This window comes from Photobacterium marinum (genome assembly GCF_000331515.1).
In the GTDB taxonomy this organism is placed as follows: Bacteria; Pseudomonadota; Gammaproteobacteria; order Enterobacterales; family Vibrionaceae; genus Photobacterium; species Photobacterium marinum.
The window spans coordinates 57,672-102,656 of record NZ_AMZO01000030.1; the positions used below are offsets into that span (position 1 = coordinate 57,672).

Consider the following 44,985-nt stretch of genomic DNA (forward strand, 5'->3'; position numbering starts at 1 on the left):
CCATCGCAACCGGGTCAAAACTATTACTGGTGTTTGGCGAGAAGAAAGGAGCCAGGTAGCCCTTGCTGTTAATCGCATCTTTTGCGCCGGCTTCAGTGCTGGCCGGCCAGGTTTTTTCTTCCCAAACCATGTAACCGGCAAAAACTGCTTCATCCTGAGCTTCAAGTGCGGCGGTAAATTGTTTGACGATAATGTCTGCACCTGTACCACTTTCACCACTCAGTTCGATAATCGAACGAATCTGGTCAAGTGTTGCCAATACAGGGAAGAGGTTACTGGCGATAGTTTTACCTTCTTCAGTTGCAGTGGCTTCGAGATTTTGCTGTGTGGCTTCGTTTAGCTGCGCTTTTACCCTGTCCGTAACTTGTTGGTTGACATTGGTAAATGCCCGGGTCGTCATCCCCATTGCGAAAATTAGCGTAAATGCCATTGCGATACCGGCGCTGATGGCAATACGTGTTTTTATTGTTTTGAACACGGAAAGTCCTTGTTTCAATAAATAGTTATTATGCGGCCTGAGCTAGTTACGATCTGTTCACCATTAAGTTACATTTATAAGCTGAAACAAAACGGAGAAAAACGTCACAATCGTCCCTAAAAAGAATTGTATCGAAAAGAAATTAATGGATTATGAGGGATTGTTAATGCGGTATTGGTATAAATTGTAGGGTTATTAATATATACATCTAAGTCCATAATATTAGGTTGATATATATTTCTGACGTTTGATGATCATTTTTTAGCTTTGTGGGCAGGTTCATTCTCTTAGTTATGAATACATAATGAGATTAGCTGGTTGAACGTCTTTGTTCTCATCAATAAATAGTTATTTGGGGTGTATTAAATTCCATCTTCACGTCTTTCTTTCCTGACCGCTCTCCCAATTATCCTGTTGCAAGTATTTAACAAAAATGCAAATAACCACCTATGCTTAAGGCTGGCTAAAAATAGAACGGATATGCCAATTTTGGAGGTAATGTTATGCAAGGCAACAATCAAGTGCTCGGTTATTTAAACCAGGTGCTTACTATTGAGCTGACATCAATCAACCAATACTTTTTGCACGCAAGGATGTTCCGGAACTGGGGGTTGAATGAGCTTGATGAGAAGGAATATAAGAAGTCGATCAAAGATATGAAGCAGGCGGATGATTTGATCGAACGCATTCTTTTTCTTGAAGGTTTACCAAACCTTCAACATCTGGAGAAGCTGAGAATCGGTGAAGATGCTGAAGAGATGTTGCAGTGTGATCTGGATTTGCAGATGGAGCAGTTAACACTTCTGCGCGAAGCCATCGCTTATTGTGAATCTGAAAGTGATTATGTTAGCCGTGAATTATTGGAAGATATTTTAACCTATGAAGAAGAGCATGTTGATTGGATAGAAACTCAACAAGAACTTCTAAGAAATATTGGTACTGAGAATTATTTGCAATCGCAAATGTAAAAGGGACAGGTGGTCGAGATGAAAGGTAATCAGAAAATTATCGATTCGCTTAATGAGCTATTAATTGGTGAACTAACCGCAATGGATCAATATTTCATCCATTCCCGTATGTATCAGGATTGGGGATTGGATAAATTATATGAACGCATTGATCATGAGTTTGATGATGAAAAGGGTCATGCCTCTCGCTTAATTGAACGTATTTTATTTTTAGAGGGCATACCTGACCTTAGTAAGCGTGAAGGGCTGAAGATTGGTAAAGATGTTCCAGAAATGCTCGAAAATGATTTGTTACTTGAGTATTCGGTTGACTCAGCCCTCAAAGATGCGATCAAACAGGCAGAAGATGCCCAGGATTACCAGACCCGTGAAATCCTAGAAGTGATGCTGGCAGATACTGAGGAAGATCATGCTTACTGGTTGGAGAAGCAGTTGGGATTGATTAAAAAGATTGGTTTGCCGAATTACCTTCAGTCTCAAATGGGGTAGGGCCTCTACTTCAGAAGCCGAGCATATAAAAATGAAAACCCGAGGCTAACTGTATTAGAAGCCTCGGATTTTTTCTTACGCTTGGGGACATGCTCTAGTCTTTTTGTTTTTTGCTTCGCTTTGTGTCTTCGTTTTCTGGGTTTTTGGCTTTGTTCATTCGTTTAATGCGGGCCAGTACTGCGCCGTTAATGCTGCTGGCCGGGTAGCGCTGTTTGTCATCAAGTTTGCCCATTTCTTTGTCTGTCAGCAGTGTCATAACCTGATCGAGATGATCGACTGTCCAGATATGGAATTCACCTTTATCGACAGCCTGGCGGACTTTCTGATTAATCATTAGGTGAGCAGTATTGGTTTTCGGAATGATGACTCCCTGCCCTCCGGTCAACCCTCTTGCACTGCAAATTTCAAAGAAGCCCTCAATTTTTTCGTTTACGCCACCAATGGCTTCAACATTACCGTGCTGGTCGATGGCTCCGGTCAGGGCAATGCCTTGTTTGAGAGGTACTTGAGCTATCGCGGATATCAAGGCGCACAGCTCTGCTGTTGAGGCGCTGTCTCCGTCAACCATGCCATGGGACTGCTCGAAAGTGAGAGTCGCGGAGAAAGATAAAGGCTCTCGCTGTTCATATTGCTGGCGCATAAATGCTGTCAGGATCATGATCCCTTTGGAGTGGCTGGGGCCGCTGAGGCTGACTTCACGTTCAATGTTAATAACGTTCCCCTGACCAAGGTGAACTGCCGCCGTAATGCGGGTAGGGCGGCCAAACATACTGTCATCAATACGATAGACGGAGAGTCCATTTACCTGACCTACACGCATGCCTTCAGTTTCAATTTTGCTGATGCCGCGGTGAATGCTCTCGGTGATTAGCTCTTTGTAATAACCGGTACGGTAATCCTTCTCATCAATGGCTTTTTCAATATGTTCGAGTGCTATGACATCCTGGTTTTGTTCACCTGCCCAGTAATTACTTTCAAGGATCATGCTGTTGATATCACCTTGATGCAGAGTCAGTTTTTCTCCATCTTCTACCTGTCTTGCCGCATATTCGATGATGCGAGCAACGGCTTCATTGCTCAGAGGGCGTGTTTGAGATTCTTTTTGAAGATGCCTGATGAATTTTGCGTACATCTGGCAGGCTTCTGGGGTTCTGTCGATCTCTTCGGCGCAGTCTGCCTGCACTTTAAACAACTGGCTGAAATCCGGATCGTATTGTTTCAGCAGGTAGTAGAACAAACGGCTGCCGAACAGGATCACCTTGATATCAACCGGAGCGACATCAGGCTCAAGGCTGGCGATAGAATTAATACTTAGCAATTGTTCCAGCGGCTGAATACGCAGCTCTTTTGAAAGTAGTGTGCGCTTAATAACATCCCAGACGAAGGGTTTATTCAGCAACTGGTTTACATCCAGCAACAGATAGCCGCCGTTGGCGCGATGGAAAGCGCCGGGCTTGATCAGGGTAAAGTTGGTGACAAATGCACCGAATTCCCCTCGGTGCTCGATGCGGCCGAACAGGTTAACGAAGGTCGGGTTATCTTCATAAATTACCGGGATCCCTTCGGTTTTGCTGTTATCGACAATGATATTGACGTCATAGACGGTGAACGGACTGAAGCTGAGTTTCTGCCCGGTATATTCGTTGATTTCGGTTTCCAGGCTACCGCTGAAGAGCGGAATATTGTCGAGTACATGTTGTTTCAATTTCTGGGTATACTTATTGACCGACTCTATTTCCAGCAGTTCTGCGGGAAGTTGCCCGGCGAGGTAATCAAGGGTTATGCCTACACATTCACGCTCCAGCTTTTCTTTTTTTGCTCGCATTTCCTGATCCCAGATAGGGACCTGCTTGAGCAGGTTAACCACCATAAACCGGAGTTCTTCAATATCGTTGTTTATCTGTTCCTGCTCTTTGAGGGAAAGTTTGGAAAACGCTTCCTTGCTCATCACTTCATCATTACGTACAGGATGGATCAGATAGCCATTGCGGGAGCGCTTCAGTACACATTGTTTTTCATCGGCTTTCTTTTCTATGGCTTGAAAAGCGGCTATTTCTTTTTCATTTAATTCGTTTTGGAGCAGATCGGTTTCCCGGATCAGATTTTCGTTTTGTAAGGCTGCCGGAACAGTGATTTTCAACTCATCAATCAGCTGTTGGACTTTTTTCTTCAGTACCTTTCCCATTCCGGCCGGTAACCTGAGAATGCTTGGCTTGTTGTTTTCGCGGAAATTATTGACGTAGCACCAGTCATACACTTGCTTATTTTTGTCTATATTTTCAGCCAAAAGGCGTTGGGTTACTGAGTGTTTGCCGAGTCCGGTAGATCCCATCACATAGATGTTGAAACCTTTGGAAGGGATTCCCATTCCGAGTTTTATCGCATTGACGGCACGGTCGAGTCCGAGCGGTGTGTTGATCGGTTCTATGTCATCGGTGGTAGTGAAGTCAAAAAGCCCGGGATCACAGGGATGATAGAGTTCAGTAGATGAGAGTTTTCGGGCCTCGGTGAGCGGCGTCATTTGAGCCGTCTGATGACCTTGGTTCATATCCATATATTGTCTACTGGCCTTAGGAGAAAATTCTTTCATAGCGAAATGCCACCGATCATTATTATTGGTCACGCTTGCTCTATTAACCAATAGCAGCTGATTCTGAGAATGCTTGATCTCTTCTATTATTTATGTGGAGGCGATCATGATTGAGTTTGACAAGATTTCTGATTTTTTCTCGGAATTCTATGATTTTAAGTTGAGTGACGAGCGCAGCTATTTTGACTTTCACCTTCATACCACGCAGGCAAAAAGGCGTGGTAGCCTGCCTTTTTACCTCGAATTTCTGAAGGATAAACATCATCTGATAGCCATTACTGATCATAACGAAATCAAAGGGGCAATATCGGTTGCCGAAGCGGGGATTAACAATGTTCCGGCTATCGAGCTGGCCTGTAAGGATGGTTTTGAAATCCTGATTTATTTTCGCAAGCTACAGGATTTGGAAGATTTTTATATCCGTGAGGTGGAATGTCGTAAGCATTTTTGCCGGATGGAGAGAACTGACAAGGATATAGAATACTACCTTGATGTCCTGGTAGGGCGTGATTGTTATCTATCGATCCCTCATATCAATGGATTAGCAGGACATAACTATCTGCAAAACAAACCCTATATCAAGAAAATACTTACCCGGGTGGATGCCATTGAAACCTACAACCACAGCTTGCCTAAGAACCGTAATATCAATGCGCAGATCATCCGACGAAGCTATGAGCTTGATGCGACCTTTGGCAGTGACAGCTGTACAAATCGGGATATCGAGTCCTTTTATCGCCTGTTAAACCAGGAGCTCAGGCGCCAACATAAGTGGATGGAAAGCCTGAAGCTACCACTGGGTTCGGATCGGCTATATAAACCATCGTCATCGCACAAAGGAAATTCGGATTAATTACCGGCTTTGGTATTACTCCAAATATCCGGGGTTGACTAAAGTTGGTATGAGTCACAGGTGTGGGGCCGCCACACTTATTGCTTTGCTGTACTGCAAGTAAGGAGTCATTATGAATGGCAGTGAAAAACAACAAGTGGTTGATTTGTTGAATAACATTATGGAGTTTGAGTTAGCCGGTGTGGTGCGGTACACCCATTACTCTTTGATGGTGTTCGGTTATAACCGGATCCCGATTGTTTCCTGGCTGAAGGGCAATGCTGATGAGAGCCTAATCCACGCTCATAAAGCTGGTGAGATGGTGACGCTGCTGGGAGGACATCCGTCGCTCAAAGTCGGGCCTTTACTGGAGACGCACAAGCACGACATCGGCGATATTCTGCGTGAAAGCCTGGAGCATGAAAAGGCTGCATTAGCTTTATATTACAAATTATTGCATTTGGCTGAAGGTCAATCGGTATTGTTAGAAGAGTACGCCAGGCAGATGATTAGCGAGGAAGAGCTTCATCTTGATGATGTTGATAAAATGTTAAGAAAACCGGGGGAGACGAAACCATTTCATACCGATTAGCAAAACATACAACGCTTCTGCAGGCAGCAGGGATGCTGCACGTACATACCTGACTTACTTTTCGCATATATATACATTTCATCTCTATTCACTTGGCCGAACTGGTTGTTTTTTACACTCAGAATGAGATCCTGCTTACACATTTTTTGACCAGCTGATCGGATGAGATCAGATTTCATCAATAACTTAAAATACCAGGTGCTTTCAGTCTGAAGTCATATCGTACTGCTATCTTATTGAGTAATCACATTTTTTAGCTTTCCATTCTACAATGAAATATTTTCGTTAGAAGCTGCTAGCGTATTTTGTTCAAAATAAAAGCGATTTTAGTTATTAAATGCTGTGTTAATATGGTCGTTATGAATATACAGTCGCAATTTTGAGATTAAGTCTCATCTTTCTGAATTCATAAGAATTATACAGAGAAATAATTAAGGATAATGCAAGTGAAAAAATCAGTGTTAGCAGCATTATTAGCTACAGCTCCGTTTATGGCTTCAGCTGACATGCTTATCGGTGGTGATGTTGAAGTTAACATGTGGCAGCAGTCACATAATTTTGCGGGTTCTAAAGTTGATGGTGATGACACGAGTTTCACCTTTGAAGCCTCTCTAGAGCATTTTGTGCCACTTATTCCTAACTTCAAAATTGGTCAGTCGTCGGTAGATAACAGTGAATACGCTTACACTAAGCGTGACTATACACTTTACTACGAGTTTTTGGATAACGATCTGGTCTCTCTGGATGCCGGTATTGGCCTGTCTGAATTTGCTGACGGCGAAATTAAAAAAGTGGGTCTGAAGCTTGAAGACTTCAGTGGTTACCTTCCTCACGTTTACGCGGCTGCAGAAGTTGGCCTGCCAATGACACCACTCTTTGTTTTTGCGAAAGGTAACGGTATCTCTTACGACGATAACACTATGTTTGATGCGTCTGTAGGTGTTCAGTACTCTATCGGCCTTTATGCGTTTGATCTGGAACTGCAGGCGGGTTACCGCATTCATAACTTTGACTTCCAGGACTTTGACGATCTGAAGACTGATCTGGATTCTAAGACAGATGGTCTGTTTGCCGGTGTAAACATCGACTTCTAAGGATTACCTTAGTTAATTGCTTTCCCTTTCGACGCTTCGTTCGGGAAAGTATGCTGAATAAGTCGCCCCTTGCTGATGTTATTGCAGCAGGGGGCGTTTTTTTGCCTGTTATCTGGGAATTAATTTAATCACCAGGTTTTTAGGCCGCATCGTGATTGCAAACTCTTCTTCGACAACAGGGGGATTTGTCGGTAATCCGATGGTGAAGTGCTGACATATCATGGCGATGACCATTTTTACTTCCATAAAAGCCAGCCCTTCTCCGGGGCAGTGGCGGGCGCCGCCACCGAAAGGAAACTGGTTATTGGCTTTGTGGGGGCAGGCTTCCGTGGTCATAGCAGCTTCCAGCCAACGCTCCGGATTGAATTGTTCAGCACCAGTGAAAATCGTTTCATCCATGCCGCCAAGTCGGGTCAGCATGAACAAGCCGGTTCCGGCCGGGAGTTCCGTGCCGTCAGGTAGGGTCATTTGATCGACGGTTTCCCCTGATATCATTGGTACTGTTGATTTCAAACGCAATGTTTCTCTCGCTACTGCTTCGAGATATTTCAACTGATCGAGACCTTCGACGGTAGTCTTTCCTTCATTTTGCATCCTAATTTTGTTGGCTTCTGCATTGATTTTGTCTTGAACGTCCGGTTTTTGGCTGAGAAAAAATAGCATCCAGGCAATTAGGTTAGAGGTGGTATCTTCACCGGCAAGAAGTAGGGTCAGGATATTGGCAAATAACTCTTCGTTAGTCAGGCGATCATTGTCATCATCTGATGCGGCAACCATTGCCTGAAGGATGTTTTCCGGTGCTTCAGCTAATTGTGAATTCTTTTCCAGTTCATCCCGGATCTGGTCGACGATGTCGAGAGCGTAAGTTTTCACTTTAACCAGTGAACGGTCGAGTTCATGATCCTGTTTCATTTTGAAGTAATGCCAGTAGGGGAACGGCATTTTGGTTCGTCGGTTTAATTGCGGGAAAATTACTTCTAAATCTTTTTGCAATCCGTCGCCATCATGTTCTAACAGGCAGGTATCGTGGCCGAAAACCAGAGAAGTGGTGATATCGACAGTAAAGCGCCGCAGGTCGTCATGAATGGCAATGTCGTGGTTGTCTGCTGTTCGCTTGATCAGCCTTTGCTGAAGTCGGCTGGTAGTTTGCTCAAGCAAAGGAAAAAATGAGGTAAGACTTTTTTTGCTGAATGCAGGCATGATTAGCTTGCGTTGCCTTTTCCAGCTTTCGCCATTGGCAGACAGGACACCATGAATACCGAGTTCTTTGAAAACCTTCTCCAGGTTTGAAGTGCGGTTAATTGATTTAGGCCGACGGCGGAGTAAATCTTTCACAGCCGCCGGATCAGATATCACCACATATTCTTTCCCGGCGATGCTGAACTTAAAGGTATCTCCGAATTCACGGCTCCATTGTTCGAGTATCTGATGTAACTTCGTGTTGTTGATTTGAGGGAAATTGCCGAGAAGAGGCCATCCTTTTGGCTGGGGGAGATCTTCTAATGTCCTTTTGGTTTCTTTGTTTGACCTGATCACTGATTCCGTCATGCTTCCAACTCCGTTTCTTTGTGTTGCCAGCCATGGCTTCCAGCCGTTACTTTCTTGAAGTCGCTAAGTTATTAATGTTTACATAGCAGAGCGAACACATCGTACCAGTACATAAGTATAGTTATTCATCATTTGTGTAAGGTTAATTTTTCCTTTTAGCTTATAACCGGAGGGGGATTTGGCTGGGTAAATCCGGTAACATGCTGACAAACTGGTTTTTATTGTTCTTTGTATGTCTAAGCTCGACGCTCAACAGGCTCCTCAGCAAGATGAAGTGCTGCCTCGCCTGAAACAAGCCTTCATAACCGGGATATGGGCCACATTAGCCAGTATCTCCGTTGGATTTCTGTTTAAAATTTGGCTGGCACAGTGGGTGCCGAAAAACGATCTGGCGCTTTTTAACAGTGTAATTGATATTATCTCGCTTTCCCTGATCCTGATGACCGGCTTTCGTTCGTCGATGGTCGTTAGTTATGGTCAGACACAAAATGATCACGATATTATCAATATCTTCCGCTTCAGCCTGATTGCTATGGTGCTGGTAACCTGGGGATTGGTGCTGCCTTACATTAAGCATGAGCTACATATTAATGTTGGTTATCTTCAGTTGGTGGGTGTGATAGTCAGTATGGGGCTGAAGGTTTACTTTACCAATTTGGTTGCTATGTACCGTCTTTACAGCATATCAAATCGGGTTACATGGCTGGAGCCGCTCAGTAATGTGGTGCTGTTCTTGTTTTGTTACTACGTATTGCAGCTCGATGCGCTGTCATCGTTATTCTATGGTTTGAGCCTGTCATCATTGGGTGTGGCACTTTTCATGTATATCAGCCGCCGAAAACAGATTGCGACAAGGCCCCTGACAACGGTTCATCTCGATCCGACACTAATCAGCTATGTAAAAAAAAGCTTTACTGCCTCGCTGGAAGCTGGTGCCAGTATTTTGATGATTTACATTACTGTTCTGTTGACTATCAGCCACTTCAGCATTGATGAACTGGGTGACTTCCAAGTGGTTGTCCGTCCGGTGTTCACTTATATGACCATGCTGTTTGTATTTCCGATTTACCGTTTTGTGCTGCCGGAGCTATCAGTTTGTGTCCGGAAAGGTCTGCACGGGCAAATCAAAGGCATTCGTCGTTGGGTGTTCAGGTTGTCATTTGCTGTCGGGGCGACTTTCTTCCTTACCATGCTACTGTGGGGTAGGGAAATTGTGATGTGGGTATTCCCGCAGCAGTACAGTGGTGCTGTACCTGTGCTATTCCACTTCTCAATTTTCTTTGTTTTCATGATGTTGAATGCCTATCAGCTGGCATATATCAAAGCGCACGGTCACTTTACTCAAAGCCTGATGATTCGTTTAAGTGGAATTGTGACACTGGTTGCAGCGTATTATCTGCTATCCGTGTTTACTGCCAATGTCGTTGCTATCATTGTGGCTCTTTGTATGGGCTATGTGATGATGTTTATTCTTTCAAGCATTGCTGAGCACCGCATTTTGCGTCGATACCGCCAGTCTGTATCGGCTGAAGCCTGTTAACCCGGGTATTTTATGCCAGCATTGTTGATTCACGCGTTGAGATAAGGACTGTATAGGAATGAGTACTATTGAATCTGCGGATTCAGTTCACCATTCAGCCGCGCCGTGCCTGATGAGGGCATGGCAGGCGCATCAGCATTCGTTGTTATCATGGTTGTATAAACATACTGACGATGATGCGCTGGCTGAAGATTTGCTTCATGAAGTGTTCCTGCGTGCAATGCGCAAAAACAAGGCATTTTGCGATATCGTCAATGCCAAAGCCTGGTTGTTTCGGGTAGCCAATAACCTGGTGATAGACCAGTCTCGTCAACGTAGCTTTGTTCCTCTTGATGATTTGGATTTTGAATCGGAACAACAAGAGATAGGGGTAGTTGACAGCCTGACCCAATGCCTGCCGCGGGTGCTGAACGAACTGGCTCCGAAGGACAGTGATATTCTGAAAGCCTGTGATATTCATGGGATGACCCAGAAAGAATATGCCGAACTTCATGGTATGACGCTGGTGGCGACTAAGTCCCGTTTACAGCGGGCACGGCAGAAGCTGAAACGACAGCTGAGTCAGTCGTGTAAGGTGAGACTTGATGAGTATCACAAGGTTTGCTGTTTCTCTCCCCGAGAATCAAAAAACTAAAAAAATTTTGCATCCTTTTTGCCCCTTCATCGTCTTTGTAATAACGAGGTAGTTTTATAAGGACGATGTAATGACATTTTCTTTGATTGCTTACTTTTCCGCTGAAATACAGCCGGGGGAGAAGTAAGCATGTTTCAGATTTTTTCCGATATTGCCAGTTGGCTGGTATTCGATTTACTGGGCTTGTCTGCCGACACAAAACTCGGGGATGCCCTGCATTTTTTTGTTGAAGATGTGACCAAGATTTTCGCCTTGTTGTTGGTGATGATCTACCTGATCGCGGTGATTCGCGCTTCTTTGAATGTGGAGCGTGTCAGGGATTTTCTGGCCGGAAAAAGCCGTGGCTTTGGCTATATGCTGGGCTCAATGTTCGGAGCTATAACGCCATTTTGCTCTTGTTCAAGTATTCCGGTTTTTCTTGGTTTCAGTTCAGCCGGGATCCCGCTCGGGATCACTATGGCTTTTCTCATCACTTCGCCATTGATCAATGAAGTGGCTGTATTGCTACTAATGAGCCTACTTGGCTGGAAGTTTACCCTGATGTACATCCTGGTCGGTATGGTGGTCGGAATGCTCGGCGGGCTGTTCCTCGACGCTATTAAGGCTGAGCGGTGGTTACAGTCTTTTGCAGCTGAGGCACTGAAACATGGCAAGGAGCATGAGTTCCAGTCGAATTCTCAGGAAAGACAAACACTGACTTTTAGCGACCGTCATCAGTTCGCAAAACAAGAAACCATCGATATTTTTGGCCGGGTATGGAAGTGGGTAATTATCGGTGTCGGCCTTGGTGCGGCGCTTCATGGTTTTGTGCCTGACGGCTGGATTGAATCTCATCTTGGCGACGGTCAATGGTGGTCTGTTCCTGCTGCCGTACTGTTGGGTATTCCTCTTTACTCTAACGCTACCGGAGTGATCCCGGTTATGGAAAGCCTGATTGTTAATGGATTACCCATTGGAACAACGCTGGCTTTTTGCATGAGTACCGTGGCTGCCAGCTTTCCGGAATTTATTCTGCTTAAGCAAGTGATGCAGTGGAAATTACTGGCAACATTATTTGCTGTTCTGCTGGTGGCTTTCACCCTTGTTGGGTGGACATTCAATATCATTTCATTCTCAACAATATAAGGAAACAAAATGAAAACAGTTAAAGTTTTAGGGTCTGGTTGCGCTAATTGCCGTAATACAGCTGATTTGATTCAGGACGTTGCCGACGAACTTAATATTGAAATCAAGCTGGAGAAGGTGCAGGACATGGCACAAATTATGGCGTACCAGGTCATGTCGACTCCGGCTGTAGTGATTGATGAGCAGGTAGTCCACAAGGGTAGTGTACCTAAGCGTGACGTTGTCACTAGTTGGTTTGCATAGTAGTTTGAATATATTGCTCTAAACCCAATAATTCCCCCCTTTTGTGTTAGCTGAAGTTTGTTTTGATTTTGGCTCTCAAGGGGGGAATGTTTTTTATCGCAGTCTTTTTTTTATTTCTGAATTGAAATTGGAGATAGGCTATTAGGAAAGCTATGCTAATAGTTGAGTATTGGTTCGCTAAAGATTTGTAATAATGGTAATAAAACGAATGAATCAGCAGGGTCGGTAATGGAAATGCTTAAGGTTATATAGACATTTGTTATTCATGATCCTGCCTGAGTTACTGCTGAATTTGGGATAGTTACAGAGGGATCTGAAATGATTAAACAAACGATAGTATTTGGTTCAGTATTAATGCTCTCGGCATGTGGCGGCTCTGATTCAGATGATGTCAGTACTGCTGGTAACTCTTCGTTAGTCCCTATGGCGGCTGTAGTGATGTCACCGTTTGATGTGACACCGGAAAGTTCGGGGAAAAATACACAGTTTAGAGCACTACCGAAAGTTTCATCTTCTTCTACTTATTCATGGGCTACGGCTCGTATTGATGCCATTTTAAATGGTTCCACACCATTGAGTAGTGTTTTCACTGCTGATCTGTTTTATCGCACAGGCTCTAATGCTGCGTGTTACGGGCCAACGCTTTTATATAATAGCCACCCTGATGGAGCAGGAGGAAACGGGCAGTTGCCTGGCGGTGATTTATTGATGTGGCTGGAAGAAGACACTACAGGGCATGCATGTGCAGCAGCTCAAATGAATGCACGTCTGGCGGGATCCAGAGATCAATCGATGGCGGCGTTAATGGTTATTGCCAGCATGGTTTCTACAGCAAACGCTAACAGTATTGCGCTTCCCTCGGTAGGAGCAAGTATCACACTAACTACTGAAATGAATGCGCTGTCGGTTCCCAACGTAACATTCAATAGTGTAACGCTTGGTCAGCCTTCTGCTAATGAATGGAGTTATTCGGTAGATTTCACTTATACACCTGTAGCGACAGCTAAGAATGTGGTTATTGGTTTAGAACATACCACTAGTGGTACGACTAATGATTACAGCGGGGTGTTGTTTTATCGGGTAGATGGTGATCAAAATGATTTCCCCGGTGGTAATTGTAATCAGGCTGACCGCACTCTCAATGGTTCGCTACGTTACGACAGAAACAGCCTGACAGATATGAAGTTACAAAGCCGAACCGGGATATTCTGTGGTCATGGTGTGGACGGGTTGACGAGTGGGGCCGGTGATGACACCGATAATATGGTCGACGCAGCAAAGTATTATGATGCCAACAGCCAGCCCGATGGATGGAGTGAAAACTTCAATATTTTTGTCGCTAACTTCAATCCAACTCAATTGTCTGGTGAATACGCTTATGTATGGCAGGCGGGGGCAGGAGATAGCCATAGTCGAGTATTTAACATTGGTGTTAATGCTCACTCACCATTAGACGGTGAATCATATGCAGGTTATGGTGAGAGGGTTGGCAGCAGTACAGGTGATGTACAAGGTATGATCTGTAACTGGGCTGGCCCGGGTAATAGCCATACTTTGCTAGAACTTGCTCAGCGTCAGTTCATTACTCAAAACCCATTAACGGGGCTTTTTGATGCATCAATAGGTTTAGGTTCGGCTGATATTACTTATGCGCCTACAACTAGCTGTGTCTACGATGGTTCCGGTAGTTTCGTTTATGACGTTGATGCGGATGGAACTCTTGCTGATGAAACTCATGCAGCAGTTGTTTCTGATTTGATGCAGTCTATTGATAGTGATTTGGATGGTACTGCGACTATCGAAGAGAAAATAGCCAGCCGCGGTTATACCTTGCCTGTCGCACCGGGCAACTGGCCGGGACAATAATTGCAGAAATATAAAAGCCTCCTCATAGTTATTCATGAGGAGGCTTTTTAATTTAAGGCGGAAATCTTTAGCGGGTTATACGTTTTGGTGATTGTGGGTTTTTGGCATTCAGATAAGCTTGCTCAGAAAGTGAATGCCAGCAGGTAAATTCTATAAATACCGACTTAGTGCTTAAAGCCGCATCATTGTGGGCGCTATATTGGAAAAAGCAAACATAGCACAAATTATGGCTCATCAGGTGATGTCGACTTTGGCTGTAGTGATTGATGAGCAGGTAGTCCCAAAGGGTAGCGTGGTTAAGGATGATGTTGTCACTGGTTTGTTTTCTGGGATAAAGTATTAGCTAAAATTAAACTTGGTATGTCACTTTTGGGTCATGTAAATAGATAAAGTTAGCCGCTTTGGTTTACTTGAGATAGAAGAGGCCTCCTTACTATAGAACCCAAAGTTCATAAGGAGGGCATTATGAAAAATTGAGATCAACTAATACAAAGACTAACTATCAGTGAAAAAGTGTGAATAAATTAGCTTGATTAACTTCGAGGTTATGGACGCGTAATAGTTACTGTGACCGCTAATGTTTTGTTCTATACGTGGAAATGATTAGTCTGGTATGTCGTTAGGACGCACAATTTAGACAGAGTTTTGCTATATCAAAGATTTACTTTTAGTAATAGTTCTTTAGGCTGATAACAAGCTTCTGTTACTGGTGTTTCATGATTGTAAAAGTGGGGGAGTTGCTTCATACTTTGTACGTTGAAATTTTTGCTAATAAATAGTGATAAATAATGGCGATAAATAAAGTGATCCATGCTGTATGGCTGGGTGGAAAACTTAATAGCTTTTCTAGTGCTTGTATTGATGATTGGGATAAGCAAGGTTACACATATAAATTATGGAAAGATAGCGACCCGTTTGTTGTTAAATTGATCAATGAGTGTGAGTTTGCACGAGAGTGTTATGAAAGGAAGCTATATGCTTTTGTCACTGATTACCTCCGCTTAAAAATATTATCTTTAGAGGGAGGTCTATATCTTGATACAGATGTTACGATTAATAAAGACCCGTTTCCTTTATTCGAAAATGTCCAATTTGCTGCGGGTTGGGAAAATGAACGAAATTTATGCAACGCTGTAATTTATGCAACTACAGAATCAAAGATTCTAAGTAAACTAATTTATTTTTATGAGCATGAAATTATGCGTTCGCCTTTGTACATGGGGCCTGAAATATTAACAACTAAATTAGTTGAGCAAGATTTCCAACACGTAGAAGCTTGTACGCTTTTTGAACAAGCTTATTTTTATGCTTACGACGGAACTACTGTTCAGGAAAATAATGAAATAGAAAGATATCTAACTCATTGGTATCAGCATTCTTGGAAAGATAGTAAAGGGATGTCATTTATAAAGTCGAAGCATCAGGGTTTTTTCGGTAAGTTATACACATATCAGAAGAGCTTTTTTAGGCTTAGACATAAAAAATAAGCCTTTAAGATAAAATTTGCTCTATCTATGCTCTTTGATAAATGGTCTGTTACCAGCAGACCTTTTGTCTGAGTTGTGCGCTAACATTGCTGCTCTCAGAGCAAATCTGTTTGCGAGCCTGGGATTGGCGTGAATAAAGCATAACTCTATCGTGCTGTATTTTATCGATCTAAGTTCATAAATCAGAGTCATGACCCAGTTAGAAAAGAGCCTTTTCCAGATAACTCTGAAAGAGGCTCTTTTTAGTTTCCATAGGCTAATTCAATTAGTTCTAGTTAATGCAGTATGGTGAAACATCATTGTGGGTTTCTGGCATTCAGATAAGCTTGCTCAGAAAGTGAATGCCAGTCATGACCCTGATCTCGGAACATCATGTAGGAGACATAGACTTTCTGGCTCATTGGGTCTTTTTTCGCTTCTTCTGCTACCACCTGCTCAGAGATATCTTTCAACTGCTCAAGTACTGCTGGTGGAAATGGCAGCAGGTTAATTTTATAGATACCGACCAAGCGCTCTAAAGCCGCATTATTGCGAGCGGTATATTCGGCCAGTACGTTGTTATTAACGACACGGGTGGCATTCATTACTATTGACTGCAGATCATCTGGTAATTTCTCAAACGCCTTTTTGTTGATCAGTGCTTCAAAAATAGTGCCGGGCTCATGCCAGCCTGGGAAGTAGTAATATTTCGCGACGCGATGCAGACCAGATTCCATATCATTGTATGGACCAATCCATTCTGCGGCATCAACTTTACCGTGTTTCAGTGCCATGTATATTTCGCTGCCGGGCAGGAGTATGGTTTCAACACCCACCTGATTCAGTACTTTACCGGCAAGGCCCGGAATACGCATTTTCAGGCCTTTCAGATCATCTATGGTTTTGATTTCTTTGTTAAACCAACCGCCCATTTGTACGCCTGTACTGCCTGCCGGCATAGGAATTATACCGAAAGGAGCATAAGCTTCATGCCATAGTTCAAGGCCGCCGGCGTTATAGATCCAGCTGTTCATTTCTTGTGCGGTGAGCCCGAAGGGAACCGCTGCGAAAAACTGACCAGCAGGGACTTTATCTGTCCAGTAAGATGCGGCACTGTGTCCCATCTCAGCTTTGCCGCTGGAAACGGCATCGAATACATCCAGGGCTCTGACCATTTCTCCGGCTGCATAGACGGTGACTTTGATACGCCCATTACTCATCTCATTGATGAGCTTTGCCAGTTCATCAGCTCCCTGGCCTAATCCCGGGTAGCTCTTCGGCCAGCTGGTGACCATCTTCCACTCATGTTCAGGCTTGTCAGGCTCGGCTGCATTGGTAATAAAAGGGAATAAAAGCGTACTCACAATCGCTGCGGCCACGGCGAATTTTCTTACGACATCCTGCAATTGCATTGTGCTTTCCTCAACGTTGTTGGTTAAGAGGGATTTATTGCTTGTTTAAGCTGTAAATATAGACACTTATTTCGAGGGTATTTGAGTTGCTTAAATAACAAGAATTTAAGAGTGGGGAAGTGCTGATATGAGGGAAATACGACTTAGTGATGAAGTATCAGCATATAGTTGTATTCAGATGAAAAGCCTCTGATGTGACAGAGGCTTTTGTTTTAAATAGTAAAATCAGCTGAATCTATGGCTTAATCCGCCATTTGATACAGACGGCGAGGACGACCACCTGTGTTGTAGTTCAATACCAATTTGATCATGCCTTCTGATTCCAGAAATTCGAGGTAACGCCTTGCCGTAATGCGGCTGACGTTCATTCGCTTACCGATTTCATCTGCTGAGAAGTCATGTAATCTCTCGTTTTGCAAGATAGTTTTCAGTGAGGCAAGGGTGGTTGCATCGATTCCTTTTGGTGTCTGGCGCGTCTGTTTCACTGGAGCTTTCCGCAGGATCTGGTCGATATCGCACTGATCGACAGTGGTACTGCCAGATAACTTCTGTTTGTACAGCTTGTAGTCATCCAGCGCCTGATTCACACGCGACATGCGGATAGGTTTTACCAAGTAGTCAGTCACGCCAAGCTGAACGGCTTTTTCGACAGTGGTGGTTTCACGCTCTGCTGTGGTCATGATGAAATCACAGGCCGCATTTTGTTCACGTAACTGGCGGATCACATCAATACCGTTGCCGTCTGGCAGGCTGATATCAACAAAGATCAGTTCTGGTTTGAAAGCATCATATTGTAATAAGGCATCGGCACAGCTCTCACTGACGGCAACTACAGTGAAGTCCGGGTTTTGGTTGATGGTTGATTCGAGCGTGTAGCTGGCACGAATGTCATCTTCGATAAGCATTACTGTTGTTTTAGTCATGACTGCTGATTTCGCTTTTATCGAGGTAGATGCTGAATAATGTTGTGTTCTGCTCTGTACGTTCCCAGTCGATACTGCCGTGGAAGTAATCAACCAGTTGTTTGACCAGGTACAGGCCAATACCGTTCTGCTCGTCGTCGCTCTTTGAGCTGACGCCAAATTCCAGAATGCGGTCGGTTATGTTTTCGGGTACTCCGGCACCGCTGTCCTGGATCTCCAGAATGATATGGTTGCTTCGGTCGCTCAGGTAAACCTGCACTTCCGGTTCGGTTTGTTCCCGGTTCTGCCATGAAGCGAGCAGGGCATTGTCAATCAGATTACCGAGCATTGTGACAAACTTTTCAGAAATATTCTTATGGTAACCCGACATATTGGTATCTTCATCAATAGAGAATTTGACGCCAATTTCTGAAGCCTTGTTGAACTTCGCCAGTAGCAATCCGGCAATAGCACTGTCGGTAACAGAAAGTACGATACTGCGAACAATCGACTGATAGCTGTCGGTTTCCTGCTGAATGAAGTCGACGGCTTCGTTGTAGTTGCCGATTTGTAGCATTCCGGACAGGACATTGAGCTTATTGGAATACTCGTGGGTTTTGCTGCGTAGCAGGGCGGAGTAGTTTTTCAGGTTGGTAACTTCTGTTTCCAGCTCATTGCGATCCAGGTTGGCGAAGAACACGATAACGTGACCGCGCGGGCCTTTCGGGTTTTTGATTGGGTAAATATCAGCGCGGTAGTCCAGCTTGCCGATTTTAAAATCACCCTGATTGAATGCGCCGTGGCTGGCGAGAACCAGATGACTGAGTGGTACGGAGAAGCGTGACAAAGGCTGGCTGACGTAGTCATCGCGTCCCGGAATGCCCATCGACAGTAATTTCAGCGCACTGTTATTGATGGTCGTGATATTCATATTGTTATCGACCGCAATAATGGCGTCGCGAATGCTGTTGAGGATCATCTCATGTTCGCGGAATTTGTTGACGATGTACTCCGGCTCATAATCGAGGAAAGTTCGTTTCATCTTGAAAACGAAAGCGCCGGTAATACCTATAGCCAACAGGTAAACCAGAATGATCAGTAATCCGATATAACCAAACTGCTGATAAAGAATGGTGGTGGCTTTTTCGGACAGGTAACCGATCGTCACGGCACCGATGACTTCACCGTTGCGCATTATCGGCGAGAAGTTACGAATGGCTTTGCCAAGGGTTCCGGCGGCAACGCTGCTGAACTCGGCACCTTCGCGGATAGCCGGAATGATATCGTCGCCCATGAAATGTTTGCCGATTCGTTCGGGATTCGGGTGGGTCAGGCGTTCTGCTTTTTTGTCGACAACAACGATGTAGGAAGCATCGGTACGGCTTCTTATTGTCTCTACATAGTGCTGAAGATTATAAGGTTGCCCGTTGTTTTTGGATTCGACTGCATCTATGACCACAGGATCACGGGCCACTACCCGTGCAAGTTCCAGTCCCCGGGCTTGAATGCCTTCTATATGACTGTTTTGCAGCAGGAAAAATATTGCTGTCGTTACCGCTATCACAATGCACGACGAGGTCGCCGCTGTTGTGAGGGCAAGATAACTTTTAAGTTTCATTATATTTGTTGTGTTTTTAGGGTACGTCAGAGGAAGGGGAGTATAACCGAATACACCATGCTGTGAATGGTTATCTTTCACAGTGGGTTATTCTTGCAGAGAATTTGGATAACTATCCACCATGATGCCGGATTGGACGTCGAATCTTCGGTGGTGAAGGGTAAATCGAAGGATTGCTAGATAATAAAAAGCCGGGCATAAAGCCCGGCTTGGATATCTGAATCTTCAGAATCGTGTCTGCTTTATTTCAGCAGCTCAATGATCAGGGTTGCAAGGATCAGCATGAATGCACCGCCGATACGTGATGAGATCTGAGCAAATGGCATCAGCTCCATACGCTTACTTGCTGCCAATACTGCTACGTCACCAGTACCACCCATGTTAGCCATACACAGACCAGCCGTGATTGCAGCTTCGATTGGGTGGAATCCCATCAGGCGACCGATAATCGCAGCACCGATGATTGCACCCACAACAGTGGCAAGAACCATCAGGAAGTAAACAAGATTCAGAGAAGCCATGATTTGATCCAGATCTGTGTAAGCAACACCGATACCTACAAGCAGAGCAGGAGTTAGGTTATCAACCACAAACTTGTACCAAGCGTGTGCAGCTTGCTCAAGGTCACGAGGCATCAGGCCAGATACTTTAACAACAGCAACGAAGATGATCATCAGCGCGTAGGTGTGCATGCTGATAACGTTGCTCAGCAGAGTACCAACGTAGAACATTGTGATTGCAAGCAGTGCACCGATACCAAGCGTGTCGATAGACGCTTTGTGCTCTTGTTGTTCCTGTGCTTTTTCTTCTTGTTCAGCAGCGCCGCGCATCAGCTTACCGTTACCTGTCAGAGACGGGTATACACGGCCCAGCTTGTCCAGCAGACCAGCCATCACGATAGCAATTGCGTTACCGATAGCCAGTGCAGGAACCATCTTAGACATCAGCATTTCAGCTGACATGCCAGTGTTACCAGACATGATCTCAACCAGAGGTACAGCACCTGCACCCATGCCGCCGCCCATGATAGGAAGCGCGATCAGCATTACTGATTCAAAGAAGCCGTGGCCTAGAACAGCACCAACAGTACCAGCAAGCAGGAATGAAACGCCAACACCACCCAAGATAACAGGGATGTATTTCAGCGCAGCTTTCTTCAGTGTGTCACCGTCCATACCCAGGATAGAGCCAGTTACCAGGCTTGCGATGAAGAATGACAGGAAGCCGCCGCTCTTCATGAAAGTGGTTACTGTGTCAGCAGTTTCTTGAGGTACCAGGCCACTGTGGAAAATGTATGAAGAACCAAAAATGATTACAATGGCACCGCCACCAAAGAACTGGTTAACGATAGGCGTTTTGTCGCCAGCGACATTAAGGATGTAGCCTACAACCGCCATGATGCCGACAGCACCGATAATACCGTTAGGCATTTCATTTTGAATTGTGGCCAGAAGGATCACCGCCGCAGACAGTGCGAAAATGATGTTAATCATTCGCTTGTCGCTTTGGGACATTACGTTATTGGTTAGCATGGTTCACCTATGTGTAGTAGGGTTGTTATGTTTTTTGCGTAGTCTAACAACACTTTTTCCCACGTAGGTTGAATCCTTTCTTTATGTAACTATCTAGCTCTTTTGTAACTTTTGTAAATGTTTAAACTCTGTCACTTGTGCTTTATTTGAAATCAATTCGTATGAATCGGATCTCAACGGGACATTTCCATAGTTAATGAGATTGATTATTAACTGCGCAACGTAGCTTTCAGGCGAAGCGGGTATATAAGTAAATCCAGCGCATCACTGATTGATGAGGTGGTGATATCTGCGGCCATTAACGCTTTAACCGATAGTCCTTCATAACCGATAACAGCTATCGATATATTGGCGGCACTCAACATCGCCGCGTCATTATTGCCGTTGCCAATTGCACAGACATGGCCGGGATTTAATTGATTGATGAAAGCCAGTTTACCTTCGGTCTCATTACCTGTCGGCAGAATGTGCACCTCTACATTGAGGTGTTCGACCATCGCTCTTACCGAGCCGAAGGTATCAGCAGTCACGATGTAGATATCAAGCTGGCTGGCAAGTGCTTTAAGTCGCGGTTCGATACCTTCCAGAAGCTGGCCATCACAAGCAAGTGTGCCGTTAAAATCCAATACCAGAGATTCAATCTGGCAGTTTCCTTTGCCCGGAATATCAATATTGATCATCTTTATCTCCTTTAAACGAATTCTTACGGGATTATCGACGTAAATTGAAGGGGATACCGTTACCTGTTGCAGGTTAACGGTTCCCGCTGTTATGAAAATACACTTAAAAATAAAAGTTAAAGCGGAGTGATGATTACCTTGATATCTTCCGGCGCAGCGTAATACGGTGCAGAGGTAATAAAGAGGTTCACGCCCGTTTTGGCATACTCAGCCGCATTGTTGCGGTTGATGCCGCCGGCAACAGACAAGATGGTTGATTGGCCGGAATTGGTAACAAGAGCCAGAGCTTCGGACACTTCTTCTGTTGAGAATTTGTCGAGTTGGATGATATCCGGTTCGCCTTTAAGGATTTCTTCAATCTGATCAAGAGAATCGGCTTCAACGGTGATTTTGTTTTCCGGAGCTTGCTGACGAAGACGGCTGGTCTGAGCTGCGAAGTTATCCGGCTCTTCATACAGGCGACGGTGGTTGGTGAATACCAGAATGGTTTCGCTCAGGCCTGCACGGTGAATGTGACCACCTCCGGCCAGAACCGCCGCGGTTGCCAGTTTTCGGGTTCCCGGAATGCTTTTTCGGGTACAGGCGACAATAGCATTCGGGTTTTCTGCCTGAACCTGAGCGGTCATCTCGGCAGTATACTGAGCCACACCACAGCTCCATTCCAGTACGAGTTGAACGGCTTTCCAGCCGGTATGAAGTTGTTCGGCTTTGCCTTCTGCTTCAATAAGTACGGTCTGAGCCTCAACATCGGCACCGTCCTCGACATGAACAACAGGCTCCAGCCCCAGTTTCACCAGTAAGGCTCTGGCAACCTCAACTCCGGCCACCCGTCCGGCCTGTTTTCTCTTAAACACCATTTTACCCATGTGTTTTTCAATGCCGAGTGCGTGGGTGGTTAAATCTCCCCGGTAGGCATCTTCAAGTAAAAAGGCATCAAGTTCTTGATCGGAAAAGTACAACATGGGAACTCCTGTTAGTGGATAAGCCGACCGTCGAGAATACTTATCTGTCGGTCGGAAAGGGCGTCGGCTTCTCTTGGTTCATGAGTGACCAGAAGAATACTTACCCCGGTTTCTGTTCGTAATTGTTGAATGACCTGCCAGAGCCGGGTTCTGTTGTCCCAGTCCAGGCTGGAAAAAGGTTCATCAAGCAGCAAGAGTTTGGGTTTGCTGATCAGGGCTCTTGCCAGGGCGACACGTTGTTGCTCACCACCTGAAAGCTGATGAGGATAATGATCGGCAAGATGGCCGATATTGAGTTGCTCCAGCAAAGCGATTTGCTGAGCCGAATTGACAGTCTGTTTGTTTCCTTGTTGCGCCAGAGCCAGATTGCCGGCAACGGTACGGTGAGGAAAAAGATAAAGCCGCTGGTTCAGATATCGGCATGCCCGCTGCCAACTCGGTTGAGTATCAACTTTTGCCTGATCAATAGATATTGAGCCCCGGTAGTCGGTATATCCGGTGATGGCATTGAGTAAGGTAGTTTTGCCGCTGCCCGAAGGGCCGGTAATCGCAATGCATTCCGCAGGTTTCAGATGTAAATGGGCATTTTTGATTATCCCTGTGCTTAGCTGGTTAATTTTCAGCATGGCGTAATACCTGTTGATCGATACTCTTTGGGGTTAATGTTAAGGCCGTTTAATGTTCACAACGATTAATCGCTCTGGTGACAAACAGCAGGCAGGCTGCAATCACTAATAGCCAGAGGGCTGCTCCTATTGCCAGCTGGAAATCGCCGCTCGAAATATTCAGGTAAATTGCCATCGGCAAGGTTTCTGTTCTGAACCTTGTCGCGCCGGCCAGCATAAGCGTGGCTCCGAATTCACCGATGGCTCGGGACCAGGCAAGAATGGCTCCGCACACCAGGGGGCGCCAGCATAACGGAAGCTCAACTTTTATTAGTGTCGCCAGAGGTGAAAGCCCGAGATTGTATGCGGTCAGCCTATAGCCCGGATCTATGGTAGAAAATGCGCCGCGGCAGCTTCTAAGCATGATGGCGGTGGCGACATAGGTCTGCGCAATTACAATTCCCGCCGGACTGAACACTAGCCCGCGCAGTGATGGTAACAACTGAGCGAGCGGACCTTGCGGACTGATTAACAGTAACAGTCCCATACCTGTGACCAGCGGTGGCAATACCATTGGCAGATCAAGCAGGGTATCAATGATGCTTTGGCCGGGGAGTTTTACCTGGTTCATCAGCCAGGCTGCCGGAATAGCAATCAACATAGCAAGACACAGTGAAATCAGTGATGTGCCGAGTGACATTCCAAGCGCAAAATGGATCTCCGGATTACAGATCGTTTCGATCAGCGAACCTGTATCAAGCTGGAAAATCATGGCACTAACAGAACCGCACACAATGCTGAGTAAAAGCAACAGGGGTAACAATGCCAGTTTTAAACTGATATTCATTTGCTAGTTGCTGATCGGCTTTAGCGGCAGAAAGCCAGCGTCAGTAAAAGCCTGTATACCTTTTGTTGAAGTCAGCTTTTCCATCAGCAGTTTTGCTTCATATGGGTGCTGGCTGGATTTTAGCAGGGCAATGGCCGCAGTTTCTTCTGGTGCACCTTCAGGATTCGGTAGCATGACAACTTTGTCTCTGGCTTTCCATGCGCTGGCGCGGCCAATGACAGCGGCATCAACATCACCATTCAATAAATAGAGGGCTAACTGTTTTACGGTTGCGGCACGAACGACCACTTTGTTCATCAGGTCATCATAGTGGCCAGTCGCCTTTAAAAGCTTTTCTCCACTGCGTCCTAGTGCCATTGCTTTGCTGTCGCCCAGACCGAGGCGGAGGTTAGTTGCTGCTAACTCATCAACAGAGTGAATGTTTGCGGCTTTATCTTTGCGAATGGCGATAACAGGAATATGGCGAACCAGCTTTGATGATGCAGAAACCAGCCCGTCTTTTTCCAGTTTAGAGATGTAGCGATCGGAGCCGGGGATAAAGAGATCTCCCTGACCTGTAATTTTGTAGCGGGTAAGGATTTGCCCTGAACCGCCGTATTCCACAGTGACTGTATGTCCGGTTTGTTGCTCAAACTGGTTAACGATTTTTTCAACCGGTTCACGAAGACCTGCGCCGGCATAAACATGAAGTGCTGCGGCTGATACATTGGCCGAAATCAGGCTGGCAGTACTGAAACAGGCAAGGAATAGGAAAGAGGCGGCTCTGTTCATGGTAATTCACAAAGTTATAATCGATATGTACTGAACTATACATCGAGCTAACCAAAAGATAAATAAGGCTAATTTGCGATTGATCATACAATTTGAAATTAATGTACTGCGGTTGCTGGCTTAGTGAATTAGCTTAGATTAGTCTCGTAGTGACCTTTTTGATCAACGTTTTAGAAGCAGTCTTATACCAACCAGCATAAGTCTTTGATCAATCTTGCTGGTTAAAATCACCGATTACTGTGTCAGAATTTTTGTAATTAGCGCCACTAGTTACGGCAAATTCGTCCTTGTCCTAGGTGATTTTTCCTGCGCAATTATTGGAACACTTACTTATTCCGGTTGGTATTAATCAAAAAGGAGAAACAGCATGGCAGTATTTCAATTCTTCCATAACGGCAAAGTGCTTACTTACATCGATATCAATTCGGCAACCTGTCGTGAGGAGGAGAAGCAACTGAGAGAGCAGGGCTTTACGGATGTCGGCGACATTATCCAGGCTGAAAATGCCAAAGTGGCAATCAAAAAGTTCCGAGACACTGAGTATGATGATTTGAAAGAGTATGCTGCGATCAGTGTACTTTGCTGTCTGGCAAACACCTTGTAGATGAAGTTATTTCTATAGCGTAAAGACTCAGCTCAAATTCAGCATGCTTGTATCTTAAGTGGCAGGGTATTATCGGGCAGTAACAAGGTTGTCAGTTCAGAAATATCACCATTAAGCCAGAGCCTGATGCTGTTGAGCGGAATAAATACTGGCATCCGCGGATGGTAAGGCTGGCATGCTTTGTTAGCAGATGTGGTCAGAGTGACAAGGTGGGGAGTCGCGTATGGAAACCAGATCCCTGCCATATAAAGTGGCTTTCCCTGTGCGTGAGTAAAAAGATACTTTTGTTTGCGAGGGCTGCCCTCATCTCGCCATTCATACCAGCCGGAACAGGGAACAAGACAGCGATGGGTTTTCATCGCCAGACGGAATGTTTTTTTATCTCCGGCCGTTTCCCCCTTCGCGTTGATAATTAAATGTGTTGCCCAGTCGGGCTGAATACCCCAAATGGTGTCTTGCTGAATCAGTCTATTGCCGATCATTGCCAGCGTCGATACGGTTTGTGTCGGTCGCAAATTGATGTTGGTTTCGGTGGTAAATCTGACTCCGGTTTCCTCGTGTACCAAGGTATCCAGTGATGTACTGACGACGCTGAACCTTCCGCACATAATTCCTGCCCTGATTTAAGAACCGACTTAGATAGTTTTATCCCGAACTGAATTTCTATTGTTTCTGTTTTTATTCTAGTCCTTTGATTTTAAATATGATCATCAGCACAGAATTCAAATTTATAAATATATCAATCAATTGCATATAAAGGGGAGAGGTATAGAATGGATTGCCTAAGTTATTGTGTCGTATGACTTGATCCGACTGTGCAAAGGTCTTACGACATGCATAGGTAAGGAGTAGTTGTAATGCGACAATTAATAAAAAATGCCAGAGTTATCGATGGAATGGGCGGAGCTGCATTTAACGGTGATATTCTGCTGGAGGGACGCCTCATCTCTGATGTTGCCCCGGTTATTGATGCTGTTGTCGATGAGGTGATTGATGCGGCCGGTGCTTATGTTACGCCCGGATTTATTGATGTTCACAGCCATGCAGATTTAGCGACGTTTATTCCGCGAGGGTTTCAGCCCAAGGTTATGCAGGGAATTACGACCGAGCTGGTCGGCCTGTGTGGTCTTGGGGTGACACCTTTGCCCAAGGCACTTCAGCAGGAAGTACGTGATCGGTTAATCATAGGTAATCCGCCAATAGACTGGAACTGGGAAGATTACACGACATATTGCGCGGCATTGGAACAGCAGGGTCTTGAAGTTAATCTGTCTTCATTTTTGCCGCATGGGCTGCTGCGTTATCAAATTTGCGGAAACAGCAGTGTACCGATGACAAAAGAGCAGCGTTGTCAGTTGGAAAAATTGGCTCACCGGGCGTTGTCAGCTGGTGCGCGTGGCATCAGTCTTGGACTTATTTACCATCCGGCGTTGTTCAGTGATAAAAAAGAGCTGCTGACTATGGCACAAGTGGCGGCAAAACACCGTAAGCCGCTGGTGGTTCATATGCGAAGTGAAAGTGATGAAATCATTGAAGCTTTGCAGGAAATGATAGCTATCAGCGAGCAGGCGGGCTGCCAGCTGCATATTTCTCACCTTAAGCTCATTGGTCGCCGTAATGCCAGCAAATTGGATTCACTGCTCGCCCTGATTGACCGTCATGATCTGACGTTTGATCAGTATCCATACCACTATGGCAGTACAACGCTGTTTTCTATTCTGCCACCGGCATTGATTCGTGCTTATGAACCTGAAGCTTTGATGCAGGCTCTGCAAGAGCCGGATGTCCGGCGTCAGGTGAGAGACTGGTTTGCCGAACGTATTTTGCCAGAGGCAGGGGAGCCGTGGGATAACCTGCCGGCGCTGGTTGATTGGGAAAACATTCTGATTTGTGAAGTGGAAAGTGAAGAGGCACACCAGTGGCTGGGACGTTCTGTCAGTGATTGTGCCAGCCAGTTGGATCAGGATCCGGTGGATTTTGTGCTGGATTTGTTGGTCAGTGAGCGGGGTAATGTCCGTATGATTGACTACTTCATGGATGAATCCCTGGTTGAGAAAATCTTTACTCATCCTTGTGGTATGGTTGGTACCGATACCATCTTTGGCGGACGGTTGCACCCTAGAGTCAGCGGCACATTTCCCCGTATTCTGAGTCAGTTTGTTAATCAGCGTGGCTTATTGCCGATAGAAAAAGCCGTCCATAAGATGACAGCGCTGAGCGCAGAGACATTCGGACTTCATTATCGAGGCAAAATCGCAGCAGGAAACTATGCAGATCTCTGTCTGTTTGGTGATAACTTCCGTGATAATGCGACAGTCGAGGCCCCTGAGCTTTATGCCAGTGGCCTGTGTGATTTGTGGATTAACGGTAAAAGGAAGGTGGCTCAGGGTGATTATCTCAAAACCCGCTCCGGGCTGGTGTTGCACCACATGACCTTATGAGTCACTTTACGGTCTGTGAGCCAATAAAAGTTAACCGATACACTCACTGATCGGGTTAACGTCAGTGCCGATATTTAATTGCGCTGATATTTAACTGCGTAAGGTTTTTGCTTACTTCTGCTGACCTTGCGCCCCGACGTTAATTTCATCGTCAGCTTTTGATTTCTGTGCGCGCTCCTGTGCTTGTTTTTCATGTAAAGCCTCGATCAGTTTACGGTCGAGTTCGGCAAAATACAGGTCTTCTTCTGCTTTTCCTTTCAGGCGCATTTGTTGTGTAAAGTCAGCCATATCCATTCCCCCTCAACAATCCTGTCAATTTAATATTAGCCCAAGATTTTTAGGGGTATTGGTCTCAACAGGCAGACCTGACGACAGGTTTTAAGAATGAGAGGTACGTTTATTTTGGAACTGAAGCTCAGGGTATATGGAATGATAGGTTAGTTCAGGTTTCCACCTGTTATTGGCCGTGTATTTAAATTTTTGATTTTACGAGGTTTGTACTGGTGGTTGAGTAGTTCCACTGAATGAGCGACATAAGAAAACCGCTTATCGAAATAAGCGGTTTTTCGTTAGTTGTAATGATTATTGGAAGTTAAAAATTATTGGTTAGCACCAGGCTGAACTTCCCCGTGGATAACCCATGGGTCATCACCAAGAGCCAGAGCATCTTTATCCTGCCAGGTAGTGCTAATCGTTGGGATATTAGCTGCGGTAGGTAATGTAAGAAGTGACGCACCGGCCAGGCTTAGGCCCGAGTTGGTACAATCAGTTACACCGCCTGCTGCCGGCAGGAAGCGTTTATCGATGCCGGTTGCTTTCAGTACATAGCTGTTATTGTTACTGTCGGTATAAACTTCGGTGCCGTCAGCAATGCTGAACTGTGCATTCCACTGACCATTGGTTTGTTCCCAAGGAATACCATGCAGGTTACCCGGACCATGGTACTCCATACGAACTTGTGTACTATCGTTAGCAGACTCACCATTGCGGTCATTAGCGGTCTGGTGGGTGTAAATAAAGTTAACCGGTTTGTCGAACTCGTAGAAGCTTTGAGCTGTCGTGCTCTTTAGCATTGTCAGCTGGCTCCAGCTGTCGACACCCATTTCCCAACGATAAGTGACAAGGCTCTGACCATTCAGGTCATCCCAGCTGGTTACAGAGCTTGCATCTGTGCTAAGAACAAACTCACCGCTTGATGCTCCCCAGAAGTCTTGATCATTGCTCAGATCGCCACGGGTGAAGTTAAGCTTAACCGGCTGACCTGAAAGCTTCAGGGTCATATCCTGTGGATCAATGGTGTAAGCAATGCCGGTTGATGATGGATCTTCATAGGCTTGAGTGAAGTTCCAGTTCAGCGCATCATTCAGGCTGATATTGCTCTGCGGACAGTTGCCGTAACAGACCAGGTTAATGGCACCGCTGTTGAAAATAGCATCATTAGCACGGACAGTTTCATTGGTTGTGTAGGCAACTTTATGCTGACCGCTACCATTACCCAGATAGTTGATGTTCTGGCGTAGGAGAGGTGACCAGAAATAGGTATTTGCAGTTATTCCTGCGTCGCTACCGTCAGGGTTGCCATTGCCGTCATCGGCCTGGAACTGAGCGGCGCTTTCTACCCAGTGAATGATGGTCTGGTTGCTGCCATTCCAGTATTCAAATTTTTCACCATCTCGTAGGGTACGTTGACCTTTGGTCTGGCGAACCAGTTTACCTGGCGCGGTTACCACTGTGTAGCTTTCGCCTTTGTCATCGGTGATCGTTGTTGGCGGAACATAGCCTTGTTGCTGCTGTTCTTCAGTCCAGATTCCCCACTCGCCGATGAAGCCGTGTTGAGGCTGGCCGGTTATCGATGAGATGTAATCGAAGTTGAAGCCGGCTTTAATATCTAACAGTTCACCGGTCACTTTGTTAAACAGTGAATAGCTGTGAACATTTTCACGAGGGTTATTTCGGCTCAGGCAAACTTCCGGGTTACTGCCTGCCTGTTTTAGGTAAAAGTCCTGGTTATAGGCCAGTTTGAATTCAATTGGTACCGGCGGGTTCTGGCTCCAGTCCATGCCTTTGGTTTTACCACGACCGCTATTGCCCTGAGCATCATCAATCTGAACAATTGCAGCTTGCTCCATGGTATTACTACCGTCTTGGAATGTGTTGATCAGGCTGATTACGTTTTGACCATTCTGAACTGAGATGTTTAGATCACCTTTGTCCGGACCGGTTGCGTGTTTAAAGGTGAAGCGAAGTGCGCCGAAAGGGCTGGTAGGACCGGGAGCTGCTGAAACACTGGTGTTAACTATGTACTGACCGTCAGTTTCTTCAGAATCCTGGAACCAGACAGATACGTTTTGCGGACTTTGACTATCAGCACGGCTGGAGCTGACAACCACTTCGGAGAAAGCGATTTTACCGGATGAGGCTTGTGAGCTGTCGCTTTCCCTGCTTTCACACTGGGCTGAATCTACCAGGGCGCGATAGTTGGCGTTACCAAAGTTCTCAGCTCCGGTTGCTTTCATGATACAAAGCAGCATATTCGCCATATTTAAAGGCTCTGCTGCCTGCTCACCTACATAACTGTCAGTTACAGTGTTTGAGTAATCCGTACCAGCATCGTTGTATGCGGCAACGCTCTGTGCTGAAAAAAGTACGCTGGCAATCGCGGATGCCAAATATAACTTCTTCATTTTTAATTCCTTTTAATTTGGTTTTAGTTCACAACACTAACTGTTGAAGGGGTGCTGATACCTTCTACATTCTTAGTAGTAACTTCGCCAGAGCTGCTTCCTCCGCTATTACAGGCAGTTACCGCAAAACTAAAAATAACCAAAAATAATAAGCGCTTGATTAAACTCATAGATACATCCTCTGTTAGACACGTTAAATAACAGCTCGGTTTGAAAAAACAAACTGGAATAAATCAATTAATATGGGGTTAATAGTTATGGCAATTAGTTGATTATGGTGATTTCGCCATCCATTTTGCTATGGGTTTATATTTATAATATACGGCAGAAGTAAAAAAAACTTAATTATTGATTTATTGGTGTGGTTTTTTGTCAAAATAATTAAACTATTTTCGTCATTTTAATGTCGTTGTGCGACATTAAAATGACGACTTTAAACTCTAATTAAATTAGTCGTTTATGTCTGCATTGTATTTGTGGTAACAGTATTGCTATATACTAAATGTATAACAAATAGATAAATTATTGAGATGTAATTGTATTTTAAAGTCATCGAAAAAGTTTAGTTCTTTATAAGTGGTTTATATTTGCTAAAGTTAATATTCAAACTGCTGTTTAATTTTAATTGAGTAAATATTCTATTTTTGTTTATTTGATTTTTCTTTAATTTATATTCGTGATCTGGATTCAGTTTATATGTTTTTTTATTCTAACTGTTAATTGTCATGTAACCGTAATAAAAGTGTCATATTTAAGCGTCTGGAGTTGATATTAAGGTTTTTGATATAAATCTAAGTTCTGTGCATCGAGTCATTGAATATGTGTCGACTTGTATGATAAATATGTCCTCTTATTTTGCACTTTTGAAATGGTGACAGAGAGGAAGTATGGAAGTAGCACCAATTAAACCTACGATTAGCTTTGATGATTTTTCAAAAATCGATATTCGTGTAGGTACCATAGAACGGGTAGAGGATGTTGAAGGCGCGGATCAGCTTGTTCGCCTTATCGTCAATTTTGGCGATCACAAACGTAAGATTCTATCCGGTATCAAGCAGGAGCGAGAGAATCCGGCTGAAATCGAAGGCTTGCAGGCTCTTTTTGTTGTTAATCTGCCACCACGAAAAATACGCGGTGAAGTTTCAGAAGGTATGTTGTTCGACATTGGCTATGAAGATGGCATTCTGCCAGCATTGGCTATGCCAGAAAGGCCAGTACCTAACGGCTCCCGCCTGGGGTAAGAATGCAAGAACTGAGTACCTATATCCGGGCTGTTCATCAGTGTAATGAGCTGTTATCTGTTGTAAAACAACAGACTGAAACGAACAGTTATCAGGATGGTGACATTGAAGTGAACAGGGCAGAAACCCTGTTTACTTTTGATAACGGAGTGAAGTTGCGATACTCCGTAGAAAGAGATGACTCAACCGACGAACCTGAAGTGAACAATGACCTTGTATGCGAAGAGTGTTGGATTAGCTATGAAGTTATTGATGGTGCTGAACAGGTTATCCGTCCGCGTCGAAAGATCTTTTACAATGCCTGCCAGGAAAAGTTTTATCTCAAATTGCTTATGAGCCGATAAGCCAATCTGTTAAATATTAATGATAATTGATATCATTTGTGCGTTTTTGTCATTCGTTCGCTATTGCGTCGGATGACATGATGCTCACGATTTAACAGGACAAAAAAATAAATGAGAACAGCATTTTTCCTTCTCTCTATAACTCTTACTGCATTTCAGGCAAATGCCGCTCTTGAACTAAAAGATGAATACGAAGCCTGGAGTCATTATGAATCTCAGGACGTAACTACTGGTAAGCCGGTTATCATTGGTGTTGCTGATGCAAAAAGTGACGGTGATGTTGATACCGTCGCACTTCGTTGTACTTATGAAGGAGTGAATCTTTTATTTTTCAAATCGATGAAGCGTGAAGAACCCGGCTATCAGGCAAAAGCCAGTATAGATAATGGTGATGCCTTTAACGTGGATGTTTGGGTAAAGGGCAGCACTCATTGGGCCACAATGCCTGAGAAACAAATTGAAACCGCTGTAAAGGGGGAAAAGCTGATTGTTACGCTCCAAGGCACATCTGATAAAGAACAAGTAACAGTCTCATTGAATGGATTCGAAAAGATGTACCAGGTACTAGCTCCAACCTGTAAAGAAAACGTATAAATCAGATAAGCAACCATTTGTTCAGTTCATTGTTCATAAAGAAAAGCAGCCATTTGGCTGCTTTTTTTGGGGATGAACAAATTTGTGAGTTGAATTACGATTAAAACTCAGCATCAACCTTAAATTGCATCGGCTCGTGGGTGATAGGGTGTTCCAGTTCTAACATTTCGGCGTGAAGGTGCAGGCGGTTTGCTTTTACACCGTAAAGATCATCACCAACCATTGGGGTATGCAGCCCTTCAGTATGGGCACAATGAACCCTTAATTGATGGGTTCGACCGGTTTTCGGGTACAACTGTACTTTGGTTTGGTTATCTTTTCGCTCAAGCACTTCCCATTTGGTTTCCGCGTGTTTGCCGTGCTGGTGGCAGACAAGCTGACGGGGTCTGTCGTTCAGGTCGCCACGAAGCGGCAGGTTAATGATGCCCTCATCCTGCTCAATGATACCGTCGAGTAGGGCAACATAGCGCTTTTGCACCGTGCGTTGAATAAATTGCTTCTGTAGGCTCTTGTTGGCTCTTTTTGTCAGCGCGATCACCATCAGGCCGGATGTCGACATATCCAGCCTGTGGACGATAAGCGGACCCGTAGCATCAGGGAAACGTTGTTTCATTCGCAGGTAAACGGAGTCTTCAATGGTTTTCCCCGGCACGGACAAAAATTCGGCCGGTTTGTTGACCACGGCCATGTCGCCATCTTCGTAGATCACCTCAACCTGCTTACCTTCGCCCGGATTTGTCAGTAACGGGTTTTCATCAACGTCTAAACCAACCAGCATGTGAGCTAGAATCGGTTGGCACTTGCCCTGACAGGAAGGGTAGAAGTTCTTATGCTGGCGGATTTCTGATTTAGGCGATGTTCCCCACCAGAATTCAGCCATAGCCAGTGGTTTCATTCCCCACTTAAACGCATATTGAAGAAGCTTAGGTGCAGCACATTCGCCGGCCGCAGCTGGTGGTACTCCTTGAGTTGTGTTGACGAAAACTTCGCCCAGGTCTTTTTCCTCACCGAGAATATTTAGAAAACGATACTGCTCGAATAATTTTTGCTGCAGGGCGGCGGACAGGTTTTTGCGTTTATCTTTAAGTTGTTCGATTTCTTTAGTCAGTAACTCAAGCTGCTGCTGGGCGTGTTGAATACTTGCTTCACATTCCAGTTTCAGATCTCGCAGTTGAAGCTTTTCGATGATACTTTCCTGACTGAGCTGGTTTTTAGCAGCCTCAAGCTCTTCACCACATAGCTCAGCTTCCGCTGCCGCTCTTTTCGCCTTTCTGATTTTTCGGGCTTCGATCATTTTGCTGCGGTGAGCTTCAATCTGTTCATTTGCTGTTTGTTGTGCCACAGACAGCGCTTGCGTTAGCTCATTGAGTTGCGGATTAGCTTCCAGTGTTTTTATCTGAGCGTTAATACCGTTGATCTCATCTTGCCCGATCAGGAAAAAGCTGTTTTCGGTCAGCATGTCGAACACTGGCGGAACAAAATGCGGCAACAGGTTTTTCTCTGCCATCTTGCCGGAAAAAGCCGATAAATAGCCTATCTCACCATGTTTATTCTCCACCAGAAGCACACCAAACATTTTACCGACCGCAGTGCCAGTATCACCATTCAGACCAAAGTTATGCTGCCAGTTGGTTTGAGTTTCCAGATGCTCTTGAAGTTCTTTTGCTGCCAGCATACATAACGGGTGTGGCTCATAGTAGAACGGGAACGTAAAACGCTCAGGTAAGCTGAATGAATCGATAGAGGCTTTAAAAGGTGTAAAACAGTGTTCCGGGGAGTGCATAGGCTGATCTATTGTGATGAAAGTTGTGCTATTCAGATTCGGTTTGAACGGCGGTTATGGCGGGCAATTCTAACCTTTTGTTACTCAGATATCACTAATACGATGAAGAGGCGTGGGAATGGGCGGAACAGGGTTTGCCTTTGCTTCTTGTTCTTTTCCTGTGTTCTTCAGCCAGTAATTTCTTTAAATAGGCTCAACCCAACTAATATGTTGATATCAGGCTTAAGTGGGAGATTGTTATGAGAGGTGCTCTATGGGGCTGTTTGTGTCTGTTAATTGCTTTTATAACAGCATGCGGAACAAGTGACAGTTCGCTCAGGGACAGTGGTCATAATGAATCGTATATTCAGGGCTTTCATGATGGCAGGCATAGCGGTTTGCAGGAAGCTGGTAATGAGTTTGAACATTACATACGAGACGAAACTCGATTTAACACTGATGCTGACTATAAGGCCGGATGGTTGGCGGGAGAAGGTGAGGGCAAAAAGTTGCAGGCTCAGGCGACTTCGGTTGGTGGTTCTGTGGGAAATGCAATGTCGTCACAGTCAAGTAAGCCAACAGATCCTGAAACAGTTGCAAAAGAGGTTCTGGAGCATACGGACACGTCACAGCTTAAGAACTTAAAGTAATTTTTCTGTTTAGCTGTTTTTTGAGCTGCAAACGTTTAGGCAAACGATTATTTGTTTCTTGTGGTAAATACAGTTTTTCCAAATTGCTTTTGTTTCAAACTTGTTACTGTTTGGTTGAGTCAATACAATCCCCGTCATAAAAATGATTTCATCACAGATGAATATCATGCGATTGCTCATCGCCTAACAAAAAACAGTCAGTCAGAAGAAGATAAGTATGAAATTGGAAGCAGTTGATTATACAGCGGATAATGCTGAAGAGCTTTTCGTTGAGTCACTACGTAATACCGGTTTCGGTGTTCTTAAGAATCACCCGATCCAGCAACAGATGGTAAGCGCTATTTACAAAAACTGGGAAGCGTTTTTTAACTCAGAAGATAAGAATGTCTTCCGCTTTAATGCCGAAACTCAGGATGGCTTTTTTCCTTCTGAAGTTTCAGAGGTAGCAAAAGGACACACCAAGAAAGATATCAAAGAGTACTTTCACTACTATCCTTGGGGACAATGTCCTGATGCGCTGAAGCAAGAACTACAAAATTACTATGAAGAGGCAAATAAACTTGCTTCTGAGTTGCTTTCCTGGGTCGAGAAGCATTCACCGGCAGATGTTTCTAAACTTTATTCACAACCGCTTTCAAGTATGATTGATGGCAGTGATAAGACGCTGTTGCGCGTACTGCATTATCCGCCGTTGAAAGGTGATGAAGAGCTTGGCGCCATTCGTGCCGGAGCACATGAAGATATCAATCTGCTGACCGTTCTGCCTGCGGCAAACGAGCCGGGTCTTCAGGTGAAAACGAAAGAAGGTGATTGGCTTGATGTTCCTTGTGATTTCGGCAACCTGATTATCAATATCGGTGACATGTTGCAGGAAGCGTCAGGCGGTTATTTTCCGTCAACAACTCACAGGGTAATCAATCCGGAAGGTGCCGATAAGTCAAAGGCTCGAATCTCCTTGCCATTGTTCCTTCATCCAAAGCCGGAAGTGGTACTTTCTGAACGCCATACAGCGGATAGTTATCTGATGGAACGCCTGAAAGAACTGGGTGTAATTTAATTCAGTCGGGTTTTTGCTACGTCTGAGATCAATAACGCCGGTTAACAGAAACCGGCGTTTTTTGTACCAGTTGGAGTGAAGGGATTACTGAACCACTTCGCCGCTTTCAACAACGGTCTTTCTGACTTTATCGCTGAATTCCAATGCTTCTTTGCGAATAGCATCTTCATCAACTGTCAGCATGTTACGGTTTTCCATTAGCAGCTTGCCATCAACAATGGTGTGCTTAACGTTTGACGCGTAAGCCGAATACACCAGGGCCGAATACGGATTGTAAACCGGTACCATGTTCGGTGCTTTGGTGTCGATCACGATGATATCTGCCAATTTACCGGCTTCCAGCGAACCGATAGTGTTTTCCATGTGCAGGGCACGAGCCGCGCCGATTGTCGCCATTTCGATCACTTTCATCGGCGGCATGGCTGCACGATCTTTGTTGACCAGTTTATGAACTTTGGCAACCTGGTTGAACTCATCAATGGTGCTGAGGGTATTGCCGGACATCGGGCCGTCTGTACCCAGACCGATGCGCAGCCCGTCATCGAACATTTTCAGGGCAGGGGAAACACCTTTTGCGGATTTGATGTTGGCACTCATGTTATGGGCGATGCCGACGTCATGTTTTTTAAGCAGGGCTATGTCATTGTCATCAACATTGATCACGTGCGCACCAACCAACTTAGGGGTCAGCGCTCCGATATCGGCCATGTACTCAACCGGTGTTTTACCACTGCTTCGTTCTGCAATTACCAGGTTTTCACGCTCAGATTCAGCAAGGTGGATCATCACCGGCACATCATGTTTAAGTGAAAGTTCGGTGATTTTCTGCAGGGCTTCTGTGGTGTTGGTGTAAGGCGCGTGAGGAGCGAAAGCCGGGGTAATACGAGGGTGATCTTTGTATTGTTCTATAAAGTTCAGCGCGTATTGAATACCTTCATCGGCATTGGCTGCGTCAGCAACCGGGAACTTGATGACGGTTTCACCCAGAACGGCACGCATACCGATTGTATCGACGGTTTTAGCGACTTCATCTTCAAAGTAATACATGTCGGCATAAGTGGTGACACCGCCTTTGATCATTTCCACGTTACCCAGCTGGGCACCGATGCGAACCATATTGCGAGAAACCAGTTTTTTTTCAAGCGGGAAAATATAACGGTGCAGGCGATCAGGGACATCATCGGCCAGAGAGCGGAAGACCGTCATAGATACATGGGTATGCGTGTTTATCAGACCCGGCATCACAATGTCGCCATCAGCATCAATGGTTTTGGCTGCGAGGTAGTCTTTGATGTTCGAGCCGTCTGTCACGGCGAAAATTTTGTTCTCTTTCACTGCCACCAGGCCGTTGTTATAGACAGTGTTCTCCTGATTCATTGTCAAAACGGTGGCATTTTTGATAAGCAGATCGACTTTTTCCAGGGCTAAAGCTGAAGTGCTGGCGAGGGAGGTTGCTGCAAGGGAGACAGCGAGAAGTGTTTTCTTAAACATTGAAGACAATCACTTAAATGATACAGGTGTCCGATCATACCCTCTGAACTTGAGCTGGAAATGTGTATTACTGAATTTGCGAATGTAATTGTGATAACCATCACTTTTCGGCTAGCAGCAAATCGTATTCTGGATAAGAAAACAGCACCAAAAGGTGCTGTTAATCGTTTGCTTGCTGTTCTTTCTATCAGTTTGGTGATTTTTTCTTGTTATACCGTAAGGTGAAAATCATCCAGGCGGTTAATGCCAAGCTGCAAAGTGGTAATGCAATCCAGACTCCGTTAACACCGACGAACTTGGCCAGGGTGAAGATGAACAGGGTAATAAGAATGAGCTTGCCTCCGGTCAGGAACGAAGCTTCTCTTGCTTTATTCACCGACTGGAAATAGGTCGCACCTACCAGCAATAAGCCCTCCATCGGGAGCCCCCAGAAATAAAGATGCATCCCGTTTACGGCCTCTGGCAGCAGGGTCGGATTATTTCCGGCAAAGAGGTAGACCACATAGTCAGGGAAGCCGTAAAGGAAAGCTACACCACTTAGAGCCACCAGTAAGGTGGCGGCAAAGGCCATGTTGCGGGCTTTGATCACTCGCTCAGTCTGTCCGGCTCCGGTGTTATAGCTGGTAATCGGCTGGATACCAAGGGCAATTCCTTCAAATATCAGGTAGAAGAAAGCTTCGGTATAGCTGACGATGCCGTAAGCGGCGACATGAATGGCACTTCCTACCCAAAGGAAGGCTTTATTATGCAGAGTCAGCACTACTGATAAATACAGGTACATAAGCAGGCTGGAAAGACCCAGTCTGCTGATTTGTTTTACGCTGTCCCAATGTAGCCTTAGGGTTTGCCAGTTGATTTTCAGGCGGGTTTTCTTACCGAAAAAGTGTTGCAGGCAGATCAGGGAGGTTACGGCTTGTGACAGCATGGTGGCGATGGCGGCTCCGGTCAGCTCCCATGGAATAACGACGATAAATACCCAGTCGAGCACAACATTAAGCACCCCGCCGAAAATCATGATCCAGGTAACCCGGTTAGGTTCACCGTCATTTCGCAACAGCGATGAAAACGCCATAGAGACAACCGGAAACACGCCCAGGGCGAAGTACCAGAACAGGTAGTCTGATGCCATCTGGAAGATCTCACCTTCCGCGCCCAGCCAGCGCAGGACATCATCAGCGAAAATAATGCCTAAGCTGCAGCTTATCAGGGAAATAATCAGGCAGAGAGAAAGGGCATTTCCTACGATAATTCTGGCCTGGTCCGTATGTCCTTCGCCGAGCTTTATTGAGACCAGGGCAGAGGCTCCCATACCGACCATCGCACCCAGTGCATAAAGGATTGATCCGATAGGGTAGCCAAGCATGATCCCGGCAAGGCCGTTTTCGCCGATGAAATGACCGACAAACATGCCGTCGATAGCAACGTAAATACCAGTAACCAGCATGGCAGCAATGGTTGGCATGGTGTAGCGGATGAAGAGTCGGAAAATGGCGTCATCCCGCAGTGATAAATGTGGTGCTTGGCTGATTTCTGGCATGAAAGTGAGTTCTGATGACAAATTAACAGGGAGCTATAGTATCGGATGATCCCTTAAACAGGGTATCGATATGATCACTATATTTTGAATGATGTCAGTTGTCAGCCTGTATAAATCAGCCAGATATTATTGTTGCGATGAGGTCACATGATTTAGCGGGTAATAAGCGGTTAACAGCAGGTAGCGATGAACAACCTTTCCATTGCCATGTCTTTTTAGCGGGTGATGAACTTCGTGGGATCCGCCGGACAGGGCATATTTTTGCTCCAGGCTTTTCGGTAGAGAATGTGCACAATCCTGGAGTCGGATACCGTCGGCGATGTACTCATCTGAATTAGCAGGTAAGTGTCCCAGCCACCAGGCCGGAATTTCTTTACTGGCTTTGCTGCGGTCGAACCAATGGTCAGAAATAACCAGCAGGTGCTGTGGTTTGTCAGTGTCTGTTTGCTTACAAGCCGCACTAATTGATTGCAGTAGCGCTTCACGGCGGCCCAGATTGGCGCTGTCCAGACGATGGGCGATAACCAGAATATAAAAATGCGGTGTTTCGATAGTAAAAACTGGTTGTTCCTGATTTTCTTCGCTTGGTGATTTCACAAGGGTGGCGTTGATATCGGCTTGCTTCATGGTCGATATAATGCGTCGGCATAAAGCTTTACCCATGTGATATTCGCGCATCCCCCGGTTATGTACTGTCGGATAATGATGCTCACATAGCTGCAAGCAGTCAGACTGAAACTGGTTGATACTGACAGAAAGAAGATCTCTGACCAAAGATGAAAAGCCTCACAAACACAATACAACATGCTTAGCCTGAAAAATTGGTTAGGTAAATGGGTCAGGCCAAAAACATTTTATTACAGATAAGTTATCGTAACAGAAAAATATGCTTTGCCTGACGATTATTCAATGATTTAGTGATCAAAAAAGCCCCTTTTTGGGGGCTTCTTAGCAAATATTGATGATTTTAACAGTTATAGCTTCGAAGAGGCTGCGCGATTCGGGCCGGAAAATCCTGAAAACCACCGTTTGAATGTCTTATATCTCAGGCCAAGCAGAATTAATGAAACCAAAATATACAGAGCAGGCTCTGTAATTCCGGACTTTACCGACCAGTAATAGTGGATCGGGCTCAGAAGCAGGGCGAGATAAACAAGGTTATGCAGCTTTTGCCAGCGGAAGCCAAGACGGCGTTGCATGTTTTGAGTTGAGGTGACTGCCAGAGCAAGCAGGATCAGCCAGCTGATAGCACCCAATGTCAGGTAAGGGCGAGAAGCAATTTCAACGGCAAGTAGTGACCAGTTGAAGTTGAGATCCAGCGCCAGATAGCCCAGCAAGTGGAGTGCCGCCCAGAAAAAGCTGTATAAGCCTGTCAGGCGGCGAATTTTCATCAGTCCGCCTTGCCTGAAGTATTTGGCAACAGGGGAGATCAGCAAGGTTACCATCAGGGTATTGAGTGCTGCCTTTCCGGTAAAGTGGCTGATGCCCTGAACCGGGTCAGCTCCCAAGTTGCCGCTGAGAGTCTGTAAAATCAGTAACGCAGCAAAACTGAGCGATACCAGATGGATGATGACTTTCAGTCCGGTAATGTGTTTAGGTGACAGCTTCATCAGTAGTTTTTCCTCAAATCCATACCTTTGTACAGGCTCGCTACTTCTTCCGCATAGCCGTTGAACATTTTGGTCGGCTGACGTCGGCTGCTGAACAGACTCCCTTCACCGATAAAGCGCTCACTGGCCTGACTCCAGCGCGGATGGTCAACTGTCGGGTTAACGTTGGCATAGAAGCCGTATTCCTGAGGAGCCAGCAGATTCCATGTAGTCGGCGGTTGCTTGTCTGTCAGGGTGATTTTGACAATAGATTTGATGCTCTTGAAACCATACTTCCACGGAACAACAAGCCGGATTGGAGCACCATTTTGTGGAGCCAGGGTTTTACCGTAAAGGCCGACGGAAAGCAGAGTTAACGGATGCATAGCTTCATCCAGCCTCAAACCCTCGACATAAGGGTAGTCAATGCCGCCGCCTAGACGCCGCGATGCCTGTCCCGGCATCTGTTCAGGATCGTAGAGGGTTTCAAAGGCAACATACTTAGCGCTGTTTTTCGGATCGGCTTTTTTCAGCAAAGCCGCTAAAGGAAAACCAATCCATGGGATATTCATCGACCAGGCTTCGACACAGCGCAGTCGGTAGATTCTCTCTTCCAGAGAGAATGAGGAGAAAATATCCTCATAGCCCAGCGTCAAAGGTTTGTTGACCAGTCCGCCAACTTCAATGTTCCATGGGTTCGTTGTGAAATTGGCTGCGCGAGCTGCCGGATCTGACTTATCGGTACCAAATTCATAAAAATTATTGTACTGAAGAATTTTACTCTCAGGTGTCAGTGCAAGCTGCTTATCAGAGTACTGTGAGGTTTGGGTTGTAAGTGCCCGGCGTGCATCTTTGAGTTCTTTTTTTGAACCGGTGAAGGCATCAAATAACCCGGCATTGGCTTTTGCCGCAATTGGCATTCCGACAAGGGTAATTCCCAGCTTTTTAAGGATATCGCGGCGTTGGCGGTAGACTGATTCAGGGGTTGCTTCGTTTTCGCTTAATGTCCAGCGTGATGTTTTCTTGATGAGCATATTCTTCCTTAATTTTCCGGCTTATTCCGTATCTTTTTACGGTGTTTTTCGTTGGCTTATATCTGTATGTAATATCAAGAGACCTGAATAATTAGTGAAAAATTTCATCAAATTGCACTTTGATTTTAGTGATAAAGGCGGTATGTTTCGGCTCGAAGTAAAATTTATCGCTTAGTTCAGGGAATTTGAATGATTAAAAAAGCTGTTTTGATTTCAACTCTTTTGGCCTTACCTATGCAGGCTGCTGCACTTACTTCTCCACTGACTGCCGGTGTTTTCCTCGGCAGCCCGACATCTGGACTAACGGTACAGTATCGCGATGATTACAAGTTCGCTGTAGGTTTTAATGAGCCAAGTTTTTCTGTTGATGCAATCTGGAATGCCAGTGATATGGCAACAGGAAGTATGTACTCGCCTCTCTATGGATTCACCGGTATTCAATGGGTAGATGACAGTGAACATGAGTGGGGACCTCGTGGCGGTGTTGGAATCGTCCTGCCATACCATTATGTGCATATGTATGCAGAGGCTGGCGTGACATGGTATATGCAAAAAGAGTCAAGCATGGAAGTTGAAGGCGCTGTTGGCGTAAGGTTTAACCTCTAATATTTTTGTTGGGATTGACGGATTTTTTTGCGAAACTGCCGCTTTCTCAATATTTATAATTTTCTATGACTGATTTACACGACTTCCATGCCAACCTTGAGTTACAGCATATCTATCTTGAGGCTTACGCAGAACGTTACCATTTCCTGAAACAGTTTTTCGAAAGTTATTATTGTTATCGCCATGGCTTACTGACCCGAAACGGTAAATCCGACTGGGAGCAGATCTTTGAGTTCAGTCCTCGAACTGTAGCAGCGACTAAAGTTACTGATCGTAAGCAGCTTGTTCGTGAGCTGCGTATGCCATTGACGGTATTGACTGGAAAGCTGAAAGAGATGGTCAGAGATGATGAGCTGAGTATTAAGTCAATAAAAAAGTTATTAGACTCACATCTGGATTATGTAATCCTGACTCGCCATGAGCATCAGAAGCTGAAGAAGGCTGGCTTGCTGGACAGAATGCCTGCCGATTATTATCAGCAGAATAGTGACAATTACCTTGTTACGGATGCCAGATTCAGCGTTGTCGGAATTAGTTTTACTGCTTAAGAAATTGATTAACTTCAAGTTGAGCGCATATTAAAAATCCCCTGTTACTCAGAGATGTCCGGTTTTTACCAGCATCAGGCAGCCTTTCCGTGTTGATGGCTGATGAGTACTTCCGGCCGGGTTTCGGAGCCAGGTTCCTTTCTCATATTCGCCCTGTTCATCACAGAACTCTCCTGAAAGAATAAAGACTTCCTCGCCGCCGTCATGCCGGTGGCGGGGTAATGATGTATCGGGTTGCCATTTCATCATGACTGTCTGCTCACCTTTAAAGCCATGTAGAGGCAGTGTAGACATGCCGTTTTCTAATCCCGGTTGCCAGCTTGCATTGTGGGTATCAAGCCGGAAAATTTCATTATCCTCTTCAGGAAACATATTAAGCTTTACGTATAGCAGGCAGCCGGTATTGCTACCCGGTGAGTGATATGAACCCGGCGGGTTTCGAATATAGGTACCTGCGGGGTAGTCGCCGCCTTCATCTTGAAATACGCCGTCGATAACGAAAATTTCTTCCCCGTTGGGGTGGAAATGAGCCTGAAAATGGGTGTTGGGGTCATAACGAACAAGGCTGGTGACTTGGCCACTTTCTGCCGCTTCCCGCTCAAGCGGGATCCGCCAGACTCCGGTGGAAGGAGAGGCCAGCCATTGCTGGTCGGTTGTATCTATCACCACTCGCTGATGCCTGTCCATATTGAATGAAGATAGTACGTTCATCTTCGCAGCCTCAATTTACTTCTCTGATTTAGTTTATACGATGAACTGTTGTTTATACGATGAGCTGATTACGCGCCAGATACTATACAAATTGATAATTTTGACTTTACGATGACGAAGTGTGGTGGGAAGCCGCGTACAATGGCTTGGTGTTAAAGACTCTGACAGAAAAACGCTGGTGCGGTGTATATAACTTGAGAAATGGTTCTATTGAAAAGTTATAACAGCCCAATGTTTGCCATACTTTCAGTACCTCAAAGGGAGACGTTTTTGTGTTTCGCTCATTACTTATATCAATCACTTGTCTGGCATCAATGGCAGCGAACGCCATTGAGTATCAGCGACCGGATGTTAACAGCAAGCTGGTCGGTACAATGGAATATTATCAGGTGAACAAAGGTGAGAGCCTGGCTGATATTGCAAACAAATATGATGTTGGCTTTCTGGCACTGATGGAAGCCAATAAAGGCGTTGATCCTTTCCTGCCGACACCGGGGACACTGCTGACAGTACCTACCCAGTTAATTTTGCCTGATGTGGAGCGAGAGGGCATAGTCATTAATCTTGCAGAGTTGAGATTGTATTACTTCCCGCAGGATGATCATGATCGTATGCATGTCTTTCCGATTGGTATTGGACGTGTAGGACGTGAAACACCGCAAATGACGACTCAGGTTAGTCAGAAGATTGAGAATCCGACCTGGACCCCGACGGCAAACATTCGTAAAGAATATCGTGAGAAGCATGATATCGAGTTGCCGGCCGTTGTACCTGCCGGTCCGGAAAACCCTCTGGGTGAATACGCGATGCGACTCAGCTATGGCAGCGGACAGTATCTGATCCACGGAACCAATAAAGATTTCGGTATTGGAATGCGGGTAAGCTCCGGTTGTATTCGCATGAACCCGTGGGATATTGAGTGGTTATTCCCTCAGGTGCCGGAAGGCACTAAAGTGAGAGTTATCAATCAGCCGTTGAAGCAGACAGTGGAGCCGGATGGTTCTTTATATGTTGAAGTTCATCAGCCGCTATCGAAGTCAGAAGAGCAGGTGGGCACACATAAAAGCGTTAAACCGACTGACTTGTTGTTAACATCTGTTGAAGGTGATGATACCGCGGAAAATCGACTGAATTCTGCTTTGTTCCTGCAAACCGGTGTTCCGACAGAATTGAGGCGGGATATATAATCTGCGAGGCTAGAGGCTAGAGGCTAGAGGCTAGAGGCTAGAGGCTAGAGGCTAGAGGCTAGAGGCTAGAGGCTAGAGGCTAGTATCTTGTGTCTAGTCCTAAAATAGGTT

44 protein-coding genes (1 of these 44 cut by a window edge) are annotated in these 44,985 nt (G+C 45.3%); 21 read left to right on the forward strand and 23 right to left on the reverse strand.

The annotated features are described in order from the left end of the window. A protein-coding gene (locus C942_RS18355) for a methyl-accepting chemotaxis protein (RefSeq protein WP_007468539.1) crosses the window boundary here: on the reverse strand, positions 1-478 show its 5' end (the start). It extends 1,616 nt beyond the left edge of the window; only the first 478 of its 2,094 coding nucleotides appear in the window; its start codon is at positions 476-478; its stop codon lies off the left edge, out of view. 503 nt (positions 479-981) lie between these two features. Between C942_RS18355 and bfr (C942_RS18360) the strand changes: the two genes are divergently transcribed. Beyond that, a complete protein-coding gene (gene bfr / locus C942_RS18360) occupies positions 982-1,446 on the forward strand; it encodes a bacterioferritin (RefSeq protein ID WP_007468541.1) in 465 nt (154 codons plus the stop codon). Between the two features lie 18 nt (positions 1,447-1,464). Next, positions 1,465-1,935, forward strand: a complete 471-nt coding sequence (gene bfr, locus C942_RS18365; protein ID WP_007468543.1) for a bacterioferritin — start codon at positions 1,465-1,467, stop codon at positions 1,933-1,935. 94 nt (positions 1,936-2,029) lie between these two features. On the opposite strand, the gene C942_RS18370 is transcribed toward bfr (C942_RS18365), so the two are convergent. Next, a complete protein-coding gene (locus tag C942_RS18370; protein WP_051035875.1) occupies positions 2,030-4,489 on the reverse strand; it encodes a Lon protease family protein in 2,460 nt (819 codons plus the stop codon). 142 nt (positions 4,490-4,631) lie between these two features. Between C942_RS18370 and C942_RS18375 the strand changes: the two genes are divergently transcribed. The 3 genes from C942_RS18375 (at position 4,632) to C942_RS18385 (ending at position 7,043) form a co-directional block, all read left to right on the forward strand. Next, positions 4,632-5,378, forward strand: coding sequence for a PHP domain-containing protein (locus C942_RS18375; RefSeq protein WP_007468547.1), 747 nt, complete (start codon positions 4,632-4,634; stop codon positions 5,376-5,378). A 112-nt stretch (positions 5,379-5,490) separates the two neighbouring features. Then, positions 5,491-5,949: a ferritin-like domain-containing protein gene (locus tag C942_RS18380; protein ID WP_007468550.1), complete on the forward strand. Its 459-nt coding sequence runs from the start codon at positions 5,491-5,493 to the stop codon at positions 5,947-5,949. Positions 5,950-6,395: 446 nt separating this feature from the next. Next, entirely contained in the window at positions 6,396-7,043 is a 648-nt protein-coding gene (locus C942_RS18385; RefSeq protein ID WP_007468552.1) for a TIGR04219 family outer membrane beta-barrel protein, read from the forward strand. 108 nt (positions 7,044-7,151) lie between these two features. Here the strand turns inward: C942_RS18385 and C942_RS18390 are convergent, their stop codons facing one another. After that, positions 7,152-8,591, reverse strand: coding sequence for a cytochrome P450 (locus C942_RS18390; RefSeq protein ID WP_007468554.1), 1,440 nt, complete (start codon positions 8,589-8,591; stop codon positions 7,152-7,154). Between the two features lie 232 nt (positions 8,592-8,823). Between C942_RS18390 and C942_RS18395 the strand changes: the two genes are divergently transcribed. The 6 genes from C942_RS18395 to C942_RS18425 all read left to right on the forward strand — a co-directional run bounded on the left by C942_RS18395 (position 8,824) and on the right by C942_RS18425 (position 15,486). Beyond that, complete coding sequence (locus C942_RS18395) at positions 8,824-10,131, forward strand: lipopolysaccharide biosynthesis protein (RefSeq protein ID WP_007468555.1); 1,308 nt, start codon at positions 8,824-8,826, stop codon at positions 10,129-10,131. 58 nt (positions 10,132-10,189) lie between these two features. Continuing rightward, positions 10,190-10,765, forward strand: a complete 576-nt coding sequence (locus C942_RS18400) for a sigma-70 family RNA polymerase sigma factor (protein WP_007468557.1) — start codon at positions 10,190-10,192, stop codon at positions 10,763-10,765. 129 nt (positions 10,766-10,894) lie between these two features. Then, positions 10,895-11,890 (forward strand): permease, encoded by a 996-nt coding sequence (locus C942_RS18405; protein WP_007468560.1) that lies wholly within the window; start codon positions 10,895-10,897, stop codon positions 11,888-11,890. A 9-nt stretch (positions 11,891-11,899) separates the two neighbouring features. Beyond that, positions 11,900-12,133 (forward strand): thioredoxin family protein, encoded by a 234-nt coding sequence (locus C942_RS18410; RefSeq protein ID WP_007468562.1) that lies wholly within the window; start codon positions 11,900-11,902, stop codon positions 12,131-12,133. A gap of 318 nt (positions 12,134-12,451) precedes the next feature. After that, positions 12,452-13,999, forward strand: coding sequence for a hypothetical protein (locus C942_RS18415; protein ID WP_007468564.1), 1,548 nt, complete (start codon positions 12,452-12,454; stop codon positions 13,997-13,999). Between the two features lie 788 nt (positions 14,000-14,787). Then, on the forward strand, positions 14,788-15,486 hold the full coding sequence (locus tag C942_RS18425; RefSeq protein ID WP_007468569.1) for a glycosyltransferase family 32 protein: 699 nt from the start codon (positions 14,788-14,790) through the stop codon (positions 15,484-15,486). Between the two features lie 296 nt (positions 15,487-15,782). Here the strand turns inward: C942_RS18425 and C942_RS18430 are convergent, their stop codons facing one another. The 9 genes from C942_RS18430 to modA form a co-directional block, all read right to left on the reverse strand. Beyond that, positions 15,783-16,877, reverse strand: coding sequence for a TRAP transporter substrate-binding protein (locus C942_RS18430; RefSeq protein WP_007468571.1), 1,095 nt, complete (start codon positions 16,875-16,877; stop codon positions 15,783-15,785). A 242-nt stretch (positions 16,878-17,119) separates the two neighbouring features. Beyond that, on the reverse strand, positions 17,120-17,800 hold the full coding sequence (locus C942_RS18435) for a response regulator (RefSeq protein WP_007468573.1): 681 nt from the start codon (positions 17,798-17,800) through the stop codon (positions 17,120-17,122). Further along, positions 17,793-19,397: an ATP-binding protein gene (locus C942_RS18440; RefSeq protein ID WP_036801102.1), complete on the reverse strand. Its 1,605-nt coding sequence runs from the start codon at positions 19,395-19,397 to the stop codon at positions 17,793-17,795. Before C942_RS18440 ends, C942_RS18435 begins: the two co-directional genes overlap by 8 nt. 242 nt (positions 19,398-19,639) lie before the next feature. Next, positions 19,640-20,929 carry a 2-hydroxycarboxylate transporter family protein gene (locus C942_RS18445; RefSeq protein ID WP_007468577.1) on the reverse strand — a complete coding sequence of 430 codons (1,290 nt, stop codon included), beginning with the start codon at positions 20,927-20,929 and terminating at the stop codon, positions 19,640-19,642. A 209-nt stretch (positions 20,930-21,138) separates the two neighbouring features. Further along, the gene (locus C942_RS18450) at positions 21,139-21,609 is read right to left on the reverse strand and encodes an HAD family hydrolase (RefSeq protein ID WP_007468578.1); all 471 of its coding nucleotides are present in this window, start codon (positions 21,607-21,609) and stop codon (positions 21,139-21,141) included. Between the two features lie 116 nt (positions 21,610-21,725). Beyond that, a complete protein-coding gene (modD, locus tag C942_RS18455) occupies positions 21,726-22,571 on the reverse strand; it encodes a ModD protein (RefSeq protein ID WP_007468580.1) in 846 nt (281 codons plus the stop codon). A gap of 11 nt (positions 22,572-22,582) precedes the next feature. Next, positions 22,583-23,197 carry an ABC transporter ATP-binding protein gene (locus C942_RS18460; protein ID WP_007468582.1) on the reverse strand — a complete coding sequence of 205 codons (615 nt, stop codon included), beginning with the start codon at positions 23,195-23,197 and terminating at the stop codon, positions 22,583-22,585. A gap of 49 nt (positions 23,198-23,246) precedes the next feature. After that, positions 23,247-24,023, reverse strand: coding sequence for an ABC transporter permease (locus C942_RS18465; protein WP_007468584.1), 777 nt, complete (start codon positions 24,021-24,023; stop codon positions 23,247-23,249). Between the two features lie 3 nt (positions 24,024-24,026). After that, on the reverse strand, positions 24,027-24,794 hold the full coding sequence (gene modA, locus C942_RS18470; protein WP_007468586.1) for a molybdate ABC transporter substrate-binding protein: 768 nt from the start codon (positions 24,792-24,794) through the stop codon (positions 24,027-24,029). A 367-nt stretch (positions 24,795-25,161) separates the two neighbouring features. On the opposite strand from modA, the gene C942_RS18475 reads away from it, so the two are divergent. Continuing rightward, complete coding sequence (locus C942_RS18475; RefSeq protein WP_007468587.1) at positions 25,162-25,398, forward strand: hypothetical protein; 237 nt, start codon at positions 25,162-25,164, stop codon at positions 25,396-25,398. Between the two features lie 38 nt (positions 25,399-25,436). Here the strand turns inward: C942_RS18475 and C942_RS18480 are convergent, their stop codons facing one another. Next, positions 25,437-26,006 (reverse strand): SOS response-associated peptidase, encoded by a 570-nt coding sequence (locus C942_RS18480; protein WP_036801060.1) that lies wholly within the window; start codon positions 26,004-26,006, stop codon positions 25,437-25,439. Between the two features lie 249 nt (positions 26,007-26,255). Between C942_RS18480 and C942_RS18485 the strand changes: the two genes are divergently transcribed. Next, positions 26,256-27,839, forward strand: coding sequence for an N-acyl-D-amino-acid deacylase family protein (locus C942_RS18485; protein WP_007468593.1), 1,584 nt, complete (start codon positions 26,256-26,258; stop codon positions 27,837-27,839). Between the two features lie 111 nt (positions 27,840-27,950). Here the strand turns inward: C942_RS18485 and C942_RS25375 are convergent, their stop codons facing one another. The 3 genes from C942_RS25375 to C942_RS25185 form a co-directional block, all read right to left on the reverse strand. Continuing rightward, positions 27,951-28,133, reverse strand: a complete 183-nt coding sequence (locus tag C942_RS25375; protein WP_007468595.1) for a hypothetical protein — start codon at positions 28,131-28,133, stop codon at positions 27,951-27,953. Between the two features lie 305 nt (positions 28,134-28,438). Continuing rightward, positions 28,439-30,523, reverse strand: coding sequence for a hypothetical protein (locus C942_RS18495; protein ID WP_007468597.1), 2,085 nt, complete (start codon positions 30,521-30,523; stop codon positions 28,439-28,441). A 23-nt stretch (positions 30,524-30,546) separates the two neighbouring features. Beyond that, a complete protein-coding gene (locus C942_RS25185) occupies positions 30,547-30,693 on the reverse strand; it encodes a hypothetical protein (protein WP_007468599.1) in 147 nt (48 codons plus the stop codon). A 717-nt stretch (positions 30,694-31,410) separates the two neighbouring features. On the opposite strand from C942_RS25185, the gene C942_RS18500 reads away from it, so the two are divergent. The 3 genes from C942_RS18500 to C942_RS18510 all read left to right on the forward strand — a co-directional run bounded on the left by C942_RS18500 (position 31,411) and on the right by C942_RS18510 (position 32,702). After that, positions 31,411-31,764 (forward strand): Structure-specific tRNA-binding protein, encoded by a 354-nt coding sequence (locus C942_RS18500; protein ID WP_007468601.1) that lies wholly within the window; start codon positions 31,411-31,413, stop codon positions 31,762-31,764. 2 nt (positions 31,765-31,766) lie between these two features. Next, the gene (locus C942_RS18505) at positions 31,767-32,108 is read left to right on the forward strand and encodes a hypothetical protein (RefSeq protein WP_007468603.1); all 342 of its coding nucleotides are present in this window, start codon (positions 31,767-31,769) and stop codon (positions 32,106-32,108) included. Between the two features lie 111 nt (positions 32,109-32,219). Further along, positions 32,220-32,702 carry a hypothetical protein gene (locus C942_RS18510; protein ID WP_007468605.1) on the forward strand — a complete coding sequence of 161 codons (483 nt, stop codon included), beginning with the start codon at positions 32,220-32,222 and terminating at the stop codon, positions 32,700-32,702. Between the two features lie 100 nt (positions 32,703-32,802). Here C942_RS18510 and C942_RS18515 read toward each other — a convergent pair whose 3' ends face one another. After that, on the reverse strand, positions 32,803-34,485 hold the full coding sequence (locus C942_RS18515) for an RluA family pseudouridine synthase (RefSeq protein WP_007468607.1): 1,683 nt from the start codon (positions 34,483-34,485) through the stop codon (positions 32,803-32,805). 239 nt (positions 34,486-34,724) lie between these two features. Between C942_RS18515 and C942_RS18520 the strand changes: the two genes are divergently transcribed. After that, on the forward strand, positions 34,725-35,114 hold the full coding sequence (locus C942_RS18520) for a hypothetical protein (protein WP_232428196.1): 390 nt from the start codon (positions 34,725-34,727) through the stop codon (positions 35,112-35,114). Positions 35,115-35,331: 217 nt separating this feature from the next. Next, positions 35,332-36,171, forward strand: a complete 840-nt coding sequence (locus C942_RS18525) for a 2OG-Fe(II) oxygenase family protein (protein ID WP_007468611.1) — start codon at positions 35,332-35,334, stop codon at positions 36,169-36,171. 84 nt (positions 36,172-36,255) lie between these two features. Here C942_RS18525 and C942_RS18530 read toward each other — a convergent pair whose 3' ends face one another. The 5 genes from C942_RS18530 to msrP form a co-directional block, all read right to left on the reverse strand. Then, positions 36,256-37,662 (reverse strand): amidohydrolase, encoded by a 1,407-nt coding sequence (locus C942_RS18530; RefSeq protein ID WP_007468613.1) that lies wholly within the window; start codon positions 37,660-37,662, stop codon positions 36,256-36,258. A gap of 187 nt (positions 37,663-37,849) precedes the next feature. Then, positions 37,850-39,199, reverse strand: coding sequence for an MATE family efflux transporter (locus C942_RS18535; protein ID WP_007468618.1), 1,350 nt, complete (start codon positions 39,197-39,199; stop codon positions 37,850-37,852). A gap of 126 nt (positions 39,200-39,325) precedes the next feature. Continuing rightward, complete coding sequence (locus tag C942_RS18540) at positions 39,326-39,973, reverse strand: hypothetical protein (RefSeq protein WP_007468619.1); 648 nt, start codon at positions 39,971-39,973, stop codon at positions 39,326-39,328. Between the two features lie 200 nt (positions 39,974-40,173). Beyond that, positions 40,174-40,809: a protein-methionine-sulfoxide reductase heme-binding subunit MsrQ gene (gene msrQ, locus C942_RS18545; RefSeq protein WP_007468621.1), complete on the reverse strand. Its 636-nt coding sequence runs from the start codon at positions 40,807-40,809 to the stop codon at positions 40,174-40,176. Then, a complete protein-coding gene (gene msrP / locus C942_RS18550) occupies positions 40,809-41,822 on the reverse strand; it encodes a protein-methionine-sulfoxide reductase catalytic subunit MsrP (RefSeq protein ID WP_007468623.1) in 1,014 nt (337 codons plus the stop codon). Before msrP ends, msrQ begins: the two co-directional genes overlap by 1 nt. A 189-nt stretch (positions 41,823-42,011) precedes the next feature. Here msrP and C942_RS18555 point away from each other — a divergent pair, with 189 nt between their 5' ends. Next, positions 42,012-42,428 carry a hypothetical protein gene (locus tag C942_RS18555; protein WP_007468625.1) on the forward strand — a complete coding sequence of 139 codons (417 nt, stop codon included), beginning with the start codon at positions 42,012-42,014 and terminating at the stop codon, positions 42,426-42,428. A gap of 65 nt (positions 42,429-42,493) precedes the next feature. Continuing rightward, positions 42,494-42,976 carry a hypothetical protein gene (locus C942_RS18560; RefSeq protein ID WP_007468627.1) on the forward strand — a complete coding sequence of 161 codons (483 nt, stop codon included), beginning with the start codon at positions 42,494-42,496 and terminating at the stop codon, positions 42,974-42,976. A 48-nt stretch (positions 42,977-43,024) separates the two neighbouring features. Here C942_RS18560 and C942_RS18565 read toward each other — a convergent pair whose 3' ends face one another. After that, complete coding sequence (locus tag C942_RS18565) at positions 43,025-43,687, reverse strand: cupin domain-containing protein (RefSeq protein WP_007468629.1); 663 nt, start codon at positions 43,685-43,687, stop codon at positions 43,025-43,027. A 272-nt stretch (positions 43,688-43,959) separates the two neighbouring features. Between C942_RS18565 and C942_RS18570 the strand changes: the two genes are divergently transcribed. After that, positions 43,960-44,874, forward strand: a complete 915-nt coding sequence (locus C942_RS18570; RefSeq protein WP_007468631.1) for a L,D-transpeptidase family protein — start codon at positions 43,960-43,962, stop codon at positions 44,872-44,874. Positions 44,875-44,985 lie beyond the last annotated feature (111 nt).

Bases quoted from the DNA above. Each gene is read 5' to 3' on its own strand.
- C942_RS18500 (WP_007468601.1), top strand. From the start codon at position 31,411: ATGGAAGTAGCACCAATTAAACCTACGATTAGCTTTGATGATTTTTCA.
- C942_RS18405 (WP_007468560.1), top strand. From the start codon at position 10,895: ATGTTTCAGATTTTTTCCGATATTGCCAGTTGGCTGGTATTCGATTTA.
- C942_RS18410 (WP_007468562.1), top strand. From the start codon at position 11,900: ATGAAAACAGTTAAAGTTTTAGGGTCTGGTTGCGCTAATTGCCGTAAT.
- C942_RS18520 (WP_232428196.1), top strand. From the start codon at position 34,725: ATGAGAGGTGCTCTATGGGGCTGTTTGTGTCTGTTAATTGCTTTTATA.
- C942_RS18400 (WP_007468557.1), top strand. From the start codon at position 10,190: ATGAGTACTATTGAATCTGCGGATTCAGTTCACCATTCAGCCGCGCCG.
- C942_RS18480 (WP_036801060.1), bottom strand. From the start codon at position 26,006: ATGTGCGGAAGGTTCAGCGTCGTCAGTACATCACTGGATACCTTGGTA.
- C942_RS18430 (WP_007468571.1), bottom strand. From the start codon at position 16,877: ATGCAATTGCAGGATGTCGTAAGAAAATTCGCCGTGGCCGCAGCGATT.
- C942_RS18535 (WP_007468618.1), bottom strand. From the start codon at position 39,199: ATGCCAGAAATCAGCCAAGCACCACATTTATCACTGCGGGATGACGCC.
- C942_RS18560 (WP_007468627.1), top strand. From the start codon at position 42,494: ATGACTGATTTACACGACTTCCATGCCAACCTTGAGTTACAGCATATC.
- C942_RS18565 (WP_007468629.1), bottom strand. From the start codon at position 43,687: ATGAACGTACTATCTTCATTCAATATGGACAGGCATCAGCGAGTGGTG.
- C942_RS18415 (WP_007468564.1), top strand. From the start codon at position 12,452: ATGATTAAACAAACGATAGTATTTGGTTCAGTATTAATGCTCTCGGCA.
- modA (WP_007468586.1), bottom strand. From the start codon at position 24,794: ATGAACAGAGCCGCCTCTTTCCTATTCCTTGCCTGTTTCAGTACTGCC.
- C942_RS18440 (WP_036801102.1), bottom strand. From the start codon at position 19,397: ATGAAACTTAAAAGTTATCTTGCCCTCACAACAGCGGCGACCTCGTCG.
- C942_RS18380 (WP_007468550.1), top strand. From the start codon at position 5,491: ATGAATGGCAGTGAAAAACAACAAGTGGTTGATTTGTTGAATAACATT.
- C942_RS18435 (WP_007468573.1), bottom strand. From the start codon at position 17,800: ATGACTAAAACAACAGTAATGCTTATCGAAGATGACATTCGTGCCAGC.
- C942_RS18425 (WP_007468569.1), top strand. From the start codon at position 14,788: ATGGCGATAAATAAAGTGATCCATGCTGTATGGCTGGGTGGAAAACTT.
- C942_RS18555 (WP_007468625.1), top strand. From the start codon at position 42,012: ATGATTAAAAAAGCTGTTTTGATTTCAACTCTTTTGGCCTTACCTATG.
- C942_RS18510 (WP_007468605.1), top strand. From the start codon at position 32,220: ATGAGAACAGCATTTTTCCTTCTCTCTATAACTCTTACTGCATTTCAG.
- C942_RS18530 (WP_007468613.1), bottom strand. From the start codon at position 37,662: ATGTTTAAGAAAACACTTCTCGCTGTCTCCCTTGCAGCAACCTCCCTC.
- C942_RS18515 (WP_007468607.1), bottom strand. From the start codon at position 34,485: ATGCACTCCCCGGAACACTGTTTTACACCTTTTAAAGCCTCTATCGAT.
- C942_RS18465 (WP_007468584.1), bottom strand. From the start codon at position 24,023: ATGAATATCAGTTTAAAACTGGCATTGTTACCCCTGTTGCTTTTACTC.
- C942_RS18395 (WP_007468555.1), top strand. From the start codon at position 8,824: ATGTCTAAGCTCGACGCTCAACAGGCTCCTCAGCAAGATGAAGTGCTG.
- C942_RS18460 (WP_007468582.1), bottom strand. From the start codon at position 23,197: ATGCTGAAAATTAACCAGCTAAGCACAGGGATAATCAAAAATGCCCAT.
- C942_RS18525 (WP_007468611.1), top strand. From the start codon at position 35,332: ATGAAATTGGAAGCAGTTGATTATACAGCGGATAATGCTGAAGAGCTT.
- C942_RS18390 (WP_007468554.1), bottom strand. From the start codon at position 8,591: ATGACGGAATCAGTGATCAGGTCAAACAAAGAAACCAAAAGGACATTA.
- C942_RS18445 (WP_007468577.1), bottom strand. From the start codon at position 20,929: ATGCTAACCAATAACGTAATGTCCCAAAGCGACAAGCGAATGATTAAC.
- C942_RS18370 (WP_051035875.1), bottom strand. From the start codon at position 4,489: ATGGATATGAACCAAGGTCATCAGACGGCTCAAATGACGCCGCTCACC.
- C942_RS25375 (WP_007468595.1), bottom strand. From the start codon at position 28,133: ATGGATATGGCTGACTTTACACAACAAATGCGCCTGAAAGGAAAAGCA.
- modD (WP_007468580.1), bottom strand. From the start codon at position 22,571: ATGTTGTACTTTTCCGATCAAGAACTTGATGCCTTTTTACTTGAAGAT.
- bfr (WP_007468541.1), top strand. From the start codon at position 982: ATGCAAGGCAACAATCAAGTGCTCGGTTATTTAAACCAGGTGCTTACT.
- C942_RS18485 (WP_007468593.1), top strand. From the start codon at position 26,256: ATGCGACAATTAATAAAAAATGCCAGAGTTATCGATGGAATGGGCGGA.
- C942_RS18375 (WP_007468547.1), top strand. From the start codon at position 4,632: ATGATTGAGTTTGACAAGATTTCTGATTTTTTCTCGGAATTCTATGAT.
- msrP (WP_007468623.1), bottom strand. From the start codon at position 41,822: ATGCTCATCAAGAAAACATCACGCTGGACATTAAGCGAAAACGAAGCA.
- C942_RS18450 (WP_007468578.1), bottom strand. From the start codon at position 21,609: ATGATCAATATTGATATTCCGGGCAAAGGAAACTGCCAGATTGAATCT.
- C942_RS25185 (WP_007468599.1), bottom strand. From the start codon at position 30,693: ATGAGTTTAATCAAGCGCTTATTATTTTTGGTTATTTTTAGTTTTGCG.
- C942_RS18505 (WP_007468603.1), top strand. From the start codon at position 31,767: ATGCAAGAACTGAGTACCTATATCCGGGCTGTTCATCAGTGTAATGAG.
- msrQ (WP_007468621.1), bottom strand. From the start codon at position 40,809: ATGAAGCTGTCACCTAAACACATTACCGGACTGAAAGTCATCATCCAT.
- C942_RS18475 (WP_007468587.1), top strand. From the start codon at position 25,162: ATGGCAGTATTTCAATTCTTCCATAACGGCAAAGTGCTTACTTACATC.
- bfr (WP_007468543.1), top strand. From the start codon at position 1,465: ATGAAAGGTAATCAGAAAATTATCGATTCGCTTAATGAGCTATTAATT.
- C942_RS18495 (WP_007468597.1), bottom strand. From the start codon at position 30,523: ATGAAGAAGTTATATTTGGCATCCGCGATTGCCAGCGTACTTTTTTCA.